Origin of the sequence: Streptomyces sp. HB132 (genome assembly GCF_016909575.1) — a bacterium.
Taxonomy (GTDB): domain Bacteria; phylum Actinomycetota; class Actinomycetes; order Streptomycetales; family Streptomycetaceae; genus Streptomyces.
Map to the genome: position 1 here is coordinate 514677 of NZ_JAFBGA010000004.1, position 57671 is coordinate 572347.

Sequence of the window (57671 nt, forward strand, 5' to 3'; positions counted from 1 at the left end):
CTGATGAAGATCATGGAGACGCTGGAGACCCACTACAAGGATCTCTGCGACATCGAGTTCACCATCGAGCGCGGCCAGCTCTGGATGCTTCAGACCCGGGTCGGCAAGCGCACCGCCGGCGCCGCCTTCCGCATCGCCACCCAGCTCGTCGACCAGGGCCTCATCGACGAGGCCGAGGCGCTCCAGCGGGTCAACGGGGCCCAGCTCGCGCAGCTGATGTTCCCGCGCTTCGACCACGGCGCCGCCAGCGTGCTGCTGGGCCGCGGCATCGCCGCGTCGCCGGGTGCGGCCGTGGGCAAGGCCGTCTTCGACTCGTACACCGCCGTCAAGTGGTCGCGGTCGGGCGAGAAGGTCATCCTCATCCGCCGGGAGACCAACCCCGACGACCTCGACGGCATGATCGCGGCCGAGGGCATCCTGACCTCGCGCGGCGGCAAGACCTCGCACGCCGCCGTCGTCGCCCGCGGCATGGGCAAGACCTGTGTCTGCGGCGCCGAGGAGATCGAGGTCGACACCAAGCGCCGCCGGCTCACGGTCGGGGACACCGTCGTGGAGGAGGGTGACCTCGTCTCCGTCGACGGGTCCACCGGCAAGGTGTACCTCGGCGAGGTCCCGGTCGTGCCGTCCCCGGTCGTCGAGTACTTCGAGGGCCGCGTGCACGCGGGCGCCGACGAGGCCGACGAGCTCGTCTCCGCCGTGCACCGGATCATGGCGTACGCCGACCGGGTACGCCGCCTGCGGGTACGGGCGAACGCGGACAACGCCGAGGACGCCTCGCGGGCCCGTCGCTTCGGCGCCCAGGGCATCGGCCTGTGCCGCACCGAGCACATGTTCCTCGGTGAACGCCGCGAGATGGTCGAGAAGCTGATCCTCGCGGACACCGACGACGAGCGCGACGCCGCGCTGGCCGCGCTCCTGCCGCTCCAGAAGGCCGACTTCATCGAGCTGTTCGAGTCGATGGACGGGCTGCCCGTCACCGTACGGCTGCTCGACCCGCCGCTGCACGAGTTCCTGCCCGACATCACCGAGCTCTCCGTGCGGGTCGCGCTCGCCGAGTCCCGCAAGGACGCGAACGAGAACGACCTGCGCCTCCTGCAGGCCGTGCACAAGCTGCACGAGCAGAACCCGATGCTCGGACTCCGCGGCGTCCGTCTGGGCCTGGTCATCCCCGGTCTGTTCGCGATGCAGGTCCGGGCGATCGCCGAGGCGGCGGCGCAGCGCAAGAACGCCAAGGGCGACCCGCGGGCCGAGATCATGATCCCGCTCGTCGGCACGGTCCAGGAGCTGGAGATCGTCCGCGAGGAGGCCGACCAGGTGATCGCCGAGGTCGAGGCGGCCACCGGTACGGAGCTGAAGCTCAGCATCGGCACGATGATCGAGCTGCCCCGTGCCGCGCTCACCGCCGGCCAGATCGCCGAGGCCGCGCAGTTCTTCTCCTTCGGCACGAACGACCTGACCCAGACGGTGTGGGGCTTCTCCCGTGACGACGTGGAGGCCTCGTTCTTCACCGCGTACCTGGAGAAGGGCATCTTCGGGGTGTCCCCGTTCGAGACGATCGACAAGGACGGCGTCGGCGCCCTCGTACGCAGCGCCGTGGAGGCCGGCCGGGCCACCCGCCCGGACCTCAAGCTCGGCATCTGCGGCGAGCACGGCGGTGACCCGGAGTCGGTGCACTTCTTCCACGAGGTGGGCCTCGACTACGTCTCCTGTTCGCCCTTCCGTATTCCGGTCGCCCGGCTGGAAGCGGGCCGGGCCGCCGCCCAGTCGCGGGGCAGCGACAGCCGCTGAGTACCGGGCGGTCGGCGCCCGACACGACTCCGGATACCGCCGGCGGATCACACGGACCCTCATCGGTCCTACGGCGGAGCCGGATTACCCGGAAGCGGCGGCACCCTGTGCGGGGGTGCCGCCGCTTCGTCAATTTGAAAGGCGAACCATGAGAAGTGGTTGGCTTTTCACCGTTCGGTGCGCAAATCGGGGACGCGGGGCCTGGGTGCGGCCCGGGGATCCCCACCCCCGGACCGCACCCGTTTACCCCTGCCGGGTGCGGAGCCGCACCGTCGTTCACCGCCGCCGAACGGGCGAAGCCCCCCACGGCCTTCACCCGCTCTTCGGTGACTCCGGTAACGCACCCGACGTCGTACAGCTTTTCGGGTGGCGGGGGTAGGGGCGAGACATTTCAACTGTGGCCGAAACCCCGTGGTGACCTCCTGTGACGCTGTGCATACGCTTCGGTGGGGGAATTGCGGATGCAACAGGTGGGGGTTCGGTGCTGCGTATCCATGTGTCCGGGGTGGACCTTTCGCGCGTGCGGATGGCCACGAGGCCGGACGCGATGTGGGAGACCGTTCTCAGTTTTCACCGGCTGAGGGACCGGAGGGGTTCCACGGTGTTCGGGGAATGGCGGAAGGAATCCCGCACCCGGTTGAATGGGGAAGCGCGTCTGCTGTCCGCGGTCGTTCCGCCGCGGGGCTATTTCCCCGACTTCCTGACGCCTTCTCAGGAAGGCGCCGAACCATTCGGACTCGATGCCGGAATGGAGGCGCTGCGTGACACCCCGGTGGACCGGATCCACGAGGAGCTCGGACTGCTGGCGGGAGACGGCTCCCCCGCCCGCAGGCCGTCGGCGGGCCCCGTGCTGCCGGAGGCGCTCGTCGAGGGGCGTACGGAGCCGCTGGGGCGGCTCATGTCCACCCTGCGGGCCTACCACCGTGCCGCGGTCGAGCCGTACTGGCCGCACATCCGGGCCAGCGTGGAGGCCGACCGTGCCGTCCGGGGCCGCGCCCTGCTGGACGGTGGGGCGGACGAGCTCCTGGCCACCCTGCCGCCGATGATCCGCTGGCGCGCCCCGGTGCTGGAGGCGGACTACCCCGTGGACCGTGAGCTGCGCCTCGACGGACGGGGTCTGCTGCTGCAGCCGTCGTTCTTCTGCCGGGGCACCCCCGTCGTCTACCGCGACCCGGACCTCCCGCCGGTCCTCGTCTACCCGGTCACCCACCCCGGAGCCCCGACCGCCGCCGGGCCGGGCCCTTGGCTCGGCCGGCTCGTGGGCCACACCCGCTCCGCGGTCCTGCGGGCCATAGACAGCGGCTGTACGACGAGCGAGCTGGCCCGCAGGACCGGGGTCTCCCTGGCCTCGGCCAGCCAGCACGCCTGCGTCCTGCGCGAGGCGGGCCTGGTCCGCACCCTGCGCCACGGCGGCTCGGTCCTGCACACCCTCACACCGCTGGGCTCCGAGCTTCTCAGGGGCGGGGCGCCGATCGCCGTGCCCTGAGGGATGCGGCCGGCCGGACGCGATGAGTTTTGCGGTCCCCCGTCGTCTACCTCTCGTAGGCGCTCGCAGGGAGCGCCGCACGGTGCCGGACGGAAGAGTGGACGCCATGCCTCAGATGATCTTCGTGAACCTGCCGGTCAAGGACCTCGAGACGACGAAGAACTTCTTCGCGAAGCTCGGGTTCGGATTCAACCCGCAGTTCAGCGACGAGACGACGGCCTGCCTGGTGATCAGCGACACGATCTTCGCCATGCTCATCAGCGAGCCGCGCTTCAAGGAGTTCACCAAGAAGGAGATCGCCGACGCGTCGAGGACGACCGAGGTCCTCGTCGCCCTGAGCGCGGACAGCCGGGAGAAGGTCGACGAGATGGCCGACGCGGCGCTCGCCAATGGCGGGACGCCCGCCAACGACCCCATGGACGAGGGCTTCATGTACGCCCGTTCCTTCCAGGACCCCGACCACCACATCTGGGAGGTCGTCTGGATGGACCCGGCGGCGGTCGAGGGCCAGGCCTGACAGCGGAGGGGGCAGCGGTCGCGGCGCCGGCTCCGTGACCGCTGCCCCCGGCGGGCGTCAGGAGCGGAAGGGGCCCGTGACCTCGTAGGTGATGCCGCCGGACGAACTCCCGCTGGTCCCGCGCTGCGAGGAGAAGTACAGCCGGCGGCCGTCGGGGGAGAAGGCGGGGCCGGTGATCTCCGAACCGGACTGGCCGCTGATCCGCAGGAACGGGGCGACCGTGTCGTCCGGGGTGATCAGGCAGATCTCCATGTTCCCTCCGTCCTCGGCGACGTACAGGTCGCCGGAGACGGCGCGGGTGACGTTGTCGACGCCGGTGAGCGGGGCGGTGCCGCTGGTGACGAGCGAGTCGTCGTAGGCGAGCGAGAGGGACGAGGCGTTGGCGTCGTACGCCCACACCCTGTTGTCGCCCTTGGTGGTGAACCAGCAGGTGCCCGCCGCGTAGAAGCAGCCCTCACCGCCGTTGAACACCTTGGCGCCGGAGACCTGGTACCGGGTCCGGGTGAGCGAACCGGCCGGGTCGGGGACCGTCGTCCAGGTCACCGGGCCCGAGGTGCCGGTGCCCGCGACCAGCACCTGGAGCGTGCCGGACGACAGGTCGCCCCAGGAGGCGGGACGGAAACGGTAGAACCGCCCGTCCGTCTCGTCCTCGGTCAGGTAGACGTAACCGTGGTCGGGGTCCGCGGCCGCCGCCTCGTGCTTGAAGCGGCCCATCGCGGGGCGCTGCACCGCCGCGTCCACGCCCCACGGGTCGGTCTCGTACACGAAGCCGCGGGTGACCTCCTCGCAGGAGAGCCAGGTGTTCCACGGGGTCCGGCCGCCCGCGCAGTTGTTGTTCGTGCCCGACAGGATCCGGTACGCCGAGGTGACCGTCCCCGAGGAGTCGAAGCGCACCGCGCTCGCCCCGCCGCCGCTGCCCGCGGACACCTCGGCGTTGGAGACGTAGATCCAGCCGCCGCCGTCGGTGAAGGTGGCGCCGCCGTCAGGCGCGCTGTGCCAGCTGTACGAGGTGCCGGGGACGGTCTGCCCGGAGCGGGCGATGATCCTGCTGGTGAAACCGCTCGGCAGCAGGATGCCGTTGCCGTTCGCCGCCTGCAGCGGGCCGTAGGGGCCGGTGGCCGGCTGGGCAGGGGCCGCGAAGGCGGCACCCCGCCACAGGGTGCCGCCGAAAGCCGCCGCCGAGGTGCCGATCACCGCTGTGCGCAAGAAGGTCCGACGTTCCACGATCACTCCACGGGTGACGTGCGGGCCCGCCGGTCCGGTCGGCCCGGCGGGGCGAACGTCAGGACAGTAGAGGTGCGCGGTGGCCGGAGCTCCAACATGTCATGAACGGGGCAAGTTCAGTCCGTGCGGACCGGGAAGACCGGCACGGTCACCTCGTCGTCGTCCAGGCACGCGCCCGTCTCCAGGTCGAACCGCTGCTTGAGCAGCGGCGACGCGACGAACGGCCGCCCCCCGGCGGAGCCGACCAGACCGCGGGAGAGTACGTACGCGCCGGTGAACGGGTCACGGTTGTCGATCGCGTACGCGCGCCCGGCCCGGTCCACGAACAGCGCGACCTGCCGGCCGTCCGGGAGGAGCGCCGCCACACCGCGGCCCGGGGTCAGCAGCGAACGGTCGCAGACCGTGAGCCAGACGTCTCCGTCCGCGAGCCGGATCGTCCCGGCGTCCTGCGCCTTTTCCAGAGTCTGAGCCGTCATCAGGAGGAAGTCCCTTCGAGAGTGCGGATGGCGAGCACCGGGCCCGCGAGGATGTCCAGGTCTGGCTTGACCTGGTCGCGTTCCGGGACGAACCTGACCGAGGGGTCGGGGGCGTCGGGGGCGTTGACGAAGGTCACGAAGCGGCGCAGCCGCTCCGGGTCGTTGATGGTCTCGGCCCACTCGTCGCGGTAGCCGGCGACGTGGTCGGCCATCAGCCGCTCCAGCTCGTCGCAGAGGCCCAGCGAGTCGTGGACGACGACGTCGCGCACGTGGTCCAGGCCGCCCTCGATCCGGTCCAGCCAGGTCGACGTGCGCTCCAGGCGGTCCGCCGTGCGGATGTAGAACATGAGGAACCGGTCGATGAGACGGACCAGTTCGGCGTCGGAGAGGTCCTGTGCCAGCAGGTCCGCGTGACGCGGAGTGGCGCCGCCGTTGCCGCCCACGTAGAGGTTCCAGCCCTGCGCCGTCGCGATGATGCCGAAGTCCTTGCCACGGGCCTCCGCGCACTCGCGGGCGCAGCCGGAGACCGCCGACTTCAGCTTGTGCGGCGAGCGCAGGCCCCGGTAGCGCAGCTCCAGGTCGATCGCCATCTTCACCGAGTCCTGTACGCCGTAGCGGCACCAGCTCTGCCCCACACAGGACTTGACCGTCCGCAGCGACTTCCCGTAGGCGTGTCCGGACTCGAATCCGGCGTCGACGAGGCGGGTCCAGATCAGCGGCAACTGGTCGACGCGGGCACCGAAGAGGTCGATCCGCTGTCCTCCGGTGATCTTCGTGTAGAGGCCGAAGTCCCGGGCCACCTCGCCGATCACGATCAGCTTCTCCGGGGTGATCTCCCCGCCGGGGATGCGCGGCACGACGGAGTACGAGCCGTTGCGCTGGAGGTTGGCCAGGAAGTGGTCGTTGGTGTCCTGCAGCGCCGCCTGCTCGCCGTCCAGGACGTAGCCGCTCGCGCCGACCGTCGGGGCCAGCGACGCGATGATCGAGCCGACGGTGGGCTTGCAGACCTCGCAGCCGTCACCGCCACGGGCGGCATCCCGGCCGTGCGAGTCGAGGAGGTCGGCGTACCGCGTGACACCGAGGGTGCGGACGATCTCGTACAGCTCGCTGCGGGTGTACGCGAAGCAGCCGCACAGCCCCTGGTCCTCGGGCTGCGGCAGCAGCTGGCCGATGACCTTGACGCAGCTTCCGCAGCCCGTGCCGGCCCTGGTGCACTTCTTCACCTCGGGCAGCGTGGTGTGCTCGCAGATCGCGCCCTTGGTGACGTTGTGGCATGAGCAGATCACGGCTTCGTCGGGCAGCGAGGACGGGCCCAGGGTGACCGGGCCGCCCGCGCCGGCCGGCAGCACCAGCTGCTCGGGGGCGACGGGGAGGACCGATCCGGTCATCGGCCGCAGCGTGCCGTACTGGTCGGCGTCGCCGACCAGGACACCGCCGAGCAGCGTGCCGTCCCGGCCGATCACCAGCTTCTTGTAGACACCCGAGCGGGAGTCCGCGTACACGACGTCGAGGCAGCCCTCGGCCGTGCCGTGCGCGTCGCCGAAGGAGGCGACGTCGACGCCGAGCAGCTTCAGCTTGGTGGAGAGGTCGGCGCCGGTGAAGGAGGCCGCGTCACCCGCGATCACATCGGCGACCGCCAGCGCCATCTCGTATCCCGGTGCCACCAGCCCGTAGACCCGGCCGTCCGAGGCCAGCGCGCACTCGCCGATCGCGAAGACGTCCCTGTCGGAGGTACGGCACTCCTCGTCGACGACGATGCCGCCGCGTGGGCCGACCGCCAGACCGCAGTCGCGGGCCAGCTGGTCCCGGGGGCGCACTCCGGCGGAGAAGACGACGAGGTCGGTCTCCAGCGAGGAACCGTCCGACAGCGCCATGCCGTCGACCCGGCCGTCCTCGCCCGCGGTGACCTCCTGGGTTCCGACGCCCGTGTGGACGGATAGGCCCATGTTCTCGATGGTGCGCAGCAGTGCGGCGCCGCCGCCGTCGTCGACCTGCACCGGCATCAGCCGGGGCGCGAACTCCACCACGTGCGTGTCGAGTCCGAGGCCCTTCAGCGCGCCCGCGGCCTCCAGGCCGAGGAGTCCGCCGCCGACGACCGCGCCGGTCCTCGCGGTCCTCGCGTACTCCTCGATCGCGAGGAGGTCGTCGATGGTGCGGTAGACGAAGCAGCCCTCGGCGTCCTTGCCGGGGACGGGCGGGACGAAGGGGTACGAGCCGGTGGCCAGCACGAGCGTGTCGTAGGAGAAGGTCTCCCCGGAGCGCGCGGTGACGGTGCGCGCCGCACGGTCGACGCTCTCCGCCGGGTCGCCGAGGCGCAGCTCGATGCCGTGGCGCTCCATGAAGCCCGCCTCGACGAGCGAGAGGTCCTCCGGCGTCTTCCCGGAGAAGTACGAGGTCAGCTGCACCCGGTCGTACGCGGGGCGGGGCTCCTCGCAGAGGACGACGACCCTGGCGGTGCCCGCGGCGGGCGTCAGGCCGCGGTCGGCGAGCGCTTCCAGGAACCGCTGGCCGACCATGCCGTGCCCGACGACCACGATGGTCGGCACGCCTTCGGTGCGGGCGGTCGGGGGAGTGGACACCGGCATCAGAAGCCTCCGTCGTTGGTGAGCAGGTGGAGCAGGGGCATGTCGGCGGGGAGCGGGTCGTCGTCCTGCCAGGTGCGGGCGAGGGTGCCGACCGCGGCGAGATCGCCGAACAGCACCCCGCCCGCCAGCCGGTCGCCCCGGACGACGACCGTGCGGTAGGCACCCCGGGTGGCGTCGGCCAGCCGGATCACGTCGTCGCCGGGCAGCGGGCGCGAGTCCCCGAAGGCGGCCAGGTCGAGTGCGGCGGGGGCTCCGGCGACGCCCGGGGCGGACGAGGGGGAACGCAGGGTGAGCCGGGTCAGGGCCCGGGTGCCCCCGTAGCGGGCGGGGCGGCCGGCCAGCACCTCCGCCAGCACATCGGCCTGTTCGAGCGCGGCACCCGCCAGCCCGTAGACCGTCCCGTCGTGTTCGGCGCAGTCGCCGACGGCGTGGATGTACGGGTCCGAGGTGCGCAGCTCGTCGTCCACGACGACGCCCCTGCGGACCTCGAGCCCGGCCGCCTGCGCCAGACCCGCCCTGGGGCGGACCCCGCAGGCCAGCACAGTGATCTCCGCCTCCAGCTCGTAGCCGTCGGCGAGTTCGACGGCCCGCACCGCCGGCGCGGCCCCGTCCGTGCAGCGCAGCCCGCGCACCCGGCACTCGGTGTGCACCTCGACGCCGAGGGCCTCCAGGTGACCGCGCAGCATCCTGGCCGCCTCGGCGTCCAGCTGCCGCTCCATGAGGTGCTCGCCCTGCTGGGCCAGCACCACCTGGGCGCCGCACTCGGCGAGAGCGCGGGCGGCCGACACCCCGAGGAGCCCGCCACCGATGACGACGGCGCGTACGCCGGGGCGCACAGCGGCGCGCAGGGCCAGGCAGTCGTCGAGGGTGCGGAAGGGATGCACCCCGTCCGGCAGCGTGTGGCCGAGTCCCCGCAGTGGCGGCAGTACGGGATTGGAGCCGGTGGCCAGCACCAGGCGCTCGTAGCCGGTCGCGCTGCCGTCGTCGCAGAGCACCTGACGCTCTGCCCGGTCGATCCGCACGACTCGCACCCCGCGCCGCGTCTCCGCGGGCGGCAGCGCGATGACGTCCGGCTCGTACCGGCCGGCGAGCACCTCCGCCAGCAGCACCCTGTTGTACGGTGCGTGCGCCTCCTCACCGATGACGGTGACCCCGGGGACCCGGGCGGCGAGCCGCGCGCCCGCCATCCCGGCGCCGATCACCACCACCCGTGCCGCGTTCTCCGTCTCTGTCCTCATGCCGTCGAGAGTGCGCGGCGGGTGTTACCCGACCGCATCCCTCCTGTTTCCCTGGAGGAACCTTGCGCTCAGCGCGTCACGACGCCCTCTGTGAGGGCGGGGCACAGCTGGTTGGACGGTTCACCCGACACCTGCTTAAGGTCGCGAGCATGCCTGAGACAACCCTCACCACCCTGGTCCTCCTCTGCCTGGCCGCCGCTGCGGCCGGCTGGATCGACGCGGTGGTGGGCGGCGGCGGGCTCCTGCTGCTGCCCGCCCTGCTGTTGGGCCTCCCGCACGTCCCGGCCGCCCACATCCTCGGCACCAACAAGGCCGTCGCCATCGTCGGCACCTCGGGCGCCGCCGTGACGTACGTACGCAAGGCGCCGGTACAGGTGGGGACCGCCGTACGGATCGGTCTCATGGCGCTCGCGGGGTCGATGACCGGCGCCTTCTTCGCCGCGGGCATCAGCAGTGACGTGCTGCGCCCGGTGATCATGGTGGTGCTGCTCGCCGTCGCGGCGTTCGTGCTGCTGAGGCCGTCCTTCGGTACGTCGGCGGCCGGGGACGGCCCGGGCAGGAAGGTCACCAGGGCACGTACGGTCACCGCGATCGTGCTGGTCGGCGGCGGTATCGGCTTCTACGACGGGCTGTTCGGGCCCGGCACCGGCACCTTCCTGGTGCTGGCGCTGACGGCCGTGCTCCACCTCGACCTGGTCACCGCGTCCGCCACGGCCAAGATCGTGAACGTCTGCACCAACGCCGGAGCGCTGGCGATGTTCGCCTACCAGGGCACCGTGCTGTGGCAACTGGCCGCGCTGATGGCCGTGTTCAATCTGGCGGGTGCGATGCTCGGCGCGCGGATGGCTCTCAGGAGGGGCAGCGACTTCGTCCGCGGAGTCCTGCTGGTCGTGGTGTTCTCGCTGGTCGCCAAGCTCGGCTTCGACCAGTGGACGGCCTGACCGGCGTGACACGACCGCCGGGCCCACCCGTGTCCGACGGTGTTTCCGGGGTCGGCCCGTGCCCGACGGGGCCGACCGGCGCGACACGGCGCAGGCCGTCGGGCGGTCCGCCCCTCAGCGCACCGCGGTCAGGTGGGCGTACGCCACCACGTTTCCCTGGTAACCCGTCTCGCGGCTGAAACCGCCGCCGCACGTGATCAGCCGGAGCGAGGCGTGCGGGGTGGCGCCGTAGACCCGCTTGTCCGGGAACGCGTCGTTCTCGTACACCTCCACCGCGTCGACCGCGAAGACGGCGGTGCGGCCGTCGGCGCGGTCGATCTCGATCCCGGCCCCCTTCCTGAGGGACCCGAGGGCGTAGAACACGGCCGGCCCCTCCGCGTTGTCGACATGTCCGGCGACCACCGCGGTGCCCTTCGTGCCGGGCGGGGTGCCGTCCTCGAACCAGCCGGCCAGATCGCGGTCCTCCGCGGGCGGTGCTTCGAGGCGGCCGTCCGCGTCCAGCCCGAGGCCCGTCATCGGTGCGTCCACTCCGATGCCCGGGATGCGGATCCTCACCGGTTCGGAGGGGCGCAGGGGTGCGGCGACCCTGGTGCCCGGCCGTGGCTCGGAGCCCGCGGCGAAGGCCTCGGCGGTGGACGGCTGCGGGGCGACGGTCCGGACGGCCGCGCCGTTGTGGACCAGCCATATGCCGCACAGCGCGGCGATGCCCACCAGCCAGGCCCGCGCCTTCAGCGGTGTCCTGTCCACGTCCCGTCCTCCGCCGCCCGCCCTCAGCGGTGGACGCGGTACGAGCCGCCCGTGCCGCGGCGGCGACGCAGGAGCAGGGCGCCGCCGACGGCTGCCGCCGCGACGAGACCGGCGCCCGCGGCGAGCCGGGCCGTGTCGGGTGCGGCGCTGCCGCCGACACCGGTCCCGACGTGTCCGGAGGGCCGACTGGGACCGGGCGAGGCCGTGGGCCTGTGTTCCGGGTACGCGGGCGGCTTCGCGGTCCCGGGGTCGGGGCGTGTTCCCGGCTCGGCCCCGGGAGCCGTTCCCGTACCGGCGCCGGGCCGCAGGAGCGCCTCGGACTCGTCACCGGTACCCGTGGCACCCTCCTCCGTCCCCGTCCCCGTCCCCGGCTCCGTCCCCGTCCCCGTCCCCGGCTCCGGCTCCGGCGACGAAGGCCCCGAAACCGCTGCCGGGTCCTCGCCCGTCCCCGGGTCTTCCAGCGGGTCCGTACCGTCGGCCGGCTCCAGTTCCTCGGTCCCCAGGCCGTCGGCCGGCTCCAGGCCCTCGGCCGCTCCCAGGCCGTCGGTGGCCGTCTCGGCGCCGTCGCACGGGACTGCCGCGTCGGCGCCCGCCGCGCCCTCGGGCCCGCAGTCCGCCGTGCCGGCTGCGGCCGTCGCGGCGCCGAACCCCGGTCTGCCGAGGCTGTCCGGGTGTGCGTACGCGGACGGGGCGGCGAGGCCGAGCGCGGCGGCGGTGAGGGCCGCGGCGGCGGTACCGGTCACGAGGCGGGCAGGGCTGAACATGGGAATCCTCCGGGCAGACGGTCGTGTCCTGCCCCCGAGGTAACAGGCCGCGACCCCGGCCCGCATGCCGGCAGCCGGTCCGCTTTCACCCGTACGGGTGTGCGCGGCGTATCCGCGCGCCCGGTCCGGCGCAGGTCGCGACCATGATGGAGACTGCCCGGCCCGCGCGGGGACGATCGGGTGACGCGCACACCCCTGTGAATGTGACGCACGTCACAAGAATGAGGTCGCACCGCACGGGCAAACGACATGCACCCCCCACGGGACGGCATTCCCCCCGCCGACCCCACGGCAACCGCCCTCACCGGCCCATCCCCCCCCGGGACCGGTGAGGGCGGTGTCGGTCCGGCGCCGCCCTCAAGTCCCGGCGGGGCCGCCCCCGTCGGTCGCGGACCAGACGATGTCCGGCGGTCGTACACGGGCACACCGGGGCTGTCCCGCATCGTCCGTCAGGCGCAGCCGCGCCGTCAGGTGCCCTGTCGCCGCGGCGGCCTCCAGGACCTCGGCGCCGATGTCGCTCACCATCAGCTTGGCCCGGCGGAACATGGTGAAGGCGCCCGAGCCGTCCACCGTTCCCCAGGACAGGTAGACGAAGCACCCGCCGAGCCGGTTCTGGATGTACGGCCCCGACACCTCGATGCCCTCCGCCGTGGGTACGGCGGTGCAGTCCAGGGTCCAGGAGGCGTGTTCCGCGTCGCCGGGGTGCAGGCCGAGCAGTTCGCCCGGCCGGTCCTTACGCTGCACCCCGACGTGGATGTTGTCGAAACCGGCGAAGTCGGTGTCGGGACCGCAGGTGCGGCCCGGGAGTTCTGAGGCCTCGATATGGATCTGCATGGCTCCATGGTCCCGCACGCCGGGAAGGTCAGACGGCCTCGCGAGGGGCCTCCTCGTACACCCGGCCGAGCAGCTCCATCAGGTCCTCGTCGATGTCGAAGGGCGTGTCGTCGATCCGGTGGACCGGCGCGACGCCCTGGGAGTTGGTGACGAACGCCGCCCGGTACGCGCCCAGCCCGTCCAGCGTCACCCCGCGCCGCACCGAGGGCCGGCCCGTCCGCGCGAGGCCGCGCTCCAGCAGGGTCATGGTGATGCCGGTCAGCGCCGGGGCGTCCGGCCAGACCACCGAAGCGCCGTCCCAGAAGCCGATGTTCGTGATCGATCCCTCGGTCACCATGCCGCCGGGCGAGGTCAGGAGCGCCTCGTCGAAACCCGCTCTCCCGGCCTGCCGCCCGTAGTAGGTCTGACCGAACTCGCCGGGGCGTTTGATGTGCGGCACGGAGCGTGCGTAAGGGACGGACATGAGGCTGCGTGGCGCACCGTCCGCGCCGACCGGCTCCCGCACCGTCACCATCGGGACCGTGGTCGCGCTGTCCGGCGGCATGAAACCGTGCACCCGGACCGACGCGTCCCGTCTCCCGGCGCCGTCGAGAGCGTGCCTGATCAGCTCGCGGACACGCTGCCCGTCCAGCGGGAGTCCGAACAGCTCCCGGTTCGCGGAGTCCAGTCGGTCCAGGTGCAGGGCCAGACCCGGCACCTGGCGGTCCCTCACCTGCATCGCGGTGAAATGGCCGTAGCCGGCGAAGGCCGGGATCCGCAGATCCTCCCCGGTGGCAGGGCGCCCGTCGAACTCGACGTAGAGGTCCGGCACGGAAGTCGTCATGGTCTCCAGCGTAGGTGTGACGGGGTCGCGCTTGACCTCAATCTTGGTTGAGGTGTGAGTCTGCGGGGCATGGACATCAACACACCCGCTCCCACTGCGTCCGACGCCCCGCTGAAGGTTGCCGTCATCCTCGGCAGCAACCGGCCGGGCCGCTTCGGGCCCGTCGTCGCCGACTGGTTCCTCGGGAGGGCGGCCGGGCACCCGGACATCGAGACCGAGCTGATCGACGTCGCTGAGACCGAACCGCCCGCCACCGGCGCCGCCGGGGCCACCCCGCGACTGGCCCGAGCCGACGCCTTCGTCGTGCTGACCCCTGAGTACAACCACTCCTACCCGGCCCCGCTCAAGAGCCTGATCGACCGGCACTTCACCGAATGGCAGGCCAAGCCCGTCGCGTTCGTGTCGTACGGCGGGATCTCCGGCGGCCTGCGGGCGGTCGAACACCTGCGGCAGGTCTACGCCGAACTGCACGCCGTCTCGGTGCGCGACACCGTCTCCTTCCACAACGCCGGTGCCCTCTTCGACGACCGGGGCGTGCCCCAGGACTCCGGCCAGGCCGACGGGGCGGCCAAGAGGATGCTGGACCAACTGGTCTGGTGGGGACGAGCCCTGCGCGCGGCCAGGGCCCGGCACCCGTACGGCGGCTGACACGGCGCGGGCCGACGATCGAGGGGTCACGGACGACGAGAACGAGGAGACCCGGGGATGACCGAGCCCGCATGGCTGACCGTACTGACCACCACGGACAGCGAGGAGAAGGCGCGCGCCCTGGCCCGGGGCGCGGTGGACGCGCGACTCGCCGCCTGCGCCCAGATCCCGGCCCCCGTCACCTCGGTCTACCGCTGGCAGGGCGCCGTCGAGACCGGCGAGGAGTGGCAGGTGCTGTTCAAGACGACGGCCGAGCGCTACGACGAGCTGGAGGCCCACCTCCTCGCGGCGCACGACTACGCGACGCCCGAGATCATCGCCACGCCCGTCGTGCGCGGCAGCGACCGCTATCTCGCCTGGGTGTCATCCGGGACGGCGCCCGTCGCCACGCCGTGACCGACGTCCAACTGCGCTTCTTCGTGTACGGCACCCTGCTCCCCGGAGAGCCGGACCACGACCGGTTCCTCCGGGGCCGCACCGGCGGGGAACGGCCGGCGGTGCTGCCGGGAGCCCTTCTCCACGAGGGGCCGGGCCACCCGTACGCGATCGAGGGGCACGGCACGGTCCGCGGCGCGCTCGTCACCGCCGGGCCGGGGCGTACGCGGAACCGCCCGGGCTCCTGGACGGTCCGGAGCAGCAGTCCGTACGAGCGGGTGACCCGCAGGGCCGTTCCCTGCCGCGACCGGATACACCCGGCCGCGGCGGGGCGAGCCCGTTCCCGCCTGGGGCCACCTCGCGGCCACCGCCGTCACCCGCTCCCTTCGCGCCGGTGGCACACCCGTGCCGGGCGGCGACCGGCTCAGCCGGCGGCCTCCACCCGCACCGCGCACACCTTGAACTCCGGCATGCGCGACACAGGGTCCAGCGCCGGGTTCGTCAGGGTGTTGGCCCGGCCCTCGCCCGGCCAGTGGAACGGCATGAACACGGTGTCCTGCCGGATCCCCACGGTGATCCGTGCCGGTGCCACCGCCCGCCCCCGCCGCGAGGTGACCGCGACGCTCTCGCCCTCGGCCACCCCGATCCGCTCGGCGAGCCGCGGATGCAGCTCCACGAAGGGTCCCGGCGCCGCCGCGTTCAGCTCGGCTACGCGGCGGGTCTGCGCCCCCGACTGGTACTGGGACACGACCCGTCCGGTGGTCAGCACCACCGGGTACTCCGCGTCCGTCTCCTCCGCTGCCGCCCGGTGCGCGACCGGGACGAACCTCGCCCGCCCGTCGTCCGTCGCGAACCGCTCCAGGAACAGCCGCGGCGTGCCGGCGTGCTCCTCGTCCGGGCAGGGCCAGAACACCCCGTCCTCCGCCGCGATCCGGGCGTAGGTGATGCCCGCGTAGTCGGCCGGACCGCCCGCGGACGCCCGTCGAAGCTCGTCGAAGACCTCCTCCGGATCCGCCGGGAAACCCTTCCCGTGTCCCAGGAGACCGGCCAGCGCGTTCAGCACCTCCAGGTCGCTGCGTACGCCCGCCGGCGGCATGACCGCACGCTGCCGCAGCAGCACCCGGCCCTCCAGGCTGGTCGTCGTCCCGCTCTCCTCCGCCCACTGCGTCACCGGCAGCACGACATCGGCCAGCGCCGCCGTCTCCGACAGCACCACGTCCGCGACCGCCAGGAAGTCCAGCGACCTCAGCCGCTCCTCGACGTGTCCGGCGCGCGGTGCCGACACGACCGGATTCGACCCCATGACCAGCAGTGACCGCACGTCCCGCCCCAGTGCGTCCAGCAGCTCGTACGCACTGCGCCCCGGCCCCGGCAGCGTGTCGGGGTCGACGCCCCAGACCCCGGCCACATGGCGGCGTGCCGCGGGGTCCGTGAGCTTGCGGTAGCCGGGCAGCTGGTCGGCCTTCTGGCCGTGCTCCCGACCGCCCTGGCCGTTGCCCTGGCCGGTCAGGCAGCCGTATCCGGACAGTGGGCGGCCCGCGCGGCCGGTGGCCAGGCAGAAGTTGATCCACGCCCCCACCGTGTCCGTGCCCTTGGCCTGCTGCTCGGGCCCCCGCGCGGTGAGCACCATCCCGGTCTCCGCCCCGCAGAACAACTCCACGGCTTCGCGCAGCTGAGGCACGGGCACCCCGGTGAGGCGCTCCACCAGTTCCGGCCAGTGCGCCATGGCGCCCGCCCTGGCCTCGTCCCAGCCGTTCGTCCGGGTACGGACGAACTCCTCGTCGACCCGTCCGTCCGCCACGCCCAGGTGCAGCATGCCGAGCGCGAGTGCCAGGTCCGTGCCGGGCCGGGGCGCCAGGTGCAGATCCGCCTGCTCGGCGGTCCTGGTCCGGCGGGGGTCGATGACGATCAGCCGGCCGCCGTTCTCCTTCAGCTCGGTCAGATAGCGCAGCGCGGGCGGCATCGTCTCAGCGAGGTTCGAGCCGACCAGGATCACGCACCCGGTCCGGGGGATGTCCTCCAGCGGGAACGGCAGCCCCCGGTCGAGGCCGAAGGCCCGCTGGTGCGCGGCGGCCGCCGACGACATGCAGAAGCGGCCGTTGTAGTCGATCTGAGAGGTGCCGAGCACCACCCGGGCGAACTTCCCGAGGGCGTACGCCTTCTCGTTGGTGAGCCCGCCCCCGCCGAACACACCCACGGCGTCCGCGCCGTGCTCCGCCCGTGTGTTCCCCAGCCCGTCCGCGATCCGCCGCAGTGCCTCGTCCCAGCTCGCCGGGGCCAGCTCACCGCCCGCGTCGCGTACGAGGGGCTCCGTCAGGCGCACACCGGCGGCGAGCACGGCGGGCGCGGTGCGGCCCTTTCCGCACAGGGCTCCCCGGTTGACGGGGAACTCGGTACGCTCCACGACCTCGACCACCCCGCCGTCGGTGACGGGGCGCAGCTTCATCCCGCACTGGAGCGCGCAGTACGGGCAGTGGGTGGACGTCTCGGTGCGGGGCATACACCCAGCGTGCGAGGCCGGTATTACGAGGACCGGTGCGTCCGGTTACGCCCCCGGTACGCGCACCTCAGCCCGCGCCGCCCGCCGCCGTGAGGTCACCCGCCAACGCCTCCGTCACCCCTGGCTCCCGCGGCCCCAGGAAGTGCGGATCCGGCTCGAACACGACGTCCAGGAGTGCCTTGCCCGCCGCGAACACCTCCCGCGCCCCGCCGTAGTACCAGGTGGCGTCGTGGACGTCGTCGGCCCCCACCCCGTAGGCGTCCATCCCGGCGGAGCGGCACAGGGCGATCGCCCGCCGTATGTGGAAGCCCTGGCTCACCAGGACGGCCCGGTCGACCCCGAATATCCTCTTCGCACGGACGCAGGAGTCGTAGGTGTCGAAGCCCGCGTAGTCGCTGACGATCCGCCCGTCCGGCACCCCGCGCCCGGCGAGATACGTGCGCATGGCATCCGGTTCGTCGTACTCCACGCGGCTGTTGTCCCCGGTGACCAGCACGACCTGGACCTTGCCGGACCTGTACAGCTCGGCTGCCGTGTCCAGCCGGTGCGCGAGATACGGCGACGGCCGGCCCTCCCACAGCCCCGCGCCGAACACCACCGCGACCCGCTGCGCCGGGGCGTCGGCCGTCGTCCGCACCCGGGCGTCGGCCGTGGTGAGCAGCCAGGCCGAGGGAACCAGCGCCGCCGCACAGACGGCCATCAGCGCCTGCACCAGCCACCGCTGCCCCCGCCGGGTCCGCGGCAGCCGCGGCCGCGCGGCGGCGACCCGTCTGCGGGCCCTCGGCAGCGCACGGCGCAGCCCCTCCGGTGTCCCCAGCCGCATCCTGCGCCCCCCGCGCTCGTACCGAACTCCTCACATCAGGGACGAACGGCGGGGGCGAATGGTTCGCGTCCCGTGTGAACAGGTACTGACACCATGGACACGGGCCCCGTGAGGCAGAGGCAAAGACCCGTCACCGGTGCGAAACGGCCCGGCAACGTCCGCCCGGCACCATCGGTCGATGACGGAGAAGGCATCGGAACACCCGCCTGAGCCCCTGCCCCTCGACAGCACGGCGCAACTCCTGACCCGCATCACCTCACAGCTCGGAAACCAGCTCAGCCTCGTCTCCCCGAACGGAACCCGCAGGCCCATGCAGCGCATCCGCAGATCCGCACCCACCCTGGTGGCCGTCGCGCACGGCAGCCGGGACCCGCAGGCCCTGCGCACGGTCCTGGAGCTGCTGGACCGGGTACGGGAGCTGCGGCCCGCCCTCGACGTACGTCCGGCCCACATCGAGCTGAACGAGCCACTGCTGCCGGACACACTGGCCGGCATAGGACGTGGGGAGGACGCCGTGCTCGTGCCCCTGCTGCTCGGCCGGGGCCACCACGTCCGGCACGACCTGCCCCGCGCCGCCGCGGCCGCGAGCCACCTCGGGACCCGGGTGGCGGCCCCGCTCGGACCGCACCCGCTGCTCGTCGAGGCCCTGTACGAACGCCTCCTCGAAGCGGGCTGGCGTGACGAGGACGGCACGAGGCGCGACGCCGCCGTCGTGCTGGCCGCCGCCGGGTCACGCGACCCCGACTCCGACGTCGACGCGCGCCGCACCGCCGCCCTGCTCAGCGACCGCCTCGGCGGAGTCCCCGTGGTACCCGCGTACGCCTCGGCGGCCGCGCCCGACGTTCCGGCCGCACTGCGCGCACTCGCCGCCCGTGGCCGCCACCGGGTGGCCCTCGCCTCCTACTTCACGGCCCCCGGCCGGTTCGCGACCCTCTCGGCGGCCGCCGCGGCGGGCGTCACCGCCGGACCGCTCGGTGCGCACCCGGCGATGGCACGCCTCCTGCTGCACCGCTACGACGAGGCCCTGGCCGGCACGGCACCCGCCCCCGGCGCCCTGACGTACCCGCAGCTCCTGGCCCCCGCCTGACCCGTACTGTCGGCCCGCCGGTCTAATCTCGGGTACATGGACGGTACGCACGACCCCAGGGACACGCCGTACGGCGCGGCCGACGCCGAGCGCTGGGACACCGAGCCCGACAAACGGCCGGGCCGCACCGCGTTCCAGCGTGACCGTGCCCGCGTGCTCCACTCCGCCGCCCTGCGCAGACTCGCGGGCAAGACCCAGGTCGTCACACCGGGCACCCGCGGCCGGGCCTGGGACGCCAGCCCCCGCACGCGCCTCACCCACTCCCTGGAGTGCGCCCAGGTGGGCCGGGAGCTCGGTGCCGCGCTGGGCTGCGACCCCGACCTGGTGGAGGCGGCCTGCCTCTCGCACGACATGGGACACCCGCCCTTCGGACACAACGGCGAACAGGCGCTCAACGACTTCGCGTCGGACTGCGGCGGCTTCGAGGGCAACGCCCAGTCGCTGCGGCTGCTGACCCGTCTCGAACCCAAGCGCTTCGTCCGCGACCCCCGCAGCGGTGAGCTCGTCAGCGTCGGGCTCAATCTGACCCGGGCCGCCCTGGACGCCGCCACGAAGTACCCCTGGCCCCGGGGCTCGCACCCCACCGACCCCGGCTCACCGAAGTTCGGGGTGTACGAGGACGACCTGCCGGTCTTCGAGTGGGTCCGCAAGGGCGCGCCACAGGACGGCAAGTGCTTCGAGGCCCAGGTCATGGACTGGTCCGACGACGTCGCCTACTCGGTGCACGACTTCGAGGACGGACTGCACGCGGGACACATCGACCCCGGCTGTCTCTTCGCCGAGCCGGAGCGGGCGGAGATCTGGGCCGTTGCCATCGGCCGGTACGTCCCGGCGGACACCGACCCCCAGGAGCTCGCCGACGCCCTCGACCGGCTCACCGCCCAGGAGTGGTGGCCGCACGGCTACGACGGGACCGCGGTCGCCCAGGCCCGGCTGAAGGACGCGACGAGCCAGCTCATCGGCAGGTTCTGCCTGGCGGCCGAGTCCGCGACGCACACCGCCTACGGGCCCGGACGGCTCGGCAGGTACGGCGCCGAACTCATCGTCCCGCGCGAGGTGCGCAACGAGTGCGCCGTGCTCAAGGCCGTCGCGGACCGTTACGTCATGCAGCGCGCCGAACAGGAGACCCTCCGCGCCGGGCAGCGCATCGTCATCGCCGAACTCGCCGCCGCCCTCACCGCACGCGCGCCCGAAGGACTGGAGCCGCAGTTCCGCGCCCTCCACGAGGCGGCCCCCGACGACCGGGGCCGCAAGAGGGTCCTCGTCGACCAGATCGCCGCATTGACGGACGCCTCGGCGCGGTCCCTTCACGGAACACTCACCGGTGTTGGGCAGACTGGACCCTGAGGGCCACATGCCTGCGGCTGTGACCTGATCGGGATACACCCTCTTTCGCCATCACCCTGCGTGCGGGACGCTCGCAGGGTGACGGCGCCGCGCAGCTAAGTACCGAGGAGGCACCAAGTGGTCGACGCACATCGGACGTTCGTCATCATCGGCGGAGGACTCGCCGGAGCGAAGGCGGCCGAGACCCTCCGGGCGGAGGGCTTCAGCGGCCGGGTGATCCTCATCGGCGACGAGCGCGACCATCCGTACGAGCGGCCTCCCCTGTCCAAGGGCTACCTGCTGGGCAAGGTCGAACGGGACTCGGTCCTCGTGCACGAGACCGCGTGGTACGCCGGCGCCGACATCGAGCTCCACCTCGGCCAGGTCGTCACCTCCATCGACCGTGCGGGCCGGTCCGTGCAGCTCGGCGACAACACGGTCGTCCACTACGACAAGCTGCTGCTCGCCACAGGCGCCGAACCGCGCCGCCTCGACATCCCGGGCACGGACCTGGTGGGCGTCCACCACCTGCGCCGTCTCGCCCACTCCGACCGGCTGCGCAACGTCCTCGCCGCCCTCGGCCGGGACAACGGCCACCTGGTGATCGCCGGAGCCGGCTGGATCGGCCTGGAGGTCGCCGCGGCGGCCCGCGGCTACGGCGCGGAGGTCACCGTCGTCGCCCCCTCGGCGACCCCGCTCCACCACGTCGTCGGCCCCGAGGTCGGCCAGATCTTCACCGAGCTGCACGCCGACCACGGCGTCCGCTTCCACTTCGGTGCCCGCCTCACCGAGATCACCGGACAGGACGGTCTGGTCCTCGCCGCCCGCACCGACGACGGCGAGGAGCACCCCGCCCACGACGTGCTGGCCGCGATCGGCGCGGCCCCGCGCACCTCGCTCGCGGAGGCCGCAGGGCTCGACATGGCGGACCGGACCCAGGGCGGCGGTGTCGTCGTCGACGCCTCCCTGCGCACCTCCGACCCGCACATCCACGCCGCCGGGGACATCGCTTCCGTCGACCATCCGCTCTTCGGCGGCCGGCTGCGCGTGGAGCACTGGGCGAACGCCCTGAACAGCGGACCCGCCGCGGCGAAGGCCATGCTCGGCCAGGACGTGACGTACGACCGCGTGCCGTACTTCTTCTCCGACCAGTACGACCTCGGCCTGGAGTACTCCGGCTGGGCGCCGCCCGGTTCGTACGACCAGGTCGTCATCAGGGGCGATGCCGGCAAGCGCGAGTTCATCGCCTTCTGGCTGAACGACGGCCGGGTCCTCGCCGGGATGAACGTCAATGTGTGGGACGTCACCGAAGACATCCAGGCGCTGATCAAGGCCGCCCGGCCGGTGGACGCGGACGCCCTCGGAGACCCCTCGGTGCCGCTGGGATCCCTGCTCTGACCGGTGGGGCCGGGCGTCCGGGACCCTCCGGTGCCCGGGGCGGTGCCCCGCGGCCGGCCGGTCCCGGACGCCCGGCCCCACCCGTAGACTTCACGCGTGGCAGGCAGGATCAATGACGACGACGTGAAGGCGGTCCGGGACGCGGTCCCGATCGACGCCGTCGTGTCCGAGTACCTTCAGCTGCGCAACGCGGGCGGCGGAAACCTCAAGGGCCTCTGCCCCTTCCACGACGAGAAGTCCCCCTCCTTCCAGGTGAGCCCGGGCAAGGGCCTGTTCCACTGCTTCGGCTGCCAGGAGGGCGGCGACACGATCGCCTTCGTGATGAAGATCGATCACCTCACCTTCTCCGAGACGGTCGAGCGCCTGGCCGCCAAGGCGGGCATCACCCTGCGCTACGAGGAGGGTGGCTACAACCCCTCCCACCAGCGTGGCGAGCGCATCCGGCTGGTCGAGGCCCACAAGATCGCCGCCGATTTCTACCGTGAGCAGCTGAACGGTCCCGAGGCGGAGATCGGCCGGAAGTTCCTCGCCGAGCGCGGCTTCGACCAGGACGCGGCGGCCCACTTCGGCGTCGGCTACAGCCCCGCCGGCTGGGACCACCTCACCCGCTTCCTGCGCGGCAAGGGCTTCAGCGACAAGGAGCTCATCAGCTCCGGAATCTCCCAGGACGGCCGCCGGGGCCCCATCGACCGCTTCCGCGGCAGGCTGATGTGGCCGATCAGCGACACCTCGGGCGAGATCGTCGGCTTCGGCGCCCGCAAGCTCCGCGACGACGACAACGGCCCGAAGTACCTCAACACCCCCGAGACCTCGATCTACAAGAAGTCCCAGGTGCTGTACGGCATCGACCTGGCCAAGAAGGACATCGCCAAGGCGAGCCGGGCCGTCGTGGTCGAGGGCTACACCGACGTGATGGCCTGCCACCTCGCGGGGGTCACCACCGCCATCGCCACCTGCGGGACGGCGTTCGGAGGTGACCACATCAAGATCCTCCGACGGCTCCTGATGGACAACGGCAGCGCCCGGGTGATCTTCACCTTCGACGGTGACGCGGCCGGCCAGAAGGCCGCTCTGCGCGCCTTCGAGGACGACCAGAAGTTCGCCGCCGAAACCTACATCGCGATCGCGCCGGACAACATGGACCCGTGCGACCTGCGCCTCGCCAAGGGCGACGAGGCCGTCCGCGACCTGGTCGAGCCCCGTACCCCGCTCTTCGAGTTCGCGCTCCGTCAGATCGTCGGCCGCTACGACCTGGAGACCCCGGCCGGCCGGGCCGCCGCCCTCGACGAGGCCGCGCCCGTCGTCGCCAAGATCAAGACGAGCAGTGTGCAGCGAGAGGTGGCCGTCCAGCTCGCCGGCTTCGTCGGCATCCTCGACCAGGAATTCGTCGTCCACCGGGTAAACCAGCTCGCCCAGTGGGCCCGCGGGCGCGGAGACGGCGGGCGCGGGGACAAGCGAGGATCCGCGCCGACCGCCTCCCGTGCCGGCGCGCAGCACCACCAGGTCCAGGCCTCCGCCGCCCCGTCCGGCCCCGCGCTCAACCTCCGCAGCCCCGCCCACCGCACGGAGCGGGAGCTGCTCAAGCTCGCTCTGCAGAAGCCCGCCCTGGTGTCCCCTGCCTTCGACGCCTACGGCGTCGACGAGTTCACCGCCCCGCCGTACGCGGCGGTGCGCCAGTGCATCGCGGAGGCGGGCGGCGCGGAGCTGGGCGTCGCCGAGACCCGTGAGTACCTGGTCCAGGTGCTCGACGCGACCCCCGACGACACGGTGCGCAAGCTCGTCACCGAGCTCGCGGTCGAGGTCTTCCACGGCAAGTCCATCGACGAGGGGTACGCGGGCGAGCACCTGGTCAAGGTCCGCCTGCGCGCCGTCGACCGCAGGATCGACGACGTCCAGGGCAGCCTCGCCCGCCTCGGCAGCAACGTCGCCCCGGACCACCTGGCCGCCGCGCAGAACGAGGTCTGGGTCCTCCAGCAGTACGCCCAGTCGCTGCGGAGCCACGGCGCCGCCGCCCTCTGAGCCTTCGAGCCGGACCGGCGGAGCGTCCCGTCACCCTCCGGGCGCCGCCGTAGGCAAAAAGTCACCGCACGCCCCTCGTGGCGGCGATGTGTCGTACGCCACACTGGGTGGCGGTGCCTGAGTCATCGGAGCGCGGCCGGTCCGCCCGGCGCGGACCCCCCATCCCCGCGATCCGGCAGCGATCACCTGGAGGTCGCCCCCGTGCAGACCCGGACCGTGCCCACCCCGACCGAGCATGTCCCGGCGATTCCCGCGCAGAACCGGGTCACCCGTCACCCGGAGACAGCGGGCACGCCCGAACCGGTGCTGGAGGAACCGGTGGAGCCCCCCGCCTCCCCGGAGCCCCGGAGCCGTCCGGAAGCGGGCGGCCCGACCTCCGACCTCTTCCGCCAGTACTTACGGGAGATCGGGCGGATACCGCTGCTCAGCGCCGCCGAGGAGGTGGACCTCGCCCGCCGCGTCGAGGCGGGGCTCTTCGCCGAGGAGCGGCTCGCCGGCACCCCCGACCCCGACACCCGGCTCGCCGTGGACCTGGACCGGCTCGTGGTCATGGGGCGGATGGCGAAGCGCCGGCTCATCGAGGCCAACCTCCGCCTGGTGGTCTCCGTGGCCAAACGCTATGTGGGCCGCGGCCTGACCATGCTCGACCTGGTCCAGGAAGGGAATCTCGGACTGATCAGGGCGGTCGAGAAATTCGACTACGCACGGGGCTACAAGTTCTCCACGTACGCGACCTGGTGGATCCGCCAGGCGATGTCCCGGGCACTGGCCGACCAGGCCAGGACCATAAGGGTCCCGGTCCACGTCGTCGAGCTGATCAACCGGGTCGTACGCGTCCAGCGCCGCATGCTCCAGGAGCGGGGCTACGAGCCCACCCCCGAAGAGGTCGCGGCCCAGCTCGACCTGACGCCCGAACGCGTCGGCGAGGTCCTGCGTCTCGCCCAGGAACCCGTGTCCCTGCACGCCCCCGTCGGCGAGGAGGACGACGTCGCCTTCGGCGACCTCATCGAGGACGGCGACGCCGCCTCGCCCGTGGAGTCCGCGGCCTTCCTCCTGCTGCGCGAACACCTGGAAGCGGTGCTCTCCACGCTCGGGGAGCGCGAGAGGAAGGTCGTACAGCTCCGCTACGGACTGGACGACGGGAGGCCCCGCACGCTCGAGGAGATCGGCAGGATCTTCGGCGTGACACGCGAACGCATCCGGCAGATCGAGTCCAGGACGCTCGACAAGCTGCGGGACCACGCCTTCGCCGACCAGCTCCGGGGCTACCTGGACTGAGCGGAGCGGGCGCCTCGTCGCCGCGTGCCCACATGCCGTCCGTGGGCGGTCGCTAGCGCCTCGGGCCGACGACGGCGTATGCCACGGTGCCGGTCACGGCCAGGGTCACGGCGACCCATGTGGCAGCCGCCGTGCCAGGCGGCAGCAGCAGCCAGGCCAGGATCTCGTGCGCCACCTCCGGCAGGGTCGCAGGGAAGAGGGCGAGGGTCAGCCAGCCGACCGGCAGCGTCCACGCGTGCTGCGCGCCGCACAGCACCGCTCCGACGGCGGCGAGCCCCGCGAGGCCCGCGCTGTCCCGGACGACGAAGGCGGTGGTGCCCACGTCCGCTCCCATCGCCCGCACCGCCAGCAGCACCGAGGCCACGACGGCGCCGATGAGGAGCACGTGCACCGCGCGGCGGGGCCCCCAGCGCACCGCCGCCGTGCGATCGAGCGCGGAGTCCTGCCCGCCCAGGCCGATCGAGGCCGCCGTCACGGCCGCGGTGAGGGCGAGCACCGGCAGCCGCGGGTCGGTGCCCTCGCCCCGGGCCAGGAACCACATGGCCAGGGCGGCGGCCAGCACAGCCGCTGCCGAGGCGGGCACCTGCCGGGACCGTGCGTACAGCACCAGCCACCTCATCAGAAGGCCTCACCCGTCAGCACTCCGCGCGCGTCCCGCACGTCGCAGGCGAGGGCGGCGGTGCGCGTGTCGCCGATCCACGCGCGCTGCTCCGCCGGTGGCAGTGCCGTCAGCCGGCCCCACGCCGCCTCCCCGGCCTCCCGGTGCTCCGGCCCGTCGAAGTGACCGGCCCAGTCGATCAGCCGGAAGTCACCGAGAGCCCAGCCCGCCCCGACGCTCTGGGAAATCTCGTCCAGCCCGATACCGTTTATCCAGCTGCTGCGCTCGGTACAGTGCGGTGCCAGCCCCTGGCCGACCAGGGCCCGGGTCAGCTGCTCGCCCTCCGCCCGTACGATCACCGGGTCGTCGAGGTCGATGAGCACCGCCTCGTCCGAAAGCTCCCGCTTCCCCATGGGCCCACGCAGCGCCGTCTCCTCCCGCACCACGTCCGGCGCATCCACGCCCAGTGCCTCCTGCAGCACGCGCAGCGCCTCCTTGCCGTGCGGTGCGAGCGCCGCCAGCCGGTCGCGGTGCATCTCCGTCACGCACACCGGGCCGTCGCACACCAGTTCGGCAGCGGCCTTGTCGATCACGTACGTGTCACGCGGCTCGACGGGCAGGATCAGCAGGGCGAGCGCCGCGCCCCCCAGGACGGGAGCGAGGGCGAGCAGCCGGGCGCGTGCCGAGGCGGCGGCCAGCAGGGCGAAGCCGGTGGCGAGCATGCCGGAGAACCACACGGTCTGTCCCAGGTGCACGGAGGGGGCGAGGGTGAGCAGCTCCTCACGGGGCAGCGCCACACCGGGCACCAGCTGCGCCAGCAGGTTGGGCGCGTTACCGGTCGGCAGCGCCTCATCCGCGAACTGCTGGAGCAGGACGGTCATCACGAGAGCACCCACCGCCATCAGCGGCGGGGTGAGCACGGACGGCAACGCGCGCGCCACACCCATGCCGAACAGTGTCCCCGCGACCAGAGCCAACGCCGCCACCAGCACGATCGGCAGCCAACCGAGGGGCATGTACGTGGTGTCACCCAGCAGTACCCAGGTTCCGCCCGTGGCGACGATGGCCAGGAAGGCCGATGTCAGCGTGACGGCCGAGGCCGCCGAAGGGACCGCCACGCGCTGCCAGGCGGGCCGGGGCACCGTCGCCATCAACTCGGTCACCCGCGAGCGCGGATCACGCAGCCCCTGCAGGGCCCCGAGCCCCACCGCGACGGGCCACAGGTAGTACAGCAGGCCGCGGACGGTCAGGGCCATGGGCGTCCACTGAACCGTCCAGTCCGCGGTGCTCTCCCCGGGGCCGAGAACCAGGAGGAGGAAGAGCAGTCCGGTCGTCAGGACGGCGACGCCGGCCCACGGGGCGACGGAACGCCTCAGTTCGGTACGCAGTACGCGGACGTTCACCAGGCACCCCTCTTCTGCGCGGAGCCGGGCGCGGGCTCGGCGAGCAGCGCCGAGTAGCCGCGCTCCAGCGGGCTGTCCCCCGGATGGCCGGCGGTTCCCGCGGCGGCCATCCCGGCAGGGGTGCCCTGGAAGACCAGCCGGCCCTCGGCGAAGAGCACCACATCGGTGCAGGCCGCCGCGACGTCCTCCACCAGATGCGTGGAGACGACCACGCAGGTGTCCGTGGCCAGCTCCTGCAGCAGTTCACGGAAGCGCATTCGCTGCGCCGGGTCCAGGCCGACCGTCGGCTCGTCCAGCAACAGGACCTCCGGGTCGTTGACGATGGCCTGGGCGATGCCGGCCCGTCGCACCATGCCGCCGGACAGGGCCTTCATCCGGTCGTCGGCGCGGTCCGCGAGACCGACCCGCTCCACGGCTCGCTGGACGGCCGCCGGGACGTCCGCCTTGGGGACTTCCTTCAGCCAGGCCATGTACTCGACGAACTCGCGCACCGTGAACCGCTTGTAGTAACCGAACTCCTGCGGCAGATAGCCGATCCGGCGGCGCACCGAGCGGTGCTCGTCCGCGGAGGCCACGGACGTGCCGAACAGCTCCAAGGCGCCCTCGGCGGGCCGCAGCACGGTGGCCAGTGCCCGGATGAGCGTGGTCTTGCCCGCCCCGTTCGGGCCGAGGAGGCCGTGCACGCCCGTGCCGAGGGACAGGTCGAGCCCGTCGACGGCCATCCGGGTCCGTCCGACTCGGATCTTCAGTCCTGCGGCCCTGATCTCATGGGCGTAGGTCCTCGGCGCGACTTCCGCCGCGCTCACCGCGCGTGTCATGCGCTGTTCCTCTCGGGTGGTGGGGGTGGGGGTGGTCAGGGTGGTCACGGGGAAACCCGGGGGACCGTGGTGTACGAGCCCCGGCGGGCCATCACGACGCCCATGCCGAGCACGAGCAACAGGCCCCACACGGGCAGGCTGTCGGGGTCCAGGAAGGCGGACTTGCTGCGGGTGATCAGAGACGGCGCCATGACACCGGCCGTCCACACGGCCATCAGGCCGAGAGCGGCGCGGGCCACCCCGAAGAGGCCGCCGAGCGCCAGGGCCGCGGAGGTCAGGGCCAGGCAGGGCAGCAGCCACTGAGCTGCCGACACCCCGGCCGGCCAGCCCGCGGCCAGCAGAACGGGGACGACCACGGCCAGCACGGACGCGGTGCGGCGCAGCACCAGGTGCAGTCCCGCCCGCGGTGCCGCCGCCGTCAGCTCGTACGCCGGATCGAGCCCCCGCGACCAGGACGCAGCGACCCCGCCCAGCGGCAGGACCGGGGCGAGCAGCAGCACCAGCGACACCTCGCTGAAGCCGGGAGCGGCCAGGTCCAGCGCCAGCGCGATCAGGACGACGCCGACGGTCATGGCCAGCCACGGGGCCATCACCGGTGTGAGCCACGCCGTCAGCCACACCGGTCGGCGCCGCCGCGCCGGCATCGTGGGCGCGGTGTCCAGACTCGGCTCCAGGCCGCGCCAGACGGTGCCGATCAGCGAGGTGACGTCGGGCGCCCCCGTCTCCACGGCGTCCGAGAGTCGGGTGCGGCATGTCGCGCAGGCCTCCAGGTGCGCCTCCAGCGCCCACACCTCGTCGGCGGCGATGTCCGCGTCGCCGCGCGCGTAACGGCCGATGAGCCGCACGGACGCGTGTTCTCTGCTCTCTCCGCTCAACCCGCTCATGCCAGCGCCTTCCGCATCGCGATCCGCGCCCGGCGGGCACGGGTCTTGACCGTGCCTTCGGGCAGCCCGAGCAGGGCGGCGGTCTCCCGGACGGACAGCCCGTCGAGCACCGTGGCCTGCAGTACCTCTCTGAGTTCCGGTGCCAGACGCCGAAGCGCGTCGCCGACGTCACCGTCGACGCCCGTCGCGAGCGCCTCCTCCTCGGCAGCGGGCGCCATAACCCGCGCGGCGGCGGCCGGCGGCGGCTCGGCGTGGTGGGCGCGGCGTCGGAAGGCGTCCACGAGGCGGCGCGCCGCGATCGTCCACAGCCATCCGACGGCCGTGCCGCCGACCGCGCTGCCGGCGAACGCGCCCGCCGCGCGCCACACCGCCAGATACGTCTCCTGCATCACCTCGGCGACGATCTGCTCGTCGGAGCAGCGGCGGCGTAGCCGTACCGCCATCCACGGCGACGTGCGCCGGTACAGCTCCTCGAACGCGGCGCGGTCGCCCTTGGCCACCAGGCGGACGAGGCGCTCCTCGTCCACCTTGTGCAGCGCTTTCCTGTCTGCTCTCACACCTGCTGGACGCCGGACCGGGCCTTCAGGTTTTCTCTCAGCCGTGATCTGCGTCACGTGAGGCAGCGGCGGTACCTGGCCGCACCGTGGCAGGACCCCCGCGGGCGCCGGTCGGGTGGGTGGCCCGTGCACCCCGGAACGGTGGCGGCCGACGAGCCCTGTCGCAGGACGGCACCAAGCGGGGATGAGCGGGGTTGCGGCCCCGTGTCCTCGGCGGCGGCCTCCCGGAACGCCGGCTTCGGACGGGGCGGGCCGCGCTCTCACGCGCTGGGCTCAGGCGCGGACCCGCCCGGACGTCACCGGCCGCCTCGCCCGCCGCGCACCGTCACCACCGGGCGCAGGGCAGACGCGTGGAGAAGTGCCCCGGTCGGGGCGGGGCCGGACTCACCGAGGGCCCGGCCTCCTGGGAGCACGCGGACGTGGCGAGCCGTCCGCCGGGGCCGCGGCCACACCCCGCCCTTCCGTGTTCCGGAGCCGGACGAGACCGTCAGTCCACCTCGGCGGGCGCCTGAGCGAACTGCGCGGCGTAAAGACGGGCGTAGGCGCCCTCCGCCGCCAGCAGCTCGTCGTGCGTGCCCTGTTCGACGATCGCACCGTCCTCCATCACCAGGATCACGTCCGCGTCCCTGATGGTGGAGAGCCGGTGCGCGATCACGAAGCTCGTACGGCCGTGGGCCAGCCGCGCCATCGCCTTCTGGATCAGCACCTCGGTACGGGTGTCCACCGAGCTGGTGGCCTCGTCGAGCACCAGGATCACCGGGTCGGACAGGAACGCCCGCGCAATAGTGATCAGCTGCTTCTCGCCCGCGCTCACCCCGGACCCCTCGTCGTCGATCACCGTGTCGTAACCGCCGGGCAGGGTACGGACGAAACGGTCGGCGTGGGCCGCCCGCGCCGCCTCCTCGATCTCCTCGCGGGTCACCTCGCCCGCGGCGCCGTACGCGATGTTCTCAGCGATCGTGCCGCCGAACAGCCAGGTGTCCTGGAGCACCATGCCTATGCCCGAACGGAGTTCGTCGCGCGTCATCCTCGCCGCGTCGACCCCGTCGAGGGTGATCCGGCCGCCCGTCACCTCGTAGAACCGCATCAGCAGGTTGACCAGTGTCGTCTTGCCGGCGCCGGTCGGTCCGACGATCGCGACCGTGTGTCCTGGCTCCACGTTCAGCGAGAGGTCCTCGATGAGCGGCTTCTCCGGGTCGTACCGGAAGGAGACGTTCTCCAGCGAGACCCTGCCCCGCAGCTCCTTCGGCCGCTCTCCGGGATCGGGGTCGGGCGCCTGCTCCTCGGCGTCCAACAGGCCGAAGACCCGCTCGGCCGAGGCGATGCCCGACTGCACGAGGTTCGCCATCGAGGCGACCTGCGTCAGCGGCATCGAGAACTGCCGCGAGTACTGGATGAACGCCTGCACGTCACCGATCGACAGCGAACCCGATGCCACGCGCAGCCCGCCGACGACGGCGACCAGCACATAGTTCAGATTCGAGACGAACATCATCAGCGGCTGCATGATCCCGCTGTTGAACTGCGCCCTGAAGCCCGCCTCGTACAGCGCGTCGTTCTCCTCGGCGAAGTCCCTCGCGGCCTCGTCCTGCCGCCCGAAGACCTTCACCAGGGTGTGGCCGGTGTACATCTCCTCGATGTGGGCGTTGAGCCTGCCCGTCACCTTCCACTGCGCCACGAAGTGCGGCTGCGACCGCTTGCCGACCCGCGTCGCCACGAACACCGACAGCGGGATCGTCACCAGCGCCACCAGGGCCAGCAGGGGGGAGATCCAGAACATCATGAACACGACGCCGACGATGGTCAGGAGTGAGTTGATGAGCTGGCCCATCGTCTGCTGCATCGTCTGCGAGATGTTGTCGATGTCGTTCGTCGCCCGGCTCAGCACCTCTCCGCGCTGCTGCCGGTCGAAATACGACAGCGGCAGCCGTGCCAGCTTGGTCTGCAGATCCTCGCGCAGCTGGAAGACGACCCGGTTGATCACCCGGATCGACAGCCGCGTCGACACCAGCATGAGCAGCCCCGCGCCGACGTAGACCACCAGCGCCGCCAGCAGGACCTGGCCCACCGCACCGAAGTCGATGCTCTCGCCGGGCGTGAAGTCCACCCCGGACAGCATGTCTGCGAGCCCGCCGCTGCCCTCCTCACGCAGGTCGTCGACGGCCTGCTGCTTCGTCATGCCGTCCGGCATCTGCCGTCCGACGACGCCCGCGAAGATCAGGTCCGTGGCCTCGCCGAGGATCTTGGGCCCCGCCACGGAGAGCGCCACGCTCAGCGTGCAGGCGCACAGCATCAGATACAGCGAGGACTTCTCCCTGCTGAACCGTCTCAGCAGCCGCTTCCCCGAACCCTTGAAGTCCAGGGACCGCTCGGTGGGCCCCTGGGCCATCATCCGTCCGCCCGGTCCTGCCATCAGGCGGCCTCCGCTTCCGTCAGCTGCGAGAGCACGATCTCCCGGTAGGTTTCGTTGCCGTCCATCAACTCGTGGTGGCTGCCCGTCCCGACGACCCGGCCCTCGTCCAGCACCAGGATCCGGTCGGCGTCACGGATCGTGGACACCCGCTGGGCCACGATCACCACCGTCGCCCCCGCGGTCTCACGGGACAGCGCAGCGCGCAGCGCGGCGTCCGTCGCGTAGTCGAGGGCGGAGAACGAGTCGTCGAAGAGATAGATCTCCGGCTGCCGCACCAGCGTCCGGGCGATCGCGAGCCGCTGCCGCTGGCCGCCGGAGACGTTCGTTCCGCCCTGCGCGATCGGCGCGTCGAGGCCGTGCTCCAGCCGTTCCACGAAGTCCTTCGCCTGCGCCACCTCCAGCGCGTGCCACAGCTCCTCGTCGGTCGCGTCCGGATTGCCGTAGCGCAGATTCGTCGCGACCGTCCCCGAGAAGAGGTACGGCTTCTGCGGGACCAGTCCCACGGTCCTCGCCAGCAGGGCCGGATCCAGCGTCGACACGTCAGCGCCGTCGACGAGCACCTCGCCGTCCGTCGCGTCGAACAGCCGCGGTACGAGCCCGAGCAGCGTCGACTTCCCGCTGCCCGTCGACCCGATGATCGCGGTCGTCTCGCCGGGCCGCGCCACGAGATCGACGGAGCGCAGCACCGGCTCCTCGGCGCCCGGGTACCGGAACTCCACGCCCCGCAGCTCCAGATGGCCGTGCTTGAGCAGCTTCGTGACCGGGGAGCCGGGCGGCACCACACTCGACTCGGTCTCCAGTACCTCCTGGATGCGCTCGGCGCAGACCTCGGCGCGCGGCACCATGATGAACATGAAGGTGGCCATCATCACCGACATGACGATCTGCATCAGATACGCGAGGAACGCGGTCAGCGCCCCGATCTGCATGCCGCCGCTGTCGATCCGGTGCGCCCCGAACCAGACCACGGCGATCGACGACAGGTTCACCACCGTCATCACCGTCGGGAACATGAGGGCCATCAGCCGCCCTGTCGACAGCGCGACGTCCGTCAGCTCCGTGTTGGCGCCGCGGAAGCGCTCCTCCTCGTAACCGTCACGGATGAAGGCGCGGATGACACGATTGCCGGTGATCTGCTCGCGCAGCACACGGTTCACCATGTCCAGCCGCACCTGCATCATGCGGAACAGCGGCCTCATCCGCCGCACGATGAGGCTCACCGAGATGCCGAGGACGGGCAGCACGGCCAGCAGCACCGCCGACAGAGGGACGTCCTGGCCGAGCGCCATGACGACGCCGCCGACGCACATGATGGGTGCCGAGACCATCAGGGTGAACGCCATCAGGACGAGCATCTGGACCTGCTGCACGTCGTTGGTCGTACGCGTGATCAGCGAAGGCGCCCCGAACCGGCCCACCTCGCGCGCCGAGAACGACTGCACCCGCCCGAAGACCGACGCCCGCACGTCCCGGCCGAGAGCGGAGGCCGTTCCTGCGCCGTGGTACACCGCCCCGATGTTGCAGACCACCTGAACGACGCTGACCGCGATCATCACGGCGCCGTACCGCAGGATGTACGCCGTGTCACCCCGCACGACACCGTTGTCAATGATGTCCGCGTTGAGGCTGGGCAGATACAGGCTCGCGCAGGTCTGCAGGAGCTGGAGCAGCACCAGCAGCATGATGGGACGTCTGTACGGACCGAGGAAGGTCCGCAGAAGTTTTATGAGCACACGAGTCTCTCGGTGTCGGCGAAAGGCAGAGGCCGGTCCATACTCCGGCACTCCGGACCGCTCCTGCCATCGCTTTTCCTCAAGCCCCGGTCAAATCCCGGGATCGCGCACCTCAGGCGGTACCGCCGAACGCCCCGGGGTGGACCTGGTCCCGGCTCGCGCCGTACTGCTGGCGCACGGCGCGGCCGACCGCGAGCTCGTCACCCGGCTCCAGCACCTGCGCCTCGGCGTCCTGCCATGCCGGGGGGGTGCGGGGGTCGAGCTTCCCCTGCGAGACCCCGAGGGCCCACGCCGCCTGCCGGGCCGCCCCCAGCGCCGCGTACTCGGCGGGCTGCGGAACGACGACCTGGGTGCCGAAGACCAAGGGTGCCAGCGCCTGCACGGCGGGCAGCTCGGCGGCCGCGCCCAGCAGGAACACCCGCCGCGCCTCGACGCCCCGGTCCCGCAGTACGTCCAGTGCGTCGGCCAGCGAGCAGAGCATCCCCTCGAAGGCGGCCCGCGCGAGGTGCTCGGGCTTCATCGACTCGCGCCGCAGTCCGCTCAGGGTTCCAGCGGTGTGCGGCAGATGCGGGGTGCGCTCACCCTCCAGATACGGCAGCAGGACGAGTCCCGACGCACCCGGCGTCGACTCCATCGCCAGCGTGGACAGCTCGTCCAGTCCGTCCACCCCCAGCATCTCCGCCGTACCGCGCAGCGCGCGGACCGCGTTCGACGTGTGGACGACCGGGAGATGCATACCGGTCGCGTCGGCGAAGGAGGTGATCATCCCCGTCGGGTCCGCGAGTGCCTCGTGGTGCACGGCCATCACCGAGCCGGAGGCACCCAGCGACACGACGGCGTCCCCGACGGCGACACCCAGTCCGAAGGCCGCGGCCATCGTCTCGCCGGTGCCCGCCGAGATCAGCAGCCCTTCGGGCGTCATACCGGCCGCGTCGGCCGGGCCGAGGACCTCGGGCAGCGCGGCCTGGTGGCCGAGCGCGAGCTCCACGAGATCGGGACGGTAGGAACCGGAACCCGCCGACCAGTAACCGGTGCCGGACGCGGCACCGCGGTCCGTCGTCCGGCGGGCGGGCCGGCCGAGGAGCTGCCACACCAGCCAGTCGTGCGGCTGGAGGACCGCGGCGACCCGTTGCGCGTTCTCCGGCTCGCTCCGCACCATCCACCGCAGTTTCGCCACGGGCTGCGCGGCCTGCGGCACGGCGCCCACCGCCTCGGCCCAGGACTGCCGCCCTCCGAGCCCGTCGATCAGATCGGCCGCGGCGGCCTGCGCCCGGCGGTCGTTGCCGAGCAGCGCCGGTCGTACGAGGTTGCCCTGGTGATCCAGCGGCACCAGACCGTGCTGCTGCGCGGACACACCGATGGCCTGCACCCCTTCGAGCAGCCCTCCGGAGGCCGCCTCACCGAGTGAGAGCAGCCACGCCTGCGGATCCACCTCGGAGGCCTTGGCCTCGATGGGATGCGCGGCGTACCCCTGCCGCAGCACCTCACCCGTGTCCGTGTCGCAGACGACGATGTGCGTGAAGGCGGATGAACTGTCCAAGCCGGCCACTATGCCCATGCACAAGATTCTGCCGCACCCGCGGACCGTTCCCGCACCGGGCGGTGTGCCCGGCACGGGAACGGGCCTCAGGTGTTGGTCGTGCCCCAGTCGTCGCTGCCGTTGTGGCCGCTGCGCTCACGCAGCGAGCGCACCCGGTCCGAGACGGACACGGGGACCTTGTCCCCGACCTTCTCGCTCACCGAGTGGTAGGCCTTGCCGGCGAAGTCCCGGCCGCCGTGCGCGGCGGACTCCGCCGCGTTCCGCACCGCGGGGTTCTCGGCCAGCTGCTGCGCGGCCTTCTTCAGCTGCTCGTAACGCTCGCGCCCGGCTCGCGTGCCGAGCACGTAACCGAGGGCCACTCCGGCGATGAACGTGAGCCGGTACCGCATGGCTGCCACCCTTCCTTCACTCCGTGCGACGTGTGCTGCCCGCCTACCCGCACACACCCGAGATCACCCCGGGAGATACCGATTGGCGGAGCACCCCCCTGGTTGCGCTAATGTATGTGTCGCAGCGAACGCGCGCCGCTCGGCTTCAGCCAGGCAGGTGCGATTCGAGGCAACGCAGCAATCCCCTGTAGCTCAATTGGCAGAGCAGCCGGCTGTTAACCGGCAGGTTACTGGTTCGAGTCCAGTCGGGGGAGCGCGATCCCCTGTAGCTCAATTGGCAGAGCATTCGGCTGTTAACCGGAGGGTTACTGGTTCGAGTCCAGTCGGGGGAGCGATGCGGAAGAGGGCCCTTCGGGGTCCTTTTTCGTGTGCCCGAGCAGGGTGGTCCGTGACTCTTTCGGGGGGATTCCGCACCGCCTGGAACCGGGCAGCGCGCAGCGAGGTCCTCATGGTCATGCGAAGCCGATCATCCGCAGCAGGAGATCGTATGACCGGCTATGCTGCGGCAGACGGCGCGTACACCTGTACGCGCCACGCCGAAACGGGGCGGTAGCTCAGCCGGTTAGAGCAGCGGACTCATAATCCGTCGGCCGTGGGTTCGAGTCCCACCCGCCCCACAAGTTTTACCTTGCGGAAACGTTCTGACCTGCGGAAACGTGAATTTCACGGCTGCTTTCCGTGCGGTACTGGCCGCGCGCCGTGCGGTACTGACTCGCTGTCGCAGCGTGTGAGTCACTTCAGATGCCTCTGACCTGGCCATTTACGGTGGTTGCCTGAGGGGGCGTCGTGGCTTGCTCCCACGGCCGCCTGAGCGGCGGGATGCCCTGGTCACTCATGCCGTCTGACTCCGTCGTTTTCCTTGGTGGCGAAGGGGGGCATCTCCGGTGCGGTCTCGGCCGTGGAGGTAGTGGCGCTCACCGGGGCTACGGTGCCCGGTGCAGGCCTTGAGGGAGAGGTTCTCGGCCGGGTCAGGAGTAGCAGGCGCTGGCGGCTCGCTTGTTGGAGCGCGTGGCGACCGGTTCCGGGTCACACGTGCCGGCCATCGAGCAATGGCGACGGTGGCGCACATGAACAGGTAGGGGCACTGCCCGGAAGGCTGTGACGCGGCATCACAGACCGTGCCCGAGGTGAGAGCTGCCCTCGTCTCACTGTACGGAGGCGGGTGCTTCAGCATGCGGTGATCTTCCGTTCGCATTACGTGAACTTTCTGTTCGGCTCCGTCATGTCAACTCTGCGCGCGACGAGCTGCATACGTGAGCATGCCTGCCGTTGGCACTGAATGGTGATCAGTACGCGACCATGTGGTCTGTTTGTCTGGTTCGAAGGCGCACCCTGTGTCGATATGGGCCCTCATGTTTTCAGTAGCAACTGCTTGCCGATGTGCCCTAGATCACTCTTGACTGGTTCATGCTGCCCCCCGATAGTTGGCTGACTTTGTAAAGGCTGTGAAGTAAATGGGGCGGGACTGTGAGTAACGGGGTGTGGCGTCGAGCGCGTCACCGTGTGTGTGCGCTGGTCGTCGCGGCCGTCGTTGTCGGCGGTACGCCCGGCCTGAACTGGCCTGCTGCGGCTGCACCATCGTTGCCACCTTCCGCGGTCGATGCGGCGTCCACTGCGCAGAGTCGGGCGTCGGCGGAGGCCGTCGAGTCGGGTGAGCGTGTGGAGGTTGTCGAGGAGCGCACGGAGCGTGAGACGACGTTCGCCAATCCTGACGGTGAGACGTTCACGCTTGAGAAGTCCGTCATTCCGGTCCGTGTTGCCACGTCTGAGGGCGGGTGGGCTGCCCCGGATGCCCGCCTGGTGAAGCGGAGTGACGGGTCGGTCGGTCCGGCTGCCGCCGCGGTGGACCTGTCCTTCTCCGCGGGTGGCGAGGGTGCGGATCTCGTCACGATCGCGGAGGGTGGGCAGTCGGTGTCCCTCGGCTGGCCGGGTGATCTTCCCGCGCCCAGGCTCGAGGGTGAGCGGGCGGTGTACAAGGACGTCCTGCCGGACGTGAACCTCATTCTCACCGCGACGGTGGAGGGCTTCCGGCAGGTGCTGGAGGTCGAGACCCCCGAGGCGGCCGAGAACCCGGCTCTGGACAGCATCGAGTACAAGCTGGATGCGGAGAACCTCACCGTACGGTCGGGTGTGGGCGGGGGAGTGGACGCGCTGGACGGCAACGGCCAGGCGGTCTTCCGCTCACCGGCAGCCCAGATGTGGAACTCCGCCGGTAACACCGCCGCCCCCGTTGCCCGTCAGTCCCTCTACCTCGCCCCGTCGGCGGACACGGCTAAGGACCAGCCCGTGCCCGCAGGGCCGGCGGAAGAGGGCGACCCGTTGGCGGGCCCGGGCGCGGGCGACGCCTCTGCAGTGCTCCCGCTGGCGGTGACCGGTACGTCCGTGACGGTCAAGCCGGACGCGGAACTGATGGCGGCGACGGAAGCGGCGCACTTCCCGCTCTACATCGACCCGTCGGTCGAGCTCAACGAGTCCGAGCGCACGGTGCTGTCCTCGGACGGGGACGTGTTCTGGAACTTCTCGGGCGGCGACAACGGCATGAGCGTCGGCAAGTGCGGCTCCGCCGTCATCGGCGGCGTCTCCTATTACTGCGGCAACGGCTACGTCAATCGCATGTACTTCGAGTTCTCACCCAGCAAGCTGAAGGGCAAGCACGTCCTGGATGCCAGGTTCCGCGTTACCGAGACCTGGTCGTTCTCCTGCGATGCCCGCTGGGTAGACCTCGAACGCACCAACAACATCTCCTCCTCCTCGAAGTGGCCCGGCCCGACGAAGCTGGACCAGATGGGCGACAAGCACGTTTCCGCCGGGCGGGGCAGTAACTGTTCTCCCGCCCAGCCGCGGGCGCCGATCGAGTTCCACGACTACGCTCCCGAGCCGGACGAGAACCTGACCCCGACGGTCCGCAGTTTCGCCGACGGCAAGATCGCCCGCCTGACTCTGATGCTGATGGCGAAGAGCGAGAGCGACACCATCTCCTGGAAGCGTTTCGACGACGACGCCGTCCTCAGCGTCGACTATGTCGGGAAGCCTGCCAAGCCGAGCAATATCGGCCCTGTGGTGGGAAGTTCGCACGACTGCAACACCGTCGAGTCCGCGCCGGCCATCGTCACCGACCCCACCCCGGATCTCACCGCGACCCCGCAGACCGAGTCCGGCGGCGAGTCCGGTGCGAAGCTCCGCGTGGCGATGGACGTGGACAAGAAACAGAGCGACGGCACGTGGGTCAACGCGATGAGTGAACTCACGCGCCCCAGCACCGGGTACGTGGGTGACAACGTCAAGATCACCGCCACGGCGCCGACCCTGCCGGAGAGCACGCTCCTGCGGATGCGTTCGTGGACCCGCTCCTACTACGGATCCGAGTACCTCGCGGGGCCGTCCAACGGGTCCACCACGGGTTATTGCTACTTCAAGATCGACAGCAAGGCCCCCAAGCCGCCCACGATCACCTTCAAAACAGGCAACCCGTATACCCTGTGCACGGCCAACGACTGCGTGCCCGGAGGCAAGCCCGGGCAGGCGGGTACGTTCGTCCTCAGCCCGGCAGCCGGTGACGTCAACACCTCCTACCGGTACAAGCTGTCGACCGACACCGCATGGTCCAGCTACAAGACGGGCGCGACGGTCGAGATCACCGTGGCGCCGCCCACCTCCGGCACCATGATCCTGCAGGCGGAGGCGAAGGACACCTACGGTCCCGGAGCTGCGAACGCGGTCGAGTTCGTCGTCAGAGAAGGCGAGGGACCGGTCGGCCGCTGGAACTTCCACGAGACCTCCGGGGCGGCCCTCGACTCCTCCACCACCGACCCGGCGCTGAGGGACAACGCGACCCTTGCAGGCGGAGCCACCCGCACCGACAAGGGCCGCCGCGGCGAAATCACCCTCACCCAAGCCACGGAAACCACCCCCGCGGTGAAGTCCACCGATCAGGGTCTCGCCCTGAGCGGCACCACCGGATACGCCGCCACGACCGGCCAGGTCATCGACACCCGGGCCTCCTACACCGTGGCCGCCTGGGTCCGCCTGGACGCCCCGACCCGCAACGCGACGGTCATGGGCCAGGACGGCGTCAACCGCAGCCCCTTCCTCCTGGGATACGAGCACACGTCCAGGACGTGGTCCTTCCGCGAGGCGTCCAACGACGCCCCCGCCGACGGAACGTGGTCGTACCAGCGGGTGGCATCCAAGAACCAGGCGGTTCCGGGCGTGTGGACACATCTCGCCGGTGTCTACGACGCCTCCACCAACACCATCAGCCTCTACGTCAACGGCGAACTCCAGGGCACCACACCCTTCACCGGAGCCTGGGCGGCCACCGGCCCGCTGCAGATCGGCCGCGTCCAGTCCGGCACCTACACCGACTACTTCCCCGGCACGATCGACGAGGCAGCCGTATGGCAGGTCGCCTTGACCGAACCCCAGGTCAAGGAGGAGAGCCGGCTGCTCGACGCGTATCAGATGCCGGCCGCCGAACTCGTCGCGGCATGGAATCCCGCCGGCGCGCAGGGCACCACACTGAGCGACACCGTTTCCGGATACGGACGGTCCCTGGCCCTTTCCACCGGCGCCTCCCTCGTGGACGACGAACTGGTACTCAACGGCACCACCGGAGCCGGGACCACGCCCGGGCCGGTCGTCGACGACTCCGGGTCCTTCACGGTCTCGACGCAGGCCGTGGTCGACGCCGCGAAGGTGCTGACCAAGCCCAACGGCTACAAGGCGCAAATTCTGGGGCAGCACACGGCGACCGGATCGTCCTGGAGCCTCTGGTTCGAGAAAACGGGGACGCGTCAGGAGCCTGATTACGACGAGAACGGCGATCCGGTCCTCGACGGCAACGGCATGCCCGCCACCAGCACCGTGGCGGTGGGCCGATGGCACTTCGGCCGCCTGACAGCAGACGGCACCGGAGTGTCCGTCCAAAGCATCGAAGAAGCCCTCTTGGACACCGAGACCCGCCTGACCGGCGTCTACGACGCCCAGGACAAGACAATCCAGCTCTACCTGACCTCCGATCAGCAGATCAGCGACGGGATCGCGTACACCGCACAGATCGGCACCGGGGAGCTGACAGTCGGCAAGGGCTACCTCGGATCCTGGGGCAACTACCTGCCCGGCAGGCTCAGCGACATCCGTCTCTGGTCGGGAGCACTGCACAACGGCGAACAGGTCGCCGACACCGTCGGAACCTGAACCGCAGCTTCGAACCAGCGTGGCCGGCCCTACACCGGTCGGCCACGCTCGCCCACCTTCTTCTGTGTGACCACACTGCCGCCCCGCCCATGCGGGGCGAACGCTCCTGGAGAGATGACGTGTCCGTGTACAGATACGTGCCCGCGGTTCTGAAGCGCGGCAAAACGCCCCGCACCACTTCCGCTCACCGGAAACTCCGCATTCCCCTGGTGGGAGCGCTGGTTCTGGTTCTGTCCGTACCGGCCGGCCTCACCCCGCTCGCCATGGCAGCAGAACCACTGGGCCGCCCTGACGTCCCTTCCCCGCGCGTGGCTAAGGTTCAAGCCGTACCGGCACTCGGAACGGCCGAAGCACGCGAGCAGACAGCGAAGAACAAGGCCCTCAACGCCAACCAGGCCAAGCAGGCAAAGAGTGAGCACGCCGCCCACTGGCCGAGGGCATCACGGACCACTGGCGAGATCACAGGCAAGCCCGGTAAGCAGACCGCCTCACTCACCGCCCCTGGGAACGCGAAGACGGCAGTACGCGACGGGAAGGCGTCACCTGTTGCCAAGGGCACCGCAACGGTGAACCTGCTCGACCAGAAGACCGCACGCCATGCGGGTATCACCGGCGTCGTCCTCACTGCCGCAGCCGAATCGCCGGGTCAGGCCGGGCTCAGTGTCGACTACTCCTCCTTCACCGACGTGATCGGCGGAAACTGGGGCTCCCGCCTCGGCGTCGTCTCCCTTCCCGCATGTGCACTGACCAGTCCGCAGAAACCCGAATGTCGCACCCGAAGTGCCGTTCCCTTCAAGAACGACACCGTGACACAGACCATCTCCGCACAGGTCACCGTCCCGCAGAAGGCTGCCGCAGCGGCGACTGGCCCGGCTGCGTCGGGGGTGTTCGCCCTGACGGCCACAGCCGACGCCCCGGCGTCCAGCTCCGGCGACTACAAGGCAACGCCCTTGGCCGCCTCCTCCAGTTGGGAGGCTGGAGGCTCGTCGGGAGCGTTCACCTGGTCCTACCCGGTCGCCGTGCCCCCGACGGCAGCTGGCCCTTCGCCGTCTCTGTCGCTGTCCTACGACTCGGGCAGCACCGACGGCCGCACGTCGAACACCAACAATCAGGGTTCGATGCTCGGTGAGGGATTCGACCTCACCTCCTCCTACATCGAGCGCAAGTACGGCTCCTGTGATGACGACGGCCAGAAAGACAAGTCCGACCAGTGCTGGAAGTACGAGAACGCCTCCCTCGTCCTCAACGGCAAAGCCACCGAACTGGTCAAGGACGACACCAAGAGCGTGTGGCGGCTGAAGAACGACGACGCCTCCCAGGTCGTCCACATGACAGGCGCCTCCAACGGCGACGACGGTGACGACATCGTCACCGGCAAGGGCGACGGCAAGGGCGAGTACTGGCAAGTCACCACCGGCGATGGCACCGTCTACACCTTCGGCCTGAACAAACTTCCCGGCGCAGGCACCGAGCGCACCAACTCAGTCTGGACCGTCCCCGTCTTCGGCGACGACACAGGTGAGCCCGGCTACTCCTCCGGCACCAGCTACTCCGACCGCGCTAAGACCCAGGCCTGGCGATGGAACCTCGACCTCGTCACAGACCTCCAGGGCAACGCCTCAACGTACTGGTACAAAACGGAGACGAACTACTACGCCAAGAACGGCGACAAGACCAAGCTCGCCTCCTACACCCGTGGCGGCTACCTCGACGAGATCAAATACGGCCAGCGCTCCGGCACCCTGTTCACCGGCAACGCGTCCGGCAAGGTCGCCTTCACCTACAGCGAGCGCTGCACCGCCGACGATTGCTCCTCGCTGACCGAGGACACCGCGAAGAGGTGGCCGGACGTTCCGTACGATGCGATCTGCGGGGCAAGCGAAACTGACTGCCTGCCCACTGGACCGGCCTTCTTCACCCGCAAAATGCTTACGGGAATCAACACCAGCGTCTGGTCCACGGCCGCTGAGCCTGACGGGTACAAGCCGGTCGACAGCTACAGCCTCACCTACCAGTTCCTGGACGGCGCGGACATCGGCAACCCGTCGGACAAGACCCTGACCCTCAAGTCGCTGCAGCGCACGGGCAAGAACGGCGGCACCATCGCCGTTCCACCGGTGGAATTCGTCTACCACATGCGACCTAACCGCGTCGACTCCGACTCCGACAATATTCTCCCGCTGACCCGCCCGCGCATCAGCGAGATCACCAGCGAGGCTGGCGCCGTCACCTCGGTCACCCTCTCCGACCCGCAGTGCGTTCGCGGCAGCAAGATGCCCGCGGCCGAAGACGACAACAACCTCTCCTGCTACCCGGTGTACTGGCCCATCAACGGTGGCGACCCCAAACTGGACTGGTTCCACAAGTACAACGTCACCGCCGTTTCCACCTCCGACCCGGCCGGACAGAACCCGAACGTCGAGAACTCCTACACCTACGAAAAGCCGGGCTGGCACTACAACAACGACCCCTTCACTCCCGAGGACGAGCGGACCTGGTCTATCTGGCGTGGATACCAGAAGGTCACCACCTACGTCGGCGACACCGATCACTCGCAGTCCAAGACGGTCCGCCTATTCATGCAGGGCATGCATGGCGACAAACTCAAGGACACCACGACCACCCGCACCGCCACAGTCCTCGGCATCGACGTCGCAGGCCTGAACGCCTCTGATGCCACCGACCTCGACGTCTACTCAGGATTCTTGCGGGAGGAAATCACCTACAACGCCGCAGAACCTGTCTCGGTCGCCTTCCACAACTTCTGGTACAAGGAGACCGCCAGCCAACAACGCTCGTACGCCAACACCAAGGCGAACTTCGTCCGCACCGCCCGCACCTACCTCAACACCTACCTGCCGACCACCAACACCTGGCAGCGCAGCTACACCTCATACACCTACGACACCACCTACGGCATGGTCACCCAGACCGAGTCGATAGGCGACATGGCCAAGACGGGCGACGAAACCTGCACCCGCACCTGGTACGCCCGCAACGCCGCCGCCGGCCTCACAAGCCTTGTCTCACGCACCCGGGTCGTCGGCTCCGCCTGCCTGGACACAGCCGGCGCCGTAATCACTGACGACAAGCTGGACCTCCCGGCGGCATCCACCACCCGCGGCGACGTCCTCTCCGACACATCAGTCGTCTACGACAGTGCCACCGCCGCCGGCTGGTCCGCCTCCCAGACCCCCACCCGCGGACTCGCCACATGGTCAGGACGCGCCAAGGCATACCCGATTGCCGTAGGTACCAACGACCGCCACCCAGCCATCAACGGCGGCTGGCAAACCACAGCCAAGACCACCTACGACACCCTCGGCCGCCCTCTCACGGTCACCGATGCCGAAGACCGTGTCACTTCCACAGCCTATTACCCCGCTGCTACGGGCCCCTTGACCGGCTCCATCATCTCGGCACCCAAGCTGACCTCCAACGGACAGATCCACAAGACGTACACCTACGTCGACCCGGCAAGAGGATCAGTCACCACCACCCTCGACACCAACCTGAAGAAGACCGAGAACACCTACGATGCCCTCGGCCGGATCACCGCCACCTGGGCACCGAACCGCACCAACGGTGTCGACACACCGACCGCGAAGTACGCCTACAACTTCGCCCGAGATACTCAGCCCTGGACCTCCGTAGCCACCCTCAAGGGCGACGGCAAGAGCTACCAAACCAGCTACGCCATCACCGACGCTCTCCTGCGCCCGCTGCAGACCCAGACGGCCTCGCCTCTCGGCGGCCGCATCCTGACCGACACGCGCTACGACTCGCGCGGCCTGGCGTATGAAACGTCTGCCGACATCTATGACGACCTCAAGGCGCCAGAAGGCACATACGTCCGCGCGTCCTACGCCCACACGCCTGCCTTGACGCGTATCTCGTACGATGCGGCTGCCCGGCCGACCAAGAGCACGTTCACCGTGCTCGGCGTGGACCGATGGTCCACGACCACCAGTTACACCGGCGACTCCACCGCCACCACCGCCGTTCAGGGAGGCAACGCCACCCGCACGATCACCGACGCCCTGGGCCGCACCACAGAGACTCGCACCTACGCCGGCACGACACCGAACGACACCGCCTACGGCGCCACGTCCGGTACCCCGTACACGCGGGTGAAGTACGACTACACCCGCGACGGCAAGCAGTCGCAGATTACTGGCATCGACGATGCCAAGTGGACTCACACCTACGACCTGTTCGGTCGCGAGGTGAGCTCGACCGACCCCGACAAGGGCGCCTCGACCACGGAGTACACCGATCTCGACCAGATCAGCCTCACCACTGACTCACGTAACGCGAAGCTGCTGTACGAGTACGACGAGACCGGGCGCAAGACCGGTCTCTGGCAGACATCGAAGACTGACGCCAACAAGCTCGCCGCCTGGACCTACGACGCCCTCGTCAAGGGCCAACCGGATGCCTCTACCCGCTACGTGGGTGGTGCCACAGGCAAGGCATACACCAAGCGCGTCACGGAATACGACACCCTCAACCGCGCCACCAGCTCCGAAGTTGCTCTGCCGGCCGATGACCCTCTGGTCACCTCCGGAGCGGTCCAGTCCACTCTGAAGTTCGGCACGGCTTACCTTGCCGACGGAAGCGTCAGCAACACCAAGGAGCCGGGCGCCGGGGGGCTCGCGTCGGAGATCATCTCGCCCAAGTACAACTCCACGGGCCTGATCACCGAACTCTCGGGCACCAACCTCTACCTGCGCGGCGTCAGCTATACAGCTCTCGGACAGGCCTACCAGTTGGCCCTGGGCGCCACCGCCAAGCAGACCTACATCAACAACACCTTCGAGACCGGAACCCGACGCCTCACCCGCAGCAACGTCACGGACGACACCCACCCGTACATGCTGCAGGACCTCAACTTCACCCAGGACGACGCCGGTAACGTCCAGTCCATCTTCGACCCCACCACCCTCGGCGGCACGTCCGAGGCCGACAACCAGTGCTTCATCTACGACGCCAACCGGCGTCTCACCGAGGCCTGGACACCCAAAGCAGCAGACTGCGACACCACCGGCCGCACCACTGCCAACACCGATGGAGCGGCCCCGTACTGGACCAGCTACACCTATAACGGCGCCGGCCAGCGCCACACAGAAACCACTCACACGCCCACCGGCGACGCCACAACCACCTACGGTTACAAGACGTCATCCGGCCAGCCCCACCCGCTTGTCAAGACAACCGGCGCGAAGGCAGCCACCTACGGGTACGACTCAGCGGGTAACACCACGACACGCCCTGGGACCCAGGCCACCCAGAGTCTGGCCTGGAATAGCGAAGGCCAACTCTCCTCAACTACAGAACCTGCGGCCGGCAGCGAGCCCGCCCTTGGCACGGGCTACCTCTACGACGCCGACGGCGAGCTTCTCATCCGCCGTGCCACCGGAGACGGCGACACCGTCCTCTACCTCGGCGCCACCGAAGTGCGCCTGACCACCAAGGGGGCCACCAAGACGATCACCGGCACCCGCTACTACAGCGCCGCAGGTCAGACCATCGCCGTACGCACCGCAACAACAGGTAATACCGGCAACAAACTCAACTTCCTGGTCTCCGACCATCACGGCACCAGCAGCATCGCAACGGACGCGACCACCCAAGCGACGACAAAGCGCCACACCACCCCCTTCGGGAACCCTCGCGGAACCGGGACCTCAGCCTGGCCCGACGACAAGGCGTTCCTCGGAAAGCCAGCCGACAGCGCCACGGGCCTCACCCACATCGGTGCCCGCGAATACGACCCTGAACTCGGTCAGTTCATCAGCGTCGACCCCCTCCTCGAACTCGACAAACACCAAACCCTCAACGGCTACAGCTACAGCATCAACAATCCCCTCAGCTTCTCCGACCCCACCGGAATGGGACTCGGCTGCGGTGGGTCATACGAGGGCTGTCCCACCAACCCGTCGGGGGGACAGAGCGGGCAACCCGACAAGATAAACACCGGAGGCACCCCGAGCAAGGCCGGTGGCGGCGGTGGCGGTGGCGGTAGTGGCGGTGGTGGCTCCTCTTCAGATTCATCTGGAAGCAATGGGCGTGGCGCGGGCGATGGTGTCCCTGCTTTCGCCGAAGGCTTCTATTACGGCTTTGGTGAGGCATTTTATGGTGTGATCGGCAACGTTCCACGGACCGCGGAAATGTTCGGATGGCTTTGGGATTCAGACTGCCGTAACGGTGGCGGACCAGGAAGTCCAGGTTGCGACTATGGGGACCAGTACGACGGTTGGATGGCAGGCCAGGGATACAATGTTGGGTCAGACTCATATCAAGTGCCCACCGCCTTGGGTGCCTTCTTTGGTGTTGGAAAACTTGGGCGACCCAAGGGAAGTAAGGTGGGAAATGGCAGCATGGCGGGCGTAGTCAAAAAGTCGACACACTTTGCGTCTGTGGAAGTTCGCAATAAGTATGGCGTGAAGACTATTTCATATTCCCTGCGTAGCGGAGAGCAGACTCCCGAGGAGAAAGCGCTCGGGTTCCCGAATAACATGATGGCGAGTCATACGGAGGCGCGTGTGGTCAGAATGTCCGGTGGTAGCGCAACCGTTAAGATAGCGGGGGACCGGTTCGCCAATCTGGCACCGGTGAAGCCCGGTGATACAGTTACCATCAATGCCATCAGCAAACCCTGTACTCAGTGTCAAGGGTCCATGACGCGCGCAGCTCAGGAAACTGGGGCAACGTTTACGTACCTCTGGGATGGAAAGCAGTGGAGTACTAATGACGAGTGAGGGTCAGCAGTGGGAAGTGCGAGCTGTTACGGCCGCACCCAATGTGCCTGACAACTGTTTCGTGGTGAGCCTGGCTGAGGATAATATGGGAGATGGGGAGTACCTCATCTTTCAGGCGCGTTTGACTGAGCCGTCCGGTCAGGATCGACGTCTCGAGATGGACTCTTACTGTATTATCGCAAAGTCGGGCGGAGTGAACTATGGAGGTTTGGAGGGTGTTTCGGTTGATACCTCAGAGGTCATTCTAGATTTTAACGAAGAGGCCGCCGAAGAGCTCTCTCTGGAGTGTCGCCGAGTGGTTCTTGGGGTGGCAGGTGAGGTGGATGTGTCGCTGCTTTCCTCTGGTTTGAAAAGAGTTCTGCGATACGGTAATCCAGACCGCTTCCCCAGGTTTTCAAGCCCATTTGGCTTTGATTAACCTTGATTCGTCAGCGGTAAGTTCGCGTTGATCAATGCTGCTTTTCGCTCGTACTGCTGAACTTGAATGGGTGATGACGGTGAGTGTGGTGGTGCCCCGAGCTGCTCCGCGGATGGCTACTGCGCCAACGGATGGCTACTGCGCCAAGATGAGCGCATGACCGAGAGCGAAGCCGATCTGCTGGCGTTGCTGCGCAAGCTCGATGATCCGGGGTGGTTGGAGCGTCCGCAGCACTACGACCGTGGCGAGGCCGCGATGCACTTCGGCGCTCTGATAGCCCGACTCGAAGAGGACTTCGCGGCCCGCTGCACGTCCGAGCAGGACTCCAGCCGAGTATGGACGCGTTGCCGTGCTCGGGGACGCGACCGTGTACGGTACTCGGATCGTCGTCTGTGTGAGCAAGTTCGGCTCGCTGGCTCTGGTCTGCGCCGACAACCCGGGCGCCTTCTTTGGAACGGTTGACGCTCAGACCGAGGGCGAACTGGACGCCGCGGACCTTGCCATGGTCAACCGGGCGCTTGTCGAGCTTGGCTATGTCGTGGTTGCCGAGGAACTGCTGGAGAGCGACTACGACGGGCCGAGCCGACTGCCCTGGCACGTTCAGCGGACCAGCTGGTGGCATCGCTTCTTCGGCATCTTTTGGTGATCACGCCGACAGGGTCAGGCCGGTGTCGGCCAGGCGTCCGTCGATCACCTCTGGCCTGTACTGCAGCATCTTGAGCTTGCGCTTCACAGCGGGGGTGACCTGGCCAAGGTCGGCGGCGGCCAGGTTGCCGATGTCGCGTTTGACCAGGGAGCAGATGCCCTCCTGCGGGTTGAGGTCCGGGGCGTAAACCGGCAGCTGAAACACAGTGAGCCATGAGGCGTTCGACTCGAAGAACTCCCTCAGTGGCGCGACTAGGGCCTGTCCGGCGGATCATGTGACCTTCTGACCGGTCGCTCGTTGGTTTGGGCATGGGTCGGGGGGATCTGACGAACCGCGAGTGGTCGTTACTGGAGCCGCATCTGCCACCTCTGGGTGGCCGGGGTGGCCGGTGGAGCGACCACCGCATCGTGGTGAACGGGATCCTGTTCCGGGTCCGGACCGGTGTCCCGTGGCGTGACCTTCCGGAACGCTATGGCTCGTGGAAGACCGTCTATGAACGGCATCGCCGCTGGTCGGCGGACGGTACCTGGGACCGGATCCTGCAAGCCGTCCAGGCCGACGCCGACCTGGCAGGGCGGATCGACTGGTCGATGGTCGGCGTCGACTCGACGTCCTGCCGGGCCCATCAGCACGCGGCCGGCGCACGCAAAGCCCGTCCGCGGATCCCGAAAAAAGGACGACGCCCCGGCACCACCGCCCCGACGAGGGACTCGGACGGTCCCGGGGCGGCCTGACCAGCAAGATCCACCTCGCCGGCGAAGGCGGCTGCCGTCCCATGGCCCTCCTGCTCACGCCGGGCCAGTGGGGCGACGCCCCGCAGATGGTCGAGGTCCTGAACCTGATCCGGGTTCCCCGGCCGCTGGGCGGACGGCCCCGGACCCGGCCGGACCACGTCAGCGGCGACAAGGCGTACAGCTCCCGCCGAAACCGCCGCTACCTGCGAAGACGCCACATCCGGCACACGATCCCCGAGCCGAAGGACCAGCGGGCCAACCGCCGCCGTAAAGGCAGAGAAGGCGGCAGACCAACGGGCTTCGAACGTGACCACTACCGGCGCCGCAACGAGGTCGAGCGGACCATCAACCGGCTCAAGAACTCCCGGGCAGTAGCGACCCGTTACGACAAACGGGCCTACGTCTTCCACGGCACCGTCACCGCCGCAGCGATCCGACTCTGGCTCCGCCAGTGATCCGCCGGACAGGACCTAGGTGCATGCGCAGGTTGTCCCACACCAGCACGGTCGGGCCGCCGAGCTGCGTGTGGGCGCGGATGACGAGGTCGCGGTAGTCCTTCCAGTCGAAGCCCTTCGGTTCGTTCTTGCGGCCCCGGTACTCACGGATCGCGTAGAACAAACGAGATCGCTCACCCGGCTTTTAGCAGGTCATCCCCGCCATGGAGAGTCGACCCGATCCCCGCCCGCGCACGCGGACGACCGGAGTGCTGCCCCTGCGGCCCCAGGTCCTGGCACGCGGCGGCGTCATCGACTGGCCGGCCTCGTCTTCGAAGACCACCCAACCGCCGTTCGCCGCCGCGGTGCTCTTACCCGCGGCCACACCTCTCGTTTCCACAACTCCACCGCGTCGTCGTCACGCTCGATCGCACGCCGGGTCGGCTGCTGCCAGGACCAGCCATAGCGCCGCAGCAGTCGCCACGTGCCCTCCACGGTGTACGAGACGTGGAACAGCCTGCCGATCACCGTCTTCACGCGGGCCAGCGTCCACCGCTGGTCGGCCCACCCGTGTGCCAGCGGACTGCGCTCCAACTCCCTCTCCAACTTGGCTATCTGCGCGTCAGATAGTCGGGGTCGACCGGGTGATCCCTTGGAGGCCACTCCGGCGTGGCCGCCCTCGCGCCACTGGCGTCGCCAACGCTCCACCGACCGTTCCGAATCCCGCAGCGTGGCAGCGGTCTCCCGGTTCCTTCCGCCAGCCTCGAAGCACGTCACGGGCTGGCGCCGGACCCGCTCCTGCGCGTCTCTCTCGAGGTCGGTCAAGCCGCCGCCCTGCGGATATCTCACCGAGCGAGGACTACCGAGGCCACCTTCACGCTGTCTGGCGAACAGCCCGACATCACCCGATCAAGTTCAGTAGTTGACGGCTACGTCAGTAGCGCTTGCTCAAGTTCTTGTTTATCCGATTTGTTGGTGATGTCCAGGAGTGGGGAGGGCTCGTTCGGGCTGGTCGCGGATTGCCCGGGTGGTCTTGGCGATGTTGGCGGCTCCGAGGACCTTGAACAGGCCGACGGCGAGGTTGCGGAAGGTGGCCATGACGCGGGGTGCGGTGCCGGTGCGGATGATGGAGGTGTCCTCGGCGTAGGTGACGTCCCGCACGTGGTGCAGGTCCTCGACGGTCCAGTGTCCGCGGACGGCGGCGGCGAGGTGGGCCGGGGTGGTCTCGTGGGCGTCGAGGCTGGTGACGGCATAGACCTTCTCGCGGCTCTCGCGGCCGCCGGTCTGTCGGCGGCGTCGGTGGACGCGTAGGGCGAGGCGGGTGTGGGGGAAGGCGATCCCGCCGAGTCCGTCGGCGATGGAGCAGGTCTTGATCGAGCGTGATTCGTGACGGCCGTGCCCGGTGGACGAGGCGGTGTGCTGGACGGCGATCTCGTGCCAGGGCAGGCCCGCGAGCTGCCAGTGGGCGGTTGCCTGGTTACGCTTGATCATGGCGATGTAGTGGGCGTTCTTGGTCTCGACGACCCAGGTGACGTTCGCCTTGACCGAGTGCAGGGCGTCGAAGGTGACCAGGGCGCCGTCCACGGCCTGGGGTCTGTACGGTGATTCCCGTATCCCCGCCCCTGCTGAGGCGTGCGGGGTGGGTGCCAGCGCGAAGCACCGTCGTCGTGGCCGGGAAGTCGGAGTCGATACGGCTGCGCCTCCCGCTGGTGTGGGTGCCGCGGGGGCAGGGCGATGTGCCCTGGCACCGGATAGCCGACACGCGCATCACGGACGCGCTGGTGGCGCGGGTGGACTACTCGACGGGCAATCTGATGCTCGCCGGTACCGACTTCGACATCGCCGGGGTGGGGCAGAAGCTGCAGCTGGCCCGGACGTACAACTCGCTGGACGCGCCGGCCGGGGCGATGTCGCAGCGGTCCTGGTTCACCTTCGAGCGGCGCCTGGAGACGTTCTTCACCGACGAGGTCCTCTGGTACGACTCCAGTGGTGCGGCCGTCTCGTTCGAGAAGGAGAGCTACGGCACGTTCACCACACCGGAGGGCTACTCGCGGGACCTGGTGAAGAACAGCGACGGCACGTACACGTTGACGGACCGGAAGTCCGGGTCGAGGGACACCTACGACTCTTCTGGGTCCCTGTCGAAGGTGACCGATCGCAACGGCGGGGTGATCACGGTCGTCTCGCACGGGGCGGGGGCCGGGTTCAAGGTCACCGAGACGCGGTCGGGGCGGTGGGTGGACGTCACCAACGACGGCGGGGGCTGGTGGCACGCCACCGATCACACGGGCCGTCAGGTCTCCTACCACCTCGATGACCAGGACCGGGTGCACAAGGTCACCGATACGAACCTGGCCACGGTCACCTACGGCTACGACTCCTCGGGCCGCATCGAGTCGGTCACCACGCAGGAGAACCGGGTCACCCGTTTCACCTACGACAGCGAGAACCGGGTCACGGCGATGACCCGGGCCTCCGCGGAGGGCGGCAGCACCGGCCCCACCTGGACCTACGCCTACACCGCCTCCTCGGCCACGGCGGCCGGCACCACCAAGGTCACCGACCCCGAGGGTGACGCGACGACGTACGTGCACAACGGTGACGGGGAGGTCAGCAAGGTCACCGACCCGCTCGGCCACTCCCGCTCCACCACCTACCAGGCGCACATGGCCACCACAGCCGTCGACGGGACGGGCTCGGGCTCGACGCCGGGCAACACCACGACGTACGGGTGGGATTCCCGCAACAACCCGACCTCCGCCGCCCTGCCCAGCGGGGCCACCGCCCAGATGACGGGGTGGCTGACGAAGGCGGGCATGGACGTGCCCGGCACGCTGAACAGCGCGGACGACAACAAGACGGACTACACCTACGACGCGGTCGGCAACACCACCTCCGTCGCCGTCACCGGCACCGGCGGCGGGACGACCAGCACCGACTACAACCCGGCCACCCCGACCTGCGGCGGGTTCAAGGGCCAGAAGTGCTCGGTCACCGACGCCCGAGGCAAGAAGACCTCGTTCGCCTACGACGCCAAGGGCAACCTGGTCACCATCACGCCGCCCGCCCCGCAGGGGAAGACCACGATCACCTACGACTACGCGGGCCGCCCCGACGTCGTCAAGGACGGCCGCGCCATCCAGACGGTCTACAGCTACGACGACCGCGACCGCGTCACCAAGGTCTCCTCCACCAACGCCACCGTCCAGTACTCCTACGACGACGACGGCAACATGACCTGGCGCAAGGACGCCACCGGCGAGACCGACTACGCCTACGACACCCTCTCGCGTGAGGTGTTCCGCTCCCTGCAGGACGACTCCGAGGCGACCGTCGCCTACACGGCGGCCGGCGACCTGGACACCTACACCGACCCCATGGGCACCACCGACTACAGCTACGACGATGCCGGACGCCTCGAGTCGCTGAAGGACCCGGCCGGCCGCACCACCGCCTACACCTACGACAACAACGACCGCCGCACCCACACCAACTACCCCGGCGGAACGGTGCAGAAGGTCACCCTCGACGAGGACGGCAAGCCCACCGCCATCAAGGCCACCCACGGCTCCACCACCCTGGTCGACCTCACCTACACCTACACGACCGGCGCCGGTGACCCGGGAACGAAGATCTACGCCCGTACTGACCAGGCTGCCGACCGTAAGACGGCTTACACCTACGACAGCGCCGGACGCCTCTCCTATACCAAGGAGACCAACACCGGCACAGGTGCCCGTACCGCGTCGTGGCTGTACTGCTTCGACAGGGCCGGCAACCTCACCCACCAGGACACCACCGCCACCACCTGCCCCACCAGCCTGACCTACGCCTACGACGACGCCTCCGAGCTGATCTCCAAGTCCGGTTCCACCGCCGGCTGGTCCTACGACAAGGCCGGCAACGAAACCGCCGCCACCCCCGCCGGAGGCACCGCGCGGACCGGCGAGTCGTGGTCGGACTACAACCAGCTCACCAGCATCACCGCGGGCGGGACCACCTACCAGGCCAAGCACGCCGGAACCACCAACGACGAACGCACCAAGCTCGGCGACACCTGGTTCCACCACACCCAGCTCGGCCTCGCCTCCACCACCACCGGATCCACGGACACAGGCTTCGTCCGCGAACCCCGGGGCACCCTCAACTCCATGACCCGGAGCGGGAAGAGCTACTACTACCTCACCGACGCCACCGGCAACGTCCTCGGCGCCGTTGACCCCACCGGCACCCGCACGCATACCTACGCCTACACCCCCACCGGCACCGCACGCACCACCCCCGCGGAGACGGTCCCCCAGCCCTACAAGTTCGCCGGTGCCTACAGCGACCCGACCGGCCTCTCCAAGATGGGCCACCGCTACTACGACCCCGCCCTCGGCCGCTTCACCCAGCCCGACCCCTCCGGCCAGGAAACCAACACCTACCTCTACGCCGAAGGTGACTGCGTCAACAACAGCGATCCCACCGGGCTCGACTGCGCTGAGAACGTCGTCATGGGTGTGTTCGCAGGAGTGGGACTGGCTGCTTCGGCTGCTTCACTGTTCGCTGGTCCCGTTGGATGGGCTGCGGCAGCGGGCTATCTCACTGCTGCACCCAGTGCAGCCTACGCAGGAGGAGCGATTGCCAATGACTGCTTCTGAGCAGAGGTCTCGAACGCTCGGGGTGATCGGATCGGCACTCACGACCATTGCCATGCTCATGGCCGTCGTGCTGCAATTGGCCGACGGTCAGTCCATTGGCGAAGCGCCGGTAATGATCCCGCTGATTATCGGATCTGCCGCACTGGTGATTGCTGTAGTCCAGATAATTCAGTATGGCCGGTTCAAGCGAAGCTGAGGCCGCCTCTGTTCCTTCGCGAGGCGTCGAGCCTGCGAACCCGAGGCCCTCTGAACTGTTCGGCTCGGCCGACCAGTCCACCAGCAGGACCTACGAGAGGTTTTCGGATTAGCAGAGATCATCGCGAGAGCGTTTGATCGTCGCTCTGCGTAGACCGGCCGGGTTGAGGCACGGAAGCTGCGGCCATCGCCGTGGGTCAAAGCGCAACGCTTCGGCCCACGGCGACGCTCATAGTTCGGATTGCGGTTCCCCCGTTGCTCGGGAGGTGCTGATCAGCGGTTCAGGGCGAGTTGGCGGGGTTTCAGGTTCGCTCGTTCGGCCGTTGCCTGCTCGGTGTAGTGCTTCTCCTACGAAGTGCGGCAAGCCCCAGCTGAGCCTGTACCGCGTGACGCGGCTACGGGAGCCAAATTCGAACGCTCATACTGGCAGTAGCAGTAAAGGTGACGCCAGTGTCCCGGCCGCTCAGACGTGCGGGGCGGGTGTCCGTGCGAAGCGGGCCGTCGTGTTCGGCCGGGAAGCCGGAACCGGCGCGCCTGCGGCTCCCGGTGTCCGGTCGATGCGGAGTGTGACTGCCCCTGCTAAGGGGGGTGACGGAGTCCGCAGCATGCGCTACGGGTGAGGCGCGGCATTGCCTGCCTTGCAGTAGATGCGCGGGGCGGATCGTCTCCCGCTACAGGCACAGGGGCCGCCCCGTAGCCGTGCGGTACGTACCGCACCGCGTTGCCGTTGTCAGGGATCGAGGCGGATGCAGCGGGACGCAGCAGGATGTGAATGTCCGCCTCTGTGGCGTTTCCGCAGGTGAGAGGCGTCACGCTTTTGGGTTCGAGTCCCACCCGCCCCACCGAGCGTCCCCAGGCAGAATCGTTCTGACCTGGGGATACGTGTTTTTCGGGGCGTTTTTGCGTGCAGCGTTCGCCGCACGTAGGTGCAGCGAACGTGAGGCTTCGATCCTTCAAGGCAGATCTCGCATGGCTGTGAGCTGGTCTTTTGTGGCCCTGGCGTGTGTGGGACCGTTAAGAACGATCCCACGGCTGCTGGTCGATTTCAGACCGCTCTTCGCGGCACGTTCTCCGGCAGTCGCTGGAGTCCGAACAGCACTGGATGCTTGTGGTCAGCATGTGGCTGAGGGCGTCAGGCACTGGGATGAGCTGGGTCGGATCGGACCGGCGGTCGCTCCGTCCGGCAAGGCGGCGGGGTGCCGGCGGGCCCAATGTCCCGGGTGCGTAGCCGGGCGCCGGGGAGCGCGCCGCACCTTCGTCGAGGTGGATGCGCTGGCGGGGGTGCCCTCCGGGCGCGGGTTTCAGGCAGTGACGCGTGGTGTCCCCGCCTTAAGGGTGCCGTCGTCGCCACCCACCGGACGGTGACGGCCTTGCCGGACGGGCAGCAGACGCTGTCCTGATGCCGGTGCCAGTTCGCGTGGGCGGTGACCTGCCCACGCGCCGGGTCGATGTGCTCGAAGCCGCTGGCGTGACCGCCCGCGTACTGCTGGGGAGTGACGGTGCCCGGCAGCAGGAATGCTCGTCCTCGCTGGCGAAGACAGGAAGGCCCACGCGAGCCGGCCGCCAAGTCCCGGGCTCCGAGGCGGCGCAGGTGTCTCCCGGTGGGTCAGAACGCCTGCATGTACACCCGGGTCCTGTCGGAGTTCAGCTCGAGGACGTGGATCTCGATCCACTGGACCTCGCTCCGGCGGCTGTCCCCGACGCAAGGCGGACAGACTCCGGCCCAGCGGATGCCCTTCTCGCTCTGAGGCTCGGCGAGGCCGAGATGTCCGAAGAGCTCCGTGGGGGACGGGAGATCCTGGTTTCTGGTGCGCAGAGGCTTCTCGGGACGCAGATCCTCCGCCACTCGTACGGCGGTCTTCTCGTCGGTCACGAAGGAGAGCAGATAGATGTCTTCCTGCGGATTGATCTGCACGGCGCCCTTCACCTCCGTCGCGCTCTCGGGCACCGCCACCTTCATGAACGCCGATGCCTCCGGGGCGCCCATGCCCTTTCCCCAGTGCGAGGCGCGCCCGTCCGTCGTCCGGTGATCACCCCCGCCGGCACTCGAACAGGAAGTGAGCAGCAGGGCGGCCCCGAGGGCCGCGAGCAGCCGTGGCCGCAGGGCAGATCCGTTGTTCACCGGTTCTCCTCGTCGCCGCGCGAGACGTCCCCGCGGGACCCTTCGCGCCCAGGGTCCGCCGGTGTCGCCCCGGGGGCTGAGCCACTGTTCAGGTCCTGGGTGTAGGTGCTGCTGCTACCGTGCATGTCGAATTCCTGGGCGAAGCCCACTTTGTGCAGTCGCCCCATGTCGTCGTCGGGAATGGTGACACCACCGGGGAACGTCGTCGATTTTCCGGAGTCCCAGTTGTACCGGTCCCACACGTTGACCTGGTAGTCGAGCGAGACCTGTGGCTTGCCGCCGTCGCCCGGACTGACGGTGACCATGCCCGACACGTTCTGCTGGTGCGACCCGACCGCGTGGAACCATTCGTCCTGACCGAAGGTCCGCCCGATCGCCTGGCTTTCCACGGGAACGACGACCGTCCTGTCGCCGCCGGCCTTCTCGAACTCATCGAGGGCCTTCTGACGCCATGCTTCCTGGTTCTCGGTGATGTGAAGCGTGCCGACGTCGGTCCGGAACCCGGAATCGTCGTGCAGGATGCGGTCGACGTCGAGGGCGAGCGCCTCGCCGGTGCCGCTTAGGTAGTGCTGCATGTTGCGCGATGCCGCGACCTCTCCTGTGACATCGCCGCCTGCCGCGATCGCTTGAGCTTGTGTCAGGACCCAGAGGTCGTGAGCGGTGGGATCCTCCGTGTCGAATGCTCCGGAGCCGGCGTCGGCCGGTCTCCACTCGTACAGCGGGGCCATGATCCCTGCTTCTCGAAGGTCGTCGCCGCGCTCTCGCAGCAGGATGCCGCGGGTCACCGGATCGAGATCACGCCACCACTCCGCCACGGCGGCCCGCCCCTTCGGCATGTTGGCGGCCTTGCCGGCCTCCTCCAGGGAGGGATAAGGACTCTTCACAGGGCTTCTGTTGAAGCCGTTCATGGTCCCGTCCATGATGTCGGAGTCGACCACGGCGGCTGCGAGGGCGAGTCTGATGCCGTCGTCGGCGTCAGTGACCGCCTGGACCGCCTGGTCGAGGAGATCGCCCCACCGGGTCACCTGCGCGCGCACACTTTCCTGGTAGCCGGGGTCATGTACGTACGCACTGCGTGCACTCTGACTGAGCTGTTCGGTATCGAAGGAAACGACGCCTTGGTCGGAGACGCGCATGCCGTCCTTGATCGCGTCGGTGCGCACGGTGTTCACCCTGCCACGGAGGGCGGCCAGCTGGGTGTGTGAATCCCGCAGGATGGACGCAATCGCCTTGGCCTCCTGCTGAGCCCCCTGCAGCTCCCTGAGCGTCACGGTGAACCGGTAGTTCGCGGCATCGGCGCTCTGGCCGAC

The 57671-nt window shown here is 69.7% G+C and carries 43 protein-coding genes, 3 tRNA genes and 1 pseudogene (1 of these 47 only partly in view); 22 read left to right on the forward strand and 25 right to left on the reverse strand.

Translation table 11 applies throughout. The features are described from left to right. The 3 genes from ppdK to JOC24_RS13175 all read left to right on the forward strand — a co-directional run. A protein-coding gene (ppdK, locus tag JOC24_RS13165; RefSeq protein WP_205020405.1) for a pyruvate, phosphate dikinase crosses the window boundary here: on the forward strand, positions 1–1788 show its 3' portion. 924 nt of this gene lie to the left of the window's left edge; only the last 1788 of its 2712 coding nucleotides appear in the window; its start codon lies off the left edge, out of view; it ends in the stop codon at positions 1786–1788. A gap of 481 nt (positions 1789–2269) precedes the next feature. Continuing rightward, positions 2270–3274, forward strand: a complete 1005-nt coding sequence (locus tag JOC24_RS13170) for an ArsR/SmtB family transcription factor (RefSeq protein WP_205020406.1) — start codon at positions 2270–2272, stop codon at positions 3272–3274. A 106-nt stretch (positions 3275–3380) separates the two neighbouring features. Next, complete coding sequence (locus JOC24_RS13175; protein ID WP_205020407.1) at positions 3381–3791, forward strand: VOC family protein; 411 nt, start codon at positions 3381–3383, stop codon at positions 3789–3791. 57 nt (positions 3792–3848) lie between these two features. Here the strand turns inward: JOC24_RS13175 and JOC24_RS13180 are convergent, their stop codons facing one another. The 4 genes from JOC24_RS13180 to JOC24_RS13195 form a co-directional block, all read right to left on the reverse strand. Beyond that, positions 3849–5015, reverse strand: a complete 1167-nt coding sequence (locus JOC24_RS13180; protein WP_205020408.1) for an alkaline phosphatase PhoX — start codon at positions 5013–5015, stop codon at positions 3849–3851. A gap of 116 nt (positions 5016–5131) precedes the next feature. After that, positions 5132–5491: a nitrite reductase small subunit NirD gene (gene nirD / locus JOC24_RS13185; RefSeq protein WP_205020409.1), complete on the reverse strand. Its 360-nt coding sequence runs from the start codon at positions 5489–5491 to the stop codon at positions 5132–5134. Continuing rightward, positions 5491–8076, reverse strand: coding sequence for a nitrite reductase large subunit NirB (nirB, locus tag JOC24_RS13190; RefSeq protein ID WP_205020410.1), 2586 nt, complete (start codon positions 8074–8076; stop codon positions 5491–5493). Before nirB ends, nirD begins: the two co-directional genes overlap by 1 nt. Continuing rightward, positions 8076–9314: an NAD(P)/FAD-dependent oxidoreductase gene (locus tag JOC24_RS13195; protein ID WP_205020411.1), complete on the reverse strand. Its 1239-nt coding sequence runs from the start codon at positions 9312–9314 to the stop codon at positions 8076–8078. Before JOC24_RS13195 ends, nirB begins: the two co-directional genes overlap by 1 nt. A gap of 149 nt (positions 9315–9463) precedes the next feature. On the opposite strand from JOC24_RS13195, the gene JOC24_RS13200 reads away from it, so the two are divergent. Beyond that, on the forward strand, positions 9464–10255 hold the full coding sequence (locus JOC24_RS13200; RefSeq protein ID WP_205020412.1) for a sulfite exporter TauE/SafE family protein: 792 nt from the start codon (positions 9464–9466) through the stop codon (positions 10253–10255). A 114-nt stretch (positions 10256–10369) separates the two neighbouring features. Here the strand turns inward: JOC24_RS13200 and JOC24_RS13205 are convergent, their stop codons facing one another. From JOC24_RS13205 to JOC24_RS13220, 4 genes are all read right to left on the reverse strand, one after another. Beyond that, positions 10370–11002: a class F sortase gene (locus JOC24_RS13205; RefSeq protein ID WP_205020413.1), complete on the reverse strand. Its 633-nt coding sequence runs from the start codon at positions 11000–11002 to the stop codon at positions 10370–10372. Positions 11003–11025: 23 nt separating this feature from the next. Continuing rightward, positions 11026–11766 carry a hypothetical protein gene (locus JOC24_RS13210; protein ID WP_205020414.1) on the reverse strand — a complete coding sequence of 247 codons (741 nt, stop codon included), beginning with the start codon at positions 11764–11766 and terminating at the stop codon, positions 11026–11028. Positions 11767–12123: 357 nt separating this feature from the next. After that, positions 12124–12600, reverse strand: coding sequence for a DUF5990 family protein (locus JOC24_RS13215; protein ID WP_205020415.1), 477 nt, complete (start codon positions 12598–12600; stop codon positions 12124–12126). 28 nt (positions 12601–12628) lie between these two features. After that, a complete protein-coding gene (locus JOC24_RS13220) occupies positions 12629–13423 on the reverse strand; it encodes an aminotransferase class IV family protein (protein WP_205020416.1) in 795 nt (264 codons plus the stop codon). A 69-nt stretch (positions 13424–13492) separates the two neighbouring features. Here JOC24_RS13220 and JOC24_RS13225 point away from each other — a divergent pair, with 69 nt between their 5' ends. From JOC24_RS13225 to JOC24_RS34175, 3 genes and pseudogenes are all read left to right on the forward strand, one after another. Continuing rightward, a complete protein-coding gene (locus JOC24_RS13225; protein ID WP_205020417.1) occupies positions 13493–14071 on the forward strand; it encodes an NADPH-dependent FMN reductase in 579 nt (192 codons plus the stop codon). Between the two features lie 57 nt (positions 14072–14128). Next, positions 14129–14467 (forward strand): divalent-cation tolerance protein CutA, encoded by a 339-nt coding sequence (gene cutA, locus JOC24_RS13230; protein WP_205020418.1) that lies wholly within the window; start codon positions 14129–14131, stop codon positions 14465–14467. 23 nt (positions 14468–14490) lie between these two features. Next, positions 14491–14598 (forward strand): annotated as a pseudogene (locus tag JOC24_RS34175) (gamma-glutamylcyclotransferase); the annotation flags it as partial. Between the two features lie 272 nt (positions 14599–14870). On the opposite strand, the gene JOC24_RS13240 reads toward JOC24_RS34175, so the two are convergent. After that, complete coding sequence (locus JOC24_RS13240; RefSeq protein WP_205020419.1) at positions 14871–16946, reverse strand: molybdopterin oxidoreductase family protein; 2076 nt, start codon at positions 16944–16946, stop codon at positions 14871–14873. Positions 16947–17013: 67 nt separating this feature from the next. After that, positions 17014–17769, reverse strand: a complete 756-nt coding sequence (locus JOC24_RS13245; RefSeq protein WP_205020420.1) for a SanA/YdcF family protein — start codon at positions 17767–17769, stop codon at positions 17014–17016. 178 nt (positions 17770–17947) lie between these two features. Between JOC24_RS13245 and JOC24_RS13250 the strand changes: the two genes are divergently transcribed. From JOC24_RS13250 to JOC24_RS13270, 5 genes are all read left to right on the forward strand, one after another. Further along, entirely contained in the window at positions 17948–18856 is a 909-nt protein-coding gene (locus JOC24_RS13250; RefSeq protein ID WP_205020421.1) for a sirohydrochlorin chelatase, read from the forward strand. 36 nt (positions 18857–18892) lie between these two features. Further along, positions 18893–20203 carry a deoxyguanosinetriphosphate triphosphohydrolase gene (locus JOC24_RS13255; protein ID WP_205020422.1) on the forward strand — a complete coding sequence of 437 codons (1311 nt, stop codon included), beginning with the start codon at positions 18893–18895 and terminating at the stop codon, positions 20201–20203. Positions 20204–20320: 117 nt separating this feature from the next. Next, the gene (locus JOC24_RS13260) at positions 20321–21580 is read left to right on the forward strand and encodes an NAD(P)/FAD-dependent oxidoreductase (protein WP_205020423.1); all 1260 of its coding nucleotides are present in this window, start codon (positions 20321–20323) and stop codon (positions 21578–21580) included. A gap of 96 nt (positions 21581–21676) precedes the next feature. Beyond that, a complete protein-coding gene (gene dnaG, locus JOC24_RS13265; RefSeq protein WP_205020424.1) occupies positions 21677–23599 on the forward strand; it encodes a DNA primase in 1923 nt (640 codons plus the stop codon). 201 nt (positions 23600–23800) lie between these two features. Continuing rightward, positions 23801–24877: an RNA polymerase sigma factor gene (locus tag JOC24_RS13270; protein ID WP_205020425.1), complete on the forward strand. Its 1077-nt coding sequence runs from the start codon at positions 23801–23803 to the stop codon at positions 24875–24877. A 52-nt stretch (positions 24878–24929) separates the two neighbouring features. On the opposite strand, the gene JOC24_RS13275 is transcribed toward JOC24_RS13270, so the two are convergent. The 9 genes from JOC24_RS13275 to JOC24_RS13315 all read right to left on the reverse strand — a co-directional run bounded on the left by JOC24_RS13275 (position 24930) and on the right by JOC24_RS13315 (position 35212). Next, the gene (locus JOC24_RS13275; RefSeq protein WP_205020426.1) at positions 24930–25496 is read right to left on the reverse strand and encodes a hypothetical protein; all 567 of its coding nucleotides are present in this window, start codon (positions 25494–25496) and stop codon (positions 24930–24932) included. Then, the gene (locus tag JOC24_RS13280; protein WP_205020427.1) at positions 25496–26878 is read right to left on the reverse strand and encodes a hypothetical protein; all 1383 of its coding nucleotides are present in this window, start codon (positions 26876–26878) and stop codon (positions 25496–25498) included. Before JOC24_RS13280 ends, JOC24_RS13275 begins: the two co-directional genes overlap by 1 nt. Continuing rightward, on the reverse strand, positions 26875–27696 hold the full coding sequence (locus JOC24_RS13285; RefSeq protein WP_205020428.1) for an ABC transporter ATP-binding protein: 822 nt from the start codon (positions 27694–27696) through the stop codon (positions 26875–26877). The genes JOC24_RS13280 and JOC24_RS13285 overlap by 4 nt, the downstream gene beginning before the upstream one ends. 44 nt (positions 27697–27740) lie before the next feature. Beyond that, positions 27741–28580, reverse strand: a complete 840-nt coding sequence (locus JOC24_RS13290) for a zf-HC2 domain-containing protein (protein ID WP_205020429.1) — start codon at positions 28578–28580, stop codon at positions 27741–27743. After that, entirely contained in the window at positions 28577–29137 is a 561-nt protein-coding gene (locus JOC24_RS13295) for an RNA polymerase sigma factor (protein WP_307792679.1), read from the reverse strand. The genes JOC24_RS13290 and JOC24_RS13295 overlap by 4 nt, the downstream gene beginning before the upstream one ends. Before the next feature lie 487 nt (positions 29138–29624). Next, complete coding sequence (locus JOC24_RS13300) at positions 29625–31550, reverse strand: ABC transporter ATP-binding protein (protein WP_205020430.1); 1926 nt, start codon at positions 31548–31550, stop codon at positions 29625–29627. After that, positions 31550–33283, reverse strand: a complete 1734-nt coding sequence (locus tag JOC24_RS13305; protein WP_205020431.1) for an ABC transporter ATP-binding protein — start codon at positions 33281–33283, stop codon at positions 31550–31552. The genes JOC24_RS13300 and JOC24_RS13305 overlap by 1 nt, the downstream gene beginning before the upstream one ends. A 112-nt stretch (positions 33284–33395) precedes the next feature. Beyond that, on the reverse strand, positions 33396–34841 hold the full coding sequence (locus JOC24_RS13310; RefSeq protein WP_205020432.1) for an FGGY family carbohydrate kinase: 1446 nt from the start codon (positions 34839–34841) through the stop codon (positions 33396–33398). A 68-nt stretch (positions 34842–34909) separates the two neighbouring features. Next, positions 34910–35212, reverse strand: coding sequence for a YtxH domain-containing protein (locus JOC24_RS13315; protein WP_031091765.1), 303 nt, complete (start codon positions 35210–35212; stop codon positions 34910–34912). 181 nt (positions 35213–35393) lie between these two features. On the opposite strand from JOC24_RS13315, the gene JOC24_RS13320 reads away from it, so the two are divergent. The 7 genes from JOC24_RS13320 (at position 35394) to JOC24_RS33190 (ending at position 48233) form a co-directional block, all read left to right on the forward strand. Then, positions 35394–35466 (forward strand) — tRNA-Asn (locus JOC24_RS13320). A gap of 5 nt (positions 35467–35471) precedes the next feature. Then, positions 35472–35544, forward strand: a tRNA-Asn gene (locus JOC24_RS13325). 211 nt (positions 35545–35755) lie between these two features. Further along, positions 35756–35829: transfer RNA gene (locus JOC24_RS13330), tRNA-Ile, on the forward strand. Between the two features lie 1042 nt (positions 35830–36871). Next, positions 36872–40408 (forward strand): laminin G domain-containing protein, encoded by a 3537-nt coding sequence (locus tag JOC24_RS13335; protein WP_307792680.1) that lies wholly within the window; start codon positions 36872–36874, stop codon positions 40406–40408. Positions 40409–40527: 119 nt separating this feature from the next. Continuing rightward, complete coding sequence (locus JOC24_RS13340) at positions 40528–47169, forward strand: RHS repeat-associated core domain-containing protein (RefSeq protein ID WP_307792681.1); 6642 nt, start codon at positions 40528–40530, stop codon at positions 47167–47169. Next, positions 47159–47587, forward strand: a complete 429-nt coding sequence (locus JOC24_RS13345; RefSeq protein WP_275588500.1) for an Imm10 family immunity protein — start codon at positions 47159–47161, stop codon at positions 47585–47587. The genes JOC24_RS13340 and JOC24_RS13345 overlap by 11 nt, the downstream gene beginning before the upstream one ends. Before the next feature lie 394 nt (positions 47588–47981). Next, on the forward strand, positions 47982–48233 hold the full coding sequence (locus JOC24_RS33190) for a hypothetical protein (protein ID WP_239580328.1): 252 nt from the start codon (positions 47982–47984) through the stop codon (positions 48231–48233). On the opposite strand, the gene JOC24_RS13355 is transcribed toward JOC24_RS33190, so the two are convergent. Next, entirely contained in the window at positions 48234–48437 is a 204-nt protein-coding gene (locus tag JOC24_RS13355) for a hypothetical protein (protein WP_205020434.1), read from the reverse strand. It lies immediately after the preceding gene. Positions 48438–48541: 104 nt separating this feature from the next. On the opposite strand from JOC24_RS13355, the gene JOC24_RS13360 reads away from it, so the two are divergent. Continuing rightward, a protein-coding gene (locus tag JOC24_RS13360) for an IS5 family transposase (RefSeq protein WP_205020435.1) occupies positions 48542–49422 on the forward strand; the annotation gives its coding sequence in 2 pieces (ribosomal slippage) (positions 48542–48902 and positions 48902–49422; 882 coding nt in all). Here the strand turns inward: JOC24_RS13360 and JOC24_RS33990 are convergent. The 3 genes from JOC24_RS33990 to JOC24_RS13375 form a co-directional block, all read right to left on the reverse strand. Then, positions 49385–49585: a hypothetical protein gene (locus JOC24_RS33990; RefSeq protein WP_307792682.1), complete on the reverse strand. Its 201-nt coding sequence runs from the start codon at positions 49583–49585 to the stop codon at positions 49385–49387. The two genes, JOC24_RS13360 and JOC24_RS33990, sit on opposite strands and share 38 nt — an antisense overlap. A gap of 125 nt (positions 49586–49710) precedes the next feature. Continuing rightward, positions 49711–50250 carry a winged helix-turn-helix domain-containing protein gene (locus tag JOC24_RS13370; protein WP_205020436.1) on the reverse strand — a complete coding sequence of 180 codons (540 nt, stop codon included), beginning with the start codon at positions 50248–50250 and terminating at the stop codon, positions 49711–49713. 111 nt (positions 50251–50361) lie between these two features. Beyond that, on the reverse strand, positions 50362–50985 hold the full coding sequence (locus JOC24_RS13375; RefSeq protein ID WP_307792683.1) for an ISAs1 family transposase: 624 nt from the start codon (positions 50983–50985) through the stop codon (positions 50362–50364). Positions 50986–51044: 59 nt separating this feature from the next. On the opposite strand from JOC24_RS13375, the gene JOC24_RS33800 reads away from it, so the two are divergent. Beyond that, a complete protein-coding gene (locus JOC24_RS33800) occupies positions 51045–54044 on the forward strand; it encodes an RHS repeat-associated core domain-containing protein (protein WP_307792684.1) in 3000 nt (999 codons plus the stop codon). Beyond that, entirely contained in the window at positions 54031–54240 is a 210-nt protein-coding gene (locus JOC24_RS13385; RefSeq protein ID WP_205020437.1) for a hypothetical protein, read from the forward strand. The genes JOC24_RS33800 and JOC24_RS13385 overlap by 14 nt, the downstream gene beginning before the upstream one ends. A 1605-nt stretch (positions 54241–55845) precedes the next feature. On the opposite strand, the gene JOC24_RS13390 is transcribed toward JOC24_RS13385, so the two are convergent. Together JOC24_RS13390 and JOC24_RS13395 are read right to left on the reverse strand one after the other, a co-directional pair. Next, positions 55846–56361, reverse strand: a complete 516-nt coding sequence (locus JOC24_RS13390) for a hypothetical protein (RefSeq protein WP_307792685.1) — start codon at positions 56359–56361, stop codon at positions 55846–55848. Then, positions 56358–57632 (reverse strand): hypothetical protein, encoded by a 1275-nt coding sequence (locus tag JOC24_RS13395; protein ID WP_239580330.1) that lies wholly within the window; start codon positions 57630–57632, stop codon positions 56358–56360. Before JOC24_RS13395 ends, JOC24_RS13390 begins: the two co-directional genes overlap by 4 nt. Positions 57633–57671: the final 39 nt, after the last annotated feature.

Coding starts and splice junctions, on each gene's coding strand:
- JOC24_RS13175 (WP_205020407.1), top strand. CDS start 3,381: ATGCCTCAGATGATCTTCGTGAACCTGCCGGTCAAGGACCTCGAGACG.
- nirD (WP_205020409.1), bottom strand. CDS start 5,491: ATGACGGCTCAGACTCTGGAAAAGGCGCAGGACGCCGGGACGATCCGG.
- nirB (WP_205020410.1), bottom strand. CDS start 8,076: ATGCCGGTGTCCACTCCCCCGACCGCCCGCACCGAAGGCGTGCCGACC.
- JOC24_RS13195 (WP_205020411.1), bottom strand. CDS start 9,314: ATGAGGACAGAGACGGAGAACGCGGCACGGGTGGTGGTGATCGGCGCC.
- JOC24_RS13200 (WP_205020412.1), top strand. CDS start 9,464: ATGCCTGAGACAACCCTCACCACCCTGGTCCTCCTCTGCCTGGCCGCC.
- JOC24_RS13210 (WP_205020414.1), bottom strand. CDS start 11,766: ATGTTCAGCCCTGCCCGCCTCGTGACCGGTACCGCCGCCGCGGCCCTC.
- JOC24_RS13215 (WP_205020415.1), bottom strand. CDS start 12,600: ATGCAGATCCATATCGAGGCCTCAGAACTCCCGGGCCGCACCTGCGGT.
- JOC24_RS13220 (WP_205020416.1), bottom strand. CDS start 13,423: ATGACGACTTCCGTGCCGGACCTCTACGTCGAGTTCGACGGGCGCCCT.
- JOC24_RS13225 (WP_205020417.1), top strand. CDS start 13,493: ATGGACATCAACACACCCGCTCCCACTGCGTCCGACGCCCCGCTGAAG.
- cutA (WP_205020418.1), top strand. CDS start 14,129: ATGACCGAGCCCGCATGGCTGACCGTACTGACCACCACGGACAGCGAG.
- JOC24_RS13240 (WP_205020419.1), bottom strand. CDS start 16,946: ATGCCCCGCACCGAGACGTCCACCCACTGCCCGTACTGCGCGCTCCAG.
- JOC24_RS13245 (WP_205020420.1), bottom strand. CDS start 17,769: ATGCGGCTGGGGACACCGGAGGGGCTGCGCCGTGCGCTGCCGAGGGCC.
- JOC24_RS13250 (WP_205020421.1), top strand. CDS start 17,948: ATGACGGAGAAGGCATCGGAACACCCGCCTGAGCCCCTGCCCCTCGAC.
- JOC24_RS13255 (WP_205020422.1), top strand. CDS start 18,893: ATGGACGGTACGCACGACCCCAGGGACACGCCGTACGGCGCGGCCGAC.
- JOC24_RS13275 (WP_205020426.1), bottom strand. CDS start 25,496: ATGAGGTGGCTGGTGCTGTACGCACGGTCCCGGCAGGTGCCCGCCTCG.
- JOC24_RS13285 (WP_205020428.1), bottom strand. CDS start 27,696: ATGACACGCGCGGTGAGCGCGGCGGAAGTCGCGCCGAGGACCTACGCC.
- JOC24_RS13290 (WP_205020429.1), bottom strand. CDS start 28,580: ATGAGCGGGTTGAGCGGAGAGAGCAGAGAACACGCGTCCGTGCGGCTC.
- JOC24_RS13300 (WP_205020430.1), bottom strand. CDS start 31,550: ATGGCAGGACCGGGCGGACGGATGATGGCCCAGGGGCCCACCGAGCGG.
- JOC24_RS13310 (WP_205020432.1), bottom strand. CDS start 34,841: ATGGGCATAGTGGCCGGCTTGGACAGTTCATCCGCCTTCACGCACATC.
- JOC24_RS13315 (WP_031091765.1), bottom strand. CDS start 35,212: ATGCGGTACCGGCTCACGTTCATCGCCGGAGTGGCCCTCGGTTACGTG.
- JOC24_RS13345 (WP_275588500.1), top strand. CDS start 47,159: ATGACGAGTGAGGGTCAGCAGTGGGAAGTGCGAGCTGTTACGGCCGCA.
- JOC24_RS13385 (WP_205020437.1), top strand. CDS start 54,031: ATGACTGCTTCTGAGCAGAGGTCTCGAACGCTCGGGGTGATCGGATCG.